49 protein-coding genes and 2 pseudogenes (1 of these 51 running past the window's edge) are annotated in these 57,671 nt (G+C 70.0%); 22 read left to right on the top strand and 29 right to left on the bottom strand.

From position 1 onward, the window contains the following. The 6 genes in view from BHU15_RS05705 to BHU15_RS05680 are tightly spaced (at most 26 nt apart) and all read left to right on the top strand, a layout consistent with a single transcriptional unit that may run on beyond the window. On the top strand, positions 1–69 hold the 3' end of the coding sequence (locus tag BHU15_RS05705; RefSeq protein ID WP_069626160.1) for a DUF1684 domain-containing protein. It extends 702 nt beyond the left edge of the window; 69 of the gene's 771 nt are visible here — the last part of the coding sequence; its start codon lies off the left edge, out of view; it ends in the stop codon at positions 67–69. After that, positions 66–1,586: an ABC transporter substrate-binding protein gene (locus BHU15_RS05700; RefSeq protein WP_107422789.1), complete on the top strand. Its 1,521-nt coding sequence runs from the start codon at positions 66–68 to the stop codon at positions 1,584–1,586. Before BHU15_RS05705 ends, BHU15_RS05700 begins: the two co-directional genes overlap by 4 nt. A gap of 26 nt (positions 1,587–1,612) precedes the next feature. Continuing rightward, the gene (locus tag BHU15_RS05695; protein WP_069626159.1) at positions 1,613–2,578 is read left to right on the top strand and encodes an ABC transporter permease; all 966 of its coding nucleotides are present in this window, start codon (positions 1,613–1,615) and stop codon (positions 2,576–2,578) included. Beyond that, positions 2,575–3,420 (top strand): ABC transporter permease, encoded by an 846-nt coding sequence (locus tag BHU15_RS05690; protein ID WP_069626158.1) that lies wholly within the window; start codon positions 2,575–2,577, stop codon positions 3,418–3,420. The genes BHU15_RS05695 and BHU15_RS05690 overlap by 4 nt, the downstream gene beginning before the upstream one ends. After that, positions 3,417–4,229, top strand: a complete 813-nt coding sequence (locus tag BHU15_RS05685; RefSeq protein WP_069626157.1) for an ATP-binding cassette domain-containing protein — start codon at positions 3,417–3,419, stop codon at positions 4,227–4,229. The genes BHU15_RS05690 and BHU15_RS05685 overlap by 4 nt, the downstream gene beginning before the upstream one ends. Further along, complete coding sequence (locus BHU15_RS05680) at positions 4,226–5,014, top strand: ABC transporter ATP-binding protein (protein ID WP_069626156.1); 789 nt, start codon at positions 4,226–4,228, stop codon at positions 5,012–5,014. Before BHU15_RS05685 ends, BHU15_RS05680 begins: the two co-directional genes overlap by 4 nt. Positions 5,015–5,032: 18 nt before the next feature. On the opposite strand, the gene gap is transcribed toward BHU15_RS05680, so the two are convergent. Both gap and BHU15_RS05670 read right to left on the bottom strand, forming a co-directional pair. Next, positions 5,033–6,031, bottom strand: coding sequence for a type I glyceraldehyde-3-phosphate dehydrogenase (gap, locus tag BHU15_RS05675; protein WP_069626155.1), 999 nt, complete (start codon positions 6,029–6,031; stop codon positions 5,033–5,035). 143 nt (positions 6,032–6,174) lie between these two features. Continuing rightward, complete coding sequence (locus BHU15_RS05670; RefSeq protein ID WP_069626154.1) at positions 6,175–7,131, bottom strand: GlxA family transcriptional regulator; 957 nt, start codon at positions 7,129–7,131, stop codon at positions 6,175–6,177. 33 nt (positions 7,132–7,164) lie between these two features. On the opposite strand from BHU15_RS05670, the gene BHU15_RS05665 reads away from it, so the two are divergent. Next, positions 7,165–7,653: a hypothetical protein gene (locus tag BHU15_RS05665; protein WP_069626153.1), complete on the top strand. Its 489-nt coding sequence runs from the start codon at positions 7,165–7,167 to the stop codon at positions 7,651–7,653. A 22-nt stretch (positions 7,654–7,675) separates the two neighbouring features. Here BHU15_RS05665 and gyrB read toward each other — a convergent pair whose 3' ends face one another. From gyrB to BHU15_RS05560, 21 genes are all read right to left on the bottom strand, one after another. Continuing rightward, positions 7,676–9,709, bottom strand: a complete 2,034-nt coding sequence (gene gyrB, locus BHU15_RS05660; protein ID WP_069626152.1) for a novobiocin-resistant DNA topoisomerase (ATP-hydrolyzing) subunit B — start codon at positions 9,707–9,709, stop codon at positions 7,676–7,678. Between the two features lie 373 nt (positions 9,710–10,082). Next, complete coding sequence (gene novW, locus BHU15_RS05655) at positions 10,083–10,706, bottom strand: dTDP-4-dehydrorhamnose 3-epimerase NovW (protein ID WP_069626151.1); 624 nt, start codon at positions 10,704–10,706, stop codon at positions 10,083–10,085. Next, the gene (gene rfbA / locus BHU15_RS05650; RefSeq protein ID WP_069626150.1) at positions 10,703–11,596 is read right to left on the bottom strand and encodes a glucose-1-phosphate thymidylyltransferase RfbA; all 894 of its coding nucleotides are present in this window, start codon (positions 11,594–11,596) and stop codon (positions 10,703–10,705) included. Before rfbA ends, novW begins: the two co-directional genes overlap by 4 nt. Positions 11,597–11,657: 61 nt before the next feature. Further along, positions 11,658–12,920: a C-methyltransferase NovU gene (gene novU / locus BHU15_RS05645; RefSeq protein ID WP_069626149.1), complete on the bottom strand. Its 1,263-nt coding sequence runs from the start codon at positions 12,918–12,920 to the stop codon at positions 11,658–11,660. Between the two features lie 51 nt (positions 12,921–12,971). After that, the gene (gene novT / locus BHU15_RS05640) at positions 12,972–13,982 is read right to left on the bottom strand and encodes a dTDP-glucose 4,6-dehydratase NovT (RefSeq protein ID WP_069626148.1); all 1,011 of its coding nucleotides are present in this window, start codon (positions 13,980–13,982) and stop codon (positions 12,972–12,974) included. A gap of 33 nt (positions 13,983–14,015) precedes the next feature. Beyond that, complete coding sequence (gene novS / locus BHU15_RS05635; protein ID WP_069626147.1) at positions 14,016–14,882, bottom strand: dTDP-4-keto-6-deoxy-D-glucose reductase NovS; 867 nt, start codon at positions 14,880–14,882, stop codon at positions 14,016–14,018. After that, a complete protein-coding gene (novR, locus tag BHU15_RS05630; protein ID WP_023543301.1) occupies positions 14,879–15,691 on the bottom strand; it encodes a bifunctional oxidative decarboxylase NovR in 813 nt (270 codons plus the stop codon). The genes novS and novR overlap by 4 nt, the downstream gene beginning before the upstream one ends. Beyond that, a complete protein-coding gene (novQ, locus tag BHU15_RS05625) occupies positions 15,688–16,659 on the bottom strand; it encodes a 4-hydroxyphenylpyruvate 3-dimethylallyltransferase NovQ (RefSeq protein WP_079127921.1) in 972 nt (323 codons plus the stop codon). Before novQ ends, novR begins: the two co-directional genes overlap by 4 nt. 29 nt (positions 16,660–16,688) lie before the next feature. After that, complete coding sequence (gene novP, locus BHU15_RS05620; RefSeq protein ID WP_069626145.1) at positions 16,689–17,477, bottom strand: demethyldecarbamoylnovobiocin O-methyltransferase; 789 nt, start codon at positions 17,475–17,477, stop codon at positions 16,689–16,691. Positions 17,478–17,521: 44 nt separating this feature from the next. After that, on the bottom strand, positions 17,522–18,214 hold the full coding sequence (gene novO, locus BHU15_RS05615) for an 8-demethylnovobiocic acid C(8)-methyltransferase (RefSeq protein WP_078494423.1): 693 nt from the start codon (positions 18,212–18,214) through the stop codon (positions 17,522–17,524). 230 nt (positions 18,215–18,444) lie between these two features. Further along, positions 18,445–20,478, bottom strand: coding sequence for a decarbamoylnovobiocin carbamoyltransferase (novN, locus tag BHU15_RS05610; protein WP_069626144.1), 2,034 nt, complete (start codon positions 20,476–20,478; stop codon positions 18,445–18,447). Between the two features lie 28 nt (positions 20,479–20,506). After that, positions 20,507–21,646: an L-demethylnoviosyl transferase gene (gene novM, locus BHU15_RS05605; RefSeq protein WP_079127919.1), complete on the bottom strand. Its 1,140-nt coding sequence runs from the start codon at positions 21,644–21,646 to the stop codon at positions 20,507–20,509. 13 nt (positions 21,647–21,659) lie between these two features. Continuing rightward, positions 21,660–23,243: an 8-demethylnovobiocic acid synthase gene (gene novL, locus BHU15_RS05600; RefSeq protein WP_069626142.1), complete on the bottom strand. Its 1,584-nt coding sequence runs from the start codon at positions 23,241–23,243 to the stop codon at positions 21,660–21,662. Positions 23,244–23,249: 6 nt separating this feature from the next. After that, entirely contained in the window at positions 23,250–23,984 is a 735-nt protein-coding gene (gene novK / locus BHU15_RS05595; protein WP_079127918.1) for a short-chain dehydrogenase/reductase family protein NovK, read from the bottom strand. Next, positions 23,981–24,769: a short-chain reductase NovJ gene (gene novJ, locus BHU15_RS05590; protein WP_069626140.1), complete on the bottom strand. Its 789-nt coding sequence runs from the start codon at positions 24,767–24,769 to the stop codon at positions 23,981–23,983. Before novJ ends, novK begins: the two co-directional genes overlap by 4 nt. A 19-nt stretch (positions 24,770–24,788) precedes the next feature. Next, positions 24,789–26,012 carry a cytochrome P450 NovI gene (gene novI / locus BHU15_RS05585; RefSeq protein ID WP_069626139.1) on the bottom strand — a complete coding sequence of 408 codons (1,224 nt, stop codon included), beginning with the start codon at positions 26,010–26,012 and terminating at the stop codon, positions 24,789–24,791. Between the two features lie 3 nt (positions 26,013–26,015). After that, entirely contained in the window at positions 26,016–27,818 is a 1,803-nt protein-coding gene (gene novH, locus BHU15_RS05580; RefSeq protein ID WP_218028043.1) for a novobiocin biosynthesis protein NovH, read from the bottom strand. A 195-nt stretch (positions 27,819–28,013) separates the two neighbouring features. Then, on the bottom strand, positions 28,014–28,970 hold the full coding sequence (gene novG, locus BHU15_RS39075) for a transcriptional regulator NovG (RefSeq protein WP_069626138.1): 957 nt from the start codon (positions 28,968–28,970) through the stop codon (positions 28,014–28,016). A gap of 105 nt (positions 28,971–29,075) precedes the next feature. After that, entirely contained in the window at positions 29,076–30,164 is a 1,089-nt protein-coding gene (gene novF / locus BHU15_RS05570; protein WP_069626137.1) for a prephenate dehydrogenase NovF, read from the bottom strand. Between the two features lie 75 nt (positions 30,165–30,239). Beyond that, the gene (novE, locus tag BHU15_RS05565; RefSeq protein WP_165821709.1) at positions 30,240–30,893 is read right to left on the bottom strand and encodes a novobiocin biosynthesis transcriptional regulator NovE; all 654 of its coding nucleotides are present in this window, start codon (positions 30,891–30,893) and stop codon (positions 30,240–30,242) included. Between the two features lie 180 nt (positions 30,894–31,073). Further along, positions 31,074–31,496: a YjbQ family protein gene (locus BHU15_RS05560; protein ID WP_069626136.1), complete on the bottom strand. Its 423-nt coding sequence runs from the start codon at positions 31,494–31,496 to the stop codon at positions 31,074–31,076. 116 nt (positions 31,497–31,612) lie between these two features. Between BHU15_RS05560 and BHU15_RS05555 the strand changes: the two genes are divergently transcribed. Further along, on the top strand, positions 31,613–32,671 hold the full coding sequence (locus BHU15_RS05555; protein WP_069626135.1) for an NAD(P)-binding domain-containing protein: 1,059 nt from the start codon (positions 31,613–31,615) through the stop codon (positions 32,669–32,671). Between the two features lie 15 nt (positions 32,672–32,686). Here BHU15_RS05555 and mltG read toward each other — a convergent pair whose 3' ends face one another. Beyond that, positions 32,687–33,541: an endolytic transglycosylase MltG gene (gene mltG, locus BHU15_RS05550; protein WP_069626134.1), complete on the bottom strand. Its 855-nt coding sequence runs from the start codon at positions 33,539–33,541 to the stop codon at positions 32,687–32,689. Positions 33,542–33,655: 114 nt separating this feature from the next. Here mltG and BHU15_RS05545 point away from each other — a divergent pair, with 114 nt between their 5' ends. Next, positions 33,656–33,841, top strand: a complete 186-nt coding sequence (locus tag BHU15_RS05545; protein WP_023543284.1) for a hypothetical protein — start codon at positions 33,656–33,658, stop codon at positions 33,839–33,841. 62 nt (positions 33,842–33,903) lie between these two features. Here the strand turns inward: BHU15_RS05545 and BHU15_RS05540 are convergent, their stop codons facing one another. Continuing rightward, on the bottom strand, positions 33,904–35,751 hold the full coding sequence (locus BHU15_RS05540; RefSeq protein ID WP_069626133.1) for a NovA family novobiocin export ABC transporter: 1,848 nt from the start codon (positions 35,749–35,751) through the stop codon (positions 33,904–33,906). 103 nt (positions 35,752–35,854) lie between these two features. Here BHU15_RS05540 and BHU15_RS05535 point away from each other — a divergent pair, with 103 nt between their 5' ends. The 4 genes from BHU15_RS05535 (at position 35,855) to BHU15_RS05520 (ending at position 43,108) form a co-directional block, all read left to right on the top strand. Next, entirely contained in the window at positions 35,855–36,325 is a 471-nt protein-coding gene (locus BHU15_RS05535; protein WP_023543281.1) for a MarR family winged helix-turn-helix transcriptional regulator, read from the top strand. 154 nt (positions 36,326–36,479) lie between these two features. Then, positions 36,480–37,964, top strand: coding sequence for a Gfo/Idh/MocA family protein (locus BHU15_RS05530; protein WP_069626132.1), 1,485 nt, complete (start codon positions 36,480–36,482; stop codon positions 37,962–37,964). Between the two features lie 207 nt (positions 37,965–38,171). After that, positions 38,172–41,954, top strand: coding sequence for a S8 family peptidase (locus BHU15_RS05525; RefSeq protein ID WP_069626131.1), 3,783 nt, complete (start codon positions 38,172–38,174; stop codon positions 41,952–41,954). Between the two features lie 149 nt (positions 41,955–42,103). After that, a complete protein-coding gene (locus tag BHU15_RS05520; RefSeq protein ID WP_069626130.1) occupies positions 42,104–43,108 on the top strand; it encodes a helix-turn-helix transcriptional regulator in 1,005 nt (334 codons plus the stop codon). 11 nt (positions 43,109–43,119) lie between these two features. Here the strand turns inward: BHU15_RS05520 and BHU15_RS05515 are convergent, their stop codons facing one another. After that, positions 43,120–44,262, bottom strand: coding sequence for an AI-2E family transporter (locus BHU15_RS05515; protein ID WP_069626210.1), 1,143 nt, complete (start codon positions 44,260–44,262; stop codon positions 43,120–43,122). Between the two features lie 236 nt (positions 44,263–44,498). On the opposite strand from BHU15_RS05515, the gene BHU15_RS05510 reads away from it, so the two are divergent. After that, a complete protein-coding gene (locus tag BHU15_RS05510; RefSeq protein WP_069626129.1) occupies positions 44,499–46,364 on the top strand; it encodes an ABC transporter transmembrane domain-containing protein in 1,866 nt (621 codons plus the stop codon). Then, on the top strand, positions 46,361–48,151 hold the full coding sequence (locus BHU15_RS05505) for an ABC transporter ATP-binding protein (RefSeq protein ID WP_069626128.1): 1,791 nt from the start codon (positions 46,361–46,363) through the stop codon (positions 48,149–48,151). The genes BHU15_RS05510 and BHU15_RS05505 overlap by 4 nt, the downstream gene beginning before the upstream one ends. A 120-nt stretch (positions 48,152–48,271) precedes the next feature. On the opposite strand, the gene BHU15_RS05500 is transcribed toward BHU15_RS05505, so the two are convergent. Continuing rightward, positions 48,272–49,063, bottom strand: a complete 792-nt coding sequence (locus BHU15_RS05500) for a metal-dependent hydrolase (protein WP_069626127.1) — start codon at positions 49,061–49,063, stop codon at positions 48,272–48,274. A 160-nt stretch (positions 49,064–49,223) separates the two neighbouring features. Here BHU15_RS05500 and BHU15_RS05495 point away from each other — a divergent pair. The 5 genes and pseudogenes from BHU15_RS05495 to BHU15_RS05480 form a co-directional block, all read left to right on the top strand. Continuing rightward, a pseudogene (locus BHU15_RS05495) lies at positions 49,224–50,892 on the top strand (DEAD/DEAH box helicase); the annotation flags it as partial. A 2-nt stretch (positions 50,893–50,894) separates the two neighbouring features. Beyond that, positions 50,895–51,744: pseudogene (locus BHU15_RS41095) on the top strand (DUF3516 domain-containing protein); the annotation flags it as partial. 37 nt (positions 51,745–51,781) lie between these two features. Beyond that, complete coding sequence (locus tag BHU15_RS05490; protein WP_069626126.1) at positions 51,782–52,654, top strand: acyl-CoA thioesterase; 873 nt, start codon at positions 51,782–51,784, stop codon at positions 52,652–52,654. Positions 52,655–52,707: 53 nt separating this feature from the next. Continuing rightward, on the top strand, positions 52,708–53,196 hold the full coding sequence (locus BHU15_RS05485; protein WP_069626125.1) for a glutathione peroxidase: 489 nt from the start codon (positions 52,708–52,710) through the stop codon (positions 53,194–53,196). A gap of 193 nt (positions 53,197–53,389) precedes the next feature. Beyond that, positions 53,390–53,899 (top strand): excalibur calcium-binding domain-containing protein, encoded by a 510-nt coding sequence (locus BHU15_RS05480; protein WP_079127915.1) that lies wholly within the window; start codon positions 53,390–53,392, stop codon positions 53,897–53,899. 65 nt (positions 53,900–53,964) lie between these two features. On the opposite strand, the gene BHU15_RS05475 is transcribed toward BHU15_RS05480, so the two are convergent. Continuing rightward, positions 53,965–55,194, bottom strand: a complete 1,230-nt coding sequence (locus BHU15_RS05475; protein WP_069626124.1) for an acyl-CoA dehydrogenase family protein — start codon at positions 55,192–55,194, stop codon at positions 53,965–53,967. 153 nt (positions 55,195–55,347) lie between these two features. Here BHU15_RS05475 and BHU15_RS05470 point away from each other — a divergent pair, with 153 nt between their 5' ends. Then, a complete protein-coding gene (locus tag BHU15_RS05470; RefSeq protein WP_069626123.1) occupies positions 55,348–56,007 on the top strand; it encodes a TetR/AcrR family transcriptional regulator in 660 nt (219 codons plus the stop codon). A 7-nt stretch (positions 56,008–56,014) separates the two neighbouring features. Here BHU15_RS05470 and def read toward each other — a convergent pair whose 3' ends face one another. Next, complete coding sequence (def, locus tag BHU15_RS05465) at positions 56,015–56,557, bottom strand: peptide deformylase (RefSeq protein WP_069626122.1); 543 nt, start codon at positions 56,555–56,557, stop codon at positions 56,015–56,017. 655 nt (positions 56,558–57,212) lie between these two features. Here def and BHU15_RS39995 point away from each other — a divergent pair. Beyond that, on the top strand, positions 57,213–57,671 hold a 459-nt coding region (locus BHU15_RS39995; protein WP_438284956.1), incomplete at both ends, for a hypothetical protein.

Below are 57,671 nucleotides of genomic sequence, written 5' to 3'. Positions count from 1 at the left end.
GAGAAGCTGCCCGTCTTCCTCGACGGCCACACGATCGACGGCAGCCACCCCTCAGGAGTATCGAAGTGAACCGAACAGCCACTCCCCTCGCCGGCGCCGCCCTGGTGGTCGCGATCTCCGTCGCCCTCACCGCCTGCGGCGGCGGCACGTCGAACCAGAAGGGCGGGGCCTCCGGCTCCTTCGACAAGGACGCGACGGTCTCCATCGGCTCCCTGTACGAGCCGCAGAACCTGGACAACACGGGCGGCGGCGGCCAGGGCGTCACCGAGGCCCTCAACGGCAACGTGTACGAGGGTCTGTTCAGGCTCACGGACCAGGGCAAGGTCGAGAAGCTGCTCGCCGAGAGCTACACCGTCTCGCCGGACGGCCTCACCTACACGTTCAAGCTCCGCGACGGCGTGAAGTTCCACTCGGGCCGGGCGCTCGACTCCGCCGATGTGAAGTACAGCATCGAGAAGGTGACGGGCGAGTCGTCCCAGTCGGCGCGCAAGAGCAGCCTCGAAGCCGTGAAGTCCATCGCCACCCCGGACCCGCGCACGGTCGAGGTGACGCTGAAGACCAAGTCGATCTCGTTCGTCTACAACCTCAGCTACGTCTGGATCATCGACGCCGAGGCGAAGAACCTGAAGACGTCCGAGGACGGCACCGGACCGTACGAGCTGGACCGCTGGAATCGCGGCTCCGCGCTGAGTCTCGACCGGTACGCCGGGTACTGGGGCAGCCCCGCGCAGAACAAGAAGGTCGTCTTCCACTACTACAAGGACGCGACCGCCCTCAACAACGCGCTGCTCACCAACGCGGTGGACGTGGTCACCAGCGAGCAGAGCCCGGACGCGCTGGACCAGTTCAAGAACAACCCCGCGTACAAGGTCAACAGCGGCGACTCGACCACGAAGCTGCTGCTCGCCTTCAACGACCGGGTCAAGCCGTTCGACGACGTGAAGGTCCGCAAGGCCGTCAGCTCGGCGATCGACAACAAGAAGCTGCTGGAGTCGGTCTGGGGCGGCTACGGCAAGCTCATCGGCTCGATGGTCCCGCCGACCGACCCGTGGTACGAGGACCTGACGGGCGTCAACCCGTACGACCCCGCGCTGGCCAAGAAGCAACTGGCCGAGGCCGGTTACCCCGACGGCTTCGACCTCACCCTCGACACCCCCAACTACGACCCGCACCCGACGGCCGCGACGTTCATCAAGTCGCAGCTCGCGAAGGTCGGGATCAACGTCAAGATCAATGTCATCACGCCGGACGAGTGGTACACGAAGGTCTACCAGAACCACGATTTCAGCGCGACGCTCCAGGAGCACGTGAACGACCGGGACATCGTCTGGTACGGCGACCCGGACTTCTACTGGGGTTACGACAACAAGCAGGTCACGCAGTGGGTCGAAGAGGCCGAGCAGTCGGACACGACCGCTCGGCAGACCGAGCTGCTGAAGAAGGTCAACCAGCGGATCGCGCAGGACGCGGCCAGTGACTGGCTGTACCTGTACCCGCAGATCGTCGTCGCGTCCTCGAAGCTCTCCGGCTATCCGCTCAACGGCCTGAACTCCCAGTTCTACGCCTACGACATCAAGAAGAGCTGACCGGAGCCGACAGGAACCACGCACCCATGACCGTGTACATACTCAGGCGGCTGGCCTTCCTGGCAGCCTCCCTCCTGCTGGCCAGCGTGGTGCTGTTCCTGCTGCTGCGGCTGCTTCCGGGCGACCCCGCCAACGCGCTGGCGTCGGTCGGCGCGAGCCCGGAGCAGCTGGCGGCGGCCCGGCAGGAGATCGGGTCCGACCGCCCGCTGCCCGAACAGTTCGTGACCTGGCTGCACAGCCTGGCCACCTTCGACCTCGGCAACTCCTTCGTCAGCACCCTGCCGGTCGGACCGGAGATCGCCACCCGGATCGAGGTGACGGGCCCGCTCACGCTCCTCGCGTTCGCCCTGGCGCTCCTCATCGCGCTCCCGGTCGGCTTTCTCGCCGCCCACCGGGCGAACACCTGGTACGGGCTGATCCTCAACGGGGTCTCCCAACTCGGCATCGCCGTCCCGGTGTTCTGGGTGGGTATGATCCTGGTCACCGTGTTCGCGCTCCATCTCGGAGTGCTGCCGGCGGGCGGCTTCCCGCAGGACGGCTGGGCCGATCCCGTGGAGGCGCTGCGGTCGCTGGCGCTGCCGGTCGTCACCGTCGCCGTGGTGATGTCGGCGTCCCTCATCCGGTACGTACGGTCCGCGAGCCTGGACGTCCTCGGCAGCGACTACCTCCGTACGGCGCGGGCTCTCGGTTCCTCGTTCGGCGAGGCGGTACGGCGGCACGGGCTGCGCAACGGCGCGGTTCCCGTCGTCGCCGTACTGGGCATCGAGCTGGCCTCCACGCTGCTCGGCGCGGTGGTCGTGGAGACCGTCTTCGCGCTGCCGGGGCTGGGCAGCATGCTGTCCCAGGCCGTGGCGCAGCACGACTACCCCACGATCCAGGGCGTGTTGTTCGTGACCACACTCGCGGTGCTGGTCATCGGGTTCCTGGCCGATCTCGCGCAGCGCCTCATCGATCCGCGGCTGCGCTCCACGCTGAGCGGGGGCAAGCCATGACGGTGAAGCGCACGACCCGCGCCGCCCCCCGCCGTCGCTCCGTCATCCTGATCGCCGGGTGCGTACCGGCCGGACTGATCGTGGCGCTCGCCCTGGTCTCCTTCTTCTGGCTGCCGTATCCCCTGGACGACACGTCCGGGGGCCGGCTGTCCCCGCCCGGCGCGTCGCATCTGCTCGGCACCGACAAGCTGGGCCGGGATCTGCTCTCCCAGGTGATGATCGGCGCGCGGATCGCCCTGGAGTCGGGTGCCGGGGCGGTGGCGATCGGCGGGGTGCTCGGAGTGGCCACGGGGCTGGCTGCCGGATTCGCCAACCGCTGGGTGGACGACACCTTCTCGGCGCTCCTCGATGTGCTGATCGCCTTCCCCACCCTGCTGCTGGCCATGCTGGTGGTGGCCGCCCAGTCGGCGTCGCTGGGTTCGGCGATCGTCGCGATCGGTCTCGCCATGACGGCCGTCGTGGCGCGGCTGACCCGCATTCTGGTCAAACGGGTCCTCGCGCAGGACTACATCACGGCCGCGCGGACGTCCGGTACGTCCTGGCCCCGGGTGATCACCGGCCATGTGCTGCCGAACATCTGGCCCACCCTGGTCGTCAATCTGGCGCTCCAGTTCGGCCTCGCCGTACTCGCGGAGGCGAGTCTGTCGTTCCTCGGGCTGGGGGCCCCGCCGCCGAACGCCTCATGGGGCCGCATGCTCCAGGAGGCGCAGGCGACCGTGTCCACCGCTCCGTACGGGGCCGTCGCGCCCGGCGTTCTGCTGGTCGCCCTCGTCGTCGGGGTCAATCTCATCGCGGACGGACTGCGCGACACGCTGGACCCGACCCGCCGGAGGAGCTCATGAGCCTGCTCGACGTCACCGGCCTCAGCGTCGTCACCGACAGCGGCCGGGCCCTCGTCTCGGACCTCTCGTTCACCGTCGAACAGGGCGGCCGGCTCGGGCTGATCGGCGAGTCGGGCTCCGGGAAGTCGCTGACCGCCCTCGCGGTCATGGGACTGCTGCCGCCGGGTCTGACCGCGTCCGGGAGCGTGGTGCTGGACGCGCCGGGACTGGGCCGGACCGAGATGGTGGGCGCGGCCGAGTCCCGGCTGCGTCCGCTGCGCGGCCGGGGTGCGGGGGTGGTGTTCCAGGAACCGCTCACGGCGCTCGATCCGCTGATGCGTGTCGGACGGCAGATCGCCGAACCGCTGCGCCGCCACCGAGGTCTGCGCGGGGCGGAGCTGCGACGTGCCGTCGCCGCCGCCATCGACCGGGTCCAGCTGCCGGAGCCGGACCGGATCGCCCGCGCTTTCCCGCACGAGATCTCCGGCGGACAGCGCCAGCGGGTGGCCCTCGCCATGGCCCTGGCCGCCGAGCCGGCGCTGCTGATCGCGGACGAGCCGACGACGGCGCTCGATGTGACCGTCCAGGCCGAAGTGCTCGGTCTGCTGGGCGAGTTGATCGCGGAGAAGGACATGGCCCTGCTGTTCGTGAGCCATGACCTGGCCGTCGTCTCCGGGGTCACCGACGAGCTGGTGGTGCTCAAGGACGGCCGGGCGGTGGAGTCGGGGCGCACCGCCGACCTCCTGCACGCGCCCCGGCAGCCGTACACGCGGAGCCTGGTGGAGAGCGCCCGTACCTTCGAGAACGCACTGGAACGGATCACGCGATGAGTTCACCGGTACTCGCCGTACGGGACGCGGGTTTCGCGTACCGGGGCGCCGCCCCTGTCCTGCACGGCGTCAGTCTGGAGATCGCCGCCGGCCGCAGTGTCGCGATCGTGGGCGAGTCCGGGGCGGGCAAGACGACGCTGCTGCGGCTGCTCCTCGGTCTCAACCGGCCCACCGGCGGCGAGGTGCTCTTCGACGGACAGCCGCTCGACCTGCGGAACCGGGCGCGGATGCGGGCCTTCCGGCGCAGTGTGCAGAGCGTCTTCCAGGATCCGTACTCCTCGCTGGATCCCCGGCAGCGGGTGCGCCGGATCGTCTCCGAGCCGCTGCGCTCGCTGGGGCTCGCGGGACCGGACACCGACGGCCGGGTGGCCGCCGCGCTGGCGGGGGTGGGGCTGCCGGCGGACGCCGGGGACCGCTACCCGCACGAGTTCTCCGGCGGTCAGCGGCAGCGGATCGCCCTCGCGCGGGCCACGGTCTGCGACCCGCGCGTGCTGCTGGCGGACGAACCGGTCAGCGCCCTCGACGTCACCACCCGCGTGCGTATCGTCGATCTTCTCGGTGAGCTGAAGGAGTCGAGGGGTCTGACCATCGCCATGGTCTCCCACGACCTGTCGGTGGTGGCGGCGCTGTGTGAGCACACGGCGGTGCTGGAGAGCGGCCGGGTCGTGGAGCAGGGCGACACCCGCGAGGTGCTGGGCGCGCCGTCCCACCCGTACACCGCCCGGCTGATCGCGAGTGTGCCGCGCCTGCTGTCGGCGCTCCGCCTGGAGAAGCACGACGGCTGAGCGGTCACGGCTGAACGGTCAGCGCGCGGCGAGCAGTTCGAGCGTGTCGATCAGCCGGTTCGAGAAGCCCCACTCGTTGTCGTACCAGGCGACGACCTTGATGTGCCGGCCGTCGACCCGGGTGAGGGCCGAGTCGAAGATCGCCGAGTGCGGGTTGCCGGTGATGTCGGACGACACGAGCGCGTCGTCGGAGTACTCGATGATGCCGGCGAGCGGCCCGTCCGCCGCGGCGCGGTAGGCCGCCAGGACGTCGTCGCGCGTCACGTCGCGGGCGACGGTGGTGTTGAGCTCGACGATCGAGCCCACCGGTACCGGTACGCGGATCGAGTCGCCGGACAGTTTGCCGTCGAGGTTCGGCAGGACGAGGCCGATCGCCTTGGCGGCGCCCGTCGTGGTCGGGACGATGTTGACGGCGGCGGCGCGGGCGCGGCGGGCGTCGCGGTGCGGGGCGTCCTGGAGGTTCTGCTCCTGGGTGTAGGCGTGCACCGTCGTCATGAAGCCGTGCTCGATGTCGGCGAGGTCGTCGAGGACCTTGGCCAGCGGTGCGAGGGCGTTGGTCGTGCAGGAGGCGTTCGAGATGATCGTGTGCGTGGCCGGGTCGTACGCCTCGGTGTTGACCCCGAACGCGACGGTGGCGTCCGCGCCGGCCGACGGGGCGCTGACCAGGACCTTCCTGGCGCCTGCCGTGAGATGGGCGCGGGCGGCGTCGGCCGAGGTGAAGCGGCCGGTCGACTCCAGCACGATGTCGACGCCGAGTTCGGCCCACGGCAGCCGCGCCGGCTCGCGCTCGGCGAGCACGGTGACACGCCGGCCGTCGACGACGAGGGTGTCGCCGTCGACGTCGACCGGGCGGCCGAGCCGGCCGGCCGTCGTGTCGAAGGCGAGCAGCCGCGCGAGGGAGGCGGGTTCCGTGAGGTCGTTGACGGCGACGACCTCCAGGTCGCTGTCGCGTTCGAGCAGGACGCGCAGCGCGTTGCGTCCGATGCGGCCGAATCCGTTGATGGCGACACGAGTCATGAGGGGTTGTCCTTTCGCGTTTCGGGTCCTGCCCATGCTCGCAAGCGGCGCCCGCCGGACGACGGCGGCGCGAACGCCATGGTTCGAAAGGATCACGCCAAACGTGGCGGACGCGCGTGCCGCGCCGTGCGGGCCGGGGCGCGCTACTCGCCCTGGGTGAAGGTGCGCCGGTAGGCGCTGGGGGTGGTGCCGAGTGTCGACTGGAAGTGCAGGCGCAGGTTCGTCCCCGTGCCGAGGCCGACATCCGTGGCGATCTGCTCGATGCTCAGCTCCGAACGCTCCAGCAACTCGCGGGCCGCGTCGACGCGGGCGCGCATGACCCACTGCATCGGCGTGTACCCGGTGTCCTCGACGAAGCGCCGCGAGAAGGTGCGGGGCGACACCGCCGCGTGCCGGGCGAGCGCCGTGAGGGTCAGGGGCTCGCCGAGCCGGCGCAGCGCCCATTCGCGGGTGGCGGCGAACCGCTCGCCGAGCGGCTCGGGCACCCGGCGCGGTACGTACTGCGCCTGCCCGCCGCTGCGGTACGGGGCCGCGACCAGCCGTCGGGCGGTGTGGTTCGATGCGGCCACGCCGAGGTCGGCGCGCAGGATGTGCAGGCACAGGTCGATGCCCGAGGCGGCGCCGGCCGACGTCAGCACGCTGCCCTCGTCGACGAACAGCACGTTCTCGTCGACCCGCACGAGCGGATGCTTCGCCGCGAGCGCCCGCGTGTAGTGCCAGTGCGTCGTGGCGCGCCTGCCGTCGAGCAGACCTGTGGCGGCGAGCGCGAAGGCACCCGTCGAGATGGCGGCGAGCCGCGCGCCCCGCTCGTGTGCGGCGATCAGCGCGTCGATGATCTCCTGGCGCGGGTCGTCGCGGTCCGGGAACCGGTAGCCGGGGATGAAGACGAGGTCGGCCCAGACGAGCGCGTCGAGCCCGTGGGCGACGTGGTACGAGAGCCCGTCCCCGCCGGTCACCAGACCGGGTGCCGCACCGCAGACCCGTACCTCGTACGGCATGCTCTCGCGGGTCGTGAACACCTGCGCGGGGATGCCGACGTCGAGCGGTTTCGCGCCCTCCAGCACCAGGACGGCGACGCGCTGCGGGCGGGGGGCTGGCACGGTGCCAGCGTACGCGTGGAAGGGTGTGCGTCCATGACAGCGGTGAGCGCGATGCTCGAAGAACTGACGGGTCTGGTCCCCCTGACCCGCGAGGGAGCGGCGGCGAGGTTCGCGGCCCTGGGGTGGTCGCCCGGGGGCAGGCCCGGCGAGGGTGTGGAGACGTCCTGGGACAAGGACGGCGTCCACGGCTGGACCCAGGTGTTCGGCGACGGGGAGGTCCGGGTCTCGTTCACCGTCTGGATCCGCGATGTCGACGCGTCGGGTTACTTCGACGACCTGGAGGCCGTCTACGACGAGGGCGAGCGGGTGCTGGCCCGGTTCCTCCCCGAGATCGAGGACTCCCCGCTCGCCGGCCACCTCGCGGAGGCCGGGCTGACGGCGGCGGACGAGGAGGAATTCATCGCCGTACGGAAGTGGCTGCAGGACGGGCGGGTGCTGAGCGCCGGTGTGATCCAGCAGGACACCGACCTCCCGGTCATGGTCGTGGCCACGCTGGAGGAACCGGCGCCGGCCACCCGCTGATCCCGCGGAGCGCCGCCCGGGGTCAGATGTCGAGGAAGCGGACGTCCTTGGCGTTGCGCTGGATGAAGTGGCGGCGGGCTTCCACGTCCTCACCCATCAGAACCGAGAAGAGGTCGTCGGCGACGGCCGCGTCGTCGAGGGCGACCCGCCCCAGCACCCGGTGGTCGGGGTCCATGGTGGTGACGCGCAGTTCCTCGGCGTTCATCTCGCCGAGGCCCTTGAAGCGCTGGATGGAGTCGTCCCTGACCCTGCGGCCGTCCCGACGGCCCAGTTCCAGCAGCGTGTCGCGTTCGCGGTCGGAGTAGGCGTACTCGACGTGGTCCCGGCTCCACTTGATCTTGTAGAGCGGCGGGCGCGAGAGGTAGACGTGCCCCTCCTCGATCAGTGGCCGCATGAAGCGGAACAGGACGGTCAGCAGCAGGGTGTTGATGTGCTGGCCGTCGACGTCGGCGTCCGCCATCAAGATGACCTTGTGGTAGCGGAGCTTGGCGATGTCGAAGTCCTCGTGCATACCCGTGCCGAACGCGGAGATGAGCGCCTGGATCTCCTGGTTCTGCAAAATCCTGTCGATCCGCGCCTTCTCGACATTGAGGATCTTCCCCCGGATCGGGAGGATCGCCTGGTACTGCGGATTGCGGCCGGATTTGGCCGAGCCGCCGGCGGAGTCTCCCTCGACGATGAAGATCTCCGACATCGCCGGGTCGTTCGACTGACAGTCCGACAGCTTGCCCGGCAGCGACGCCGTCTCCAGCAGGCCCTTACGGCGGGTCAGATCCCGCGCCTTACGGGCCGCGACCCGGGCCGTGGCGGCCTGAACGGCCTTGCGCACGATGTCCGCGGCCTCGTTCGGGTTGCGGTCGAACCAGTCGGTCAGATGCTCGTGGACGACCTTCTGGACGAAGGTGCGCACCTCCGTGTTGCCGAGTTTGGTCTTGGTCTGGCCCTCGAACTGCGGTTCTCTGAGCTTGACCGAGATGATCGCGGTCAGCCCCTCACGGATGTCCTCGCCGGCGAGGTTCGCGTCCTTCTCCCGCAGCAGCTTCTTGTCCCGCGCGTAGCGGTTGACCACGGTGGTCAGGGCCGTACGGAAGCCCTCCTCGTGGGTGCCGCCCTCGTGGGTGTGGATCGCGTTGGCGTACGAGTACACGCTGTCGGTGTACTGGCCGTTCCACTGGAGCGCGATCTCGGCCGACAGCAGCCGCTCCGTGTCGTCGGCGGCGATGGTGACGACCGAGGGATGGACCGGTTCGCCCTTGCGGGAGTTGAGATACGCGACGAAGTCGGTGATGCCGCCGTCGTAGCGGTAGGAGACCGTCTTCGCCGCCGGGTCCGGGTGGACCTCGTCGGTCGCGGCCGTGGCGCGCGCGGAGGCCCGTTCGTCGGTGAGGGTCAGCGTGAGCCCACGGTTGAGGAAGGCCATCTCCTGGAAACGCCTGGCCAGCGTCTCGAAGGAGTAGTCGGTGGTCTCGAAGATGGAGCCGTCCGCCCAGAAGGTCAGTGAGGTGCCCGTGCGGGAGGTGGCCTCCCGGCGGACCAGTGGGGCGGTGGGAGCGCCGTCCCGGTAGTCCTGCGTCCAGCGGTGGCCGTCCGTCCAGATCTCCGCCGACAGCCTGGCCGACAGGGCGTTGACCACCGACAGACCCACGCCGTGCAGTCCGCCGGAGACCGTGTACCCGCCGCCCCCGAACTTCCCGCCCGCGTGCAGCACGGTCAGTACGACCTCGACGGCCGGCCGCTTCTCCACCGGGTGCATCCCCACCGGGATGCCGCGGCCGTTGTCGACCACCCGCACCCCGCCGTCGGCCAGGACCGTCACGTCGATCCGGTCGGCCACCCCCGCGAGTGCCTCGTCCACCGAGTTGTCCACGAGTTCCTGCACCAGGTGATGGAGCCCCCGCTCCCCCGTGGAGCCGATGTACATCCCGGGCCGCTTGCGTACGGCGTCCAGGCCGTCCAGCACGGTGATCGCGTCGGCGTCGTACGACGCCGTCCCCACCTGGCCGGGCAGTTGGGGTCCGGGGGTGTCGGTGGCGGTGCGGGTGTCGTAAGAAGTCACGGAAACTCTCTTTCGGGCATGGCAGACCCGGCTCCCGCACCACGTGCGGGAAGCAGCCGGAGAACTGGGGGGGAGAGGCGCGGCACGGCAGCCCGACCTGGGCCCCGGGGCTCGCGAAACCCTCGGGACGCCGGCCGCCGCCGACCATCGGGACGCTGAAGACAATACCGACGCCACCCCTTGCCGCCGGAACGAGAGCACCTCTGCGCGCCGCCGTGCGGCTCCCGCACCACATAAGTCGATCCCCCCTGCCTTCCCCTGTCGAAAAGACGGGAGAGGGCCGCCTGAAGGGTTCCCTGACGCCTTGCCGGACAGCGTCCCGGACACTATTTCCGACATGACCCTCCGCAGTCGCCAGTCGCGCTGCGTCAGATCACGGGCCCGGGTCTCCGACCGAACCCGGCGCCGGTGAAGGCACCGTGACGGCCTGACAGGTCGCGTAGGTCGGCAACAGGCCGGCGTCCCGGGCTTCGGCGAGCAGGAGCGCGTCCTGGTCGCGGGGGGACAGCAGCGGCGTCCCGGTGGGCCAGTCGATGGCCAGTTCGGGATCGAGCGGGTGCACACCGTGCTCGGTCGCCGGGTCGTAGGTCCCCGAAGACAGATAGCACAGCGTGGCCTCGTCCGAGATCGCGCAGAAGCCGTGCCCGATGCCCTCCGAGAGGTAGACGGCACGACGGCTGACATCGTCGAGCCGGGTGCCTTCCCAGCACCCGTACGTCGGCGAGCCGACGCGCAGGTCCACCACCACGTCGAACACCGCGCCGCGCACACACGTCACGTACTTGGCCTGCCCCGGCGGCACATCGACGAAGTGGATGCCGCGCACCACCCCGCGGACGGACACCGACAGATTGGCCTGGGCCAGCCGCAGGGGGCGGCCGATCGCCTCGGCGAACCGGTCGACGTGATACCAGTCCAGGAAGACCCCCCGCGGATCGGCGCGCTGCTCGGGGGTGATCTCCCAGACACCCTCGATACCGAGCGGGCGAAGTCTCACGACGGCTTCACCTCCTTCAACTCCTCGTGATCGGCGAGCAGATCGAGGAGGTACCGGCCGTAGCCGCTCTTGAGCAGCGGGCGGCTGAGATCCCGCAACTGGTCGTTCCCGATGAAGCCGCAGCGCCAGGCGACCTCCTCCACGCAGCCGATCTTGAGGCCCTGCCGTTCCTCCACGACTCGTACGTACTCCGATGCCTGGACCAAGGAGGCGAACGTTCCCGTGTCCAGCCAGGCGGTGCCCCGGTCGAGCGTGGTGACCCGCAACTGGCCCCACTTCAGATACGTTTCGTTGACGGCGGTGATCTCCAGTTCGCCGCGCCGGCTCGGCACCAGGCCGTGGACGACATCCAGCACCCGGTTGTCGTAGAAGTACAACCCCGGTACGGCGTACCGCGACTTGGGACGCGCCGGCTTCTCCTCTATGGAGACGGCCCTTCCGGCCTCGTCGAACTCCACCACCCCGTACGCCTTGGGGTCGGCCACGACGTAGGCGAAGATCCGGGCCCCGGCGGGGTCGTTGTACTGCCGCAGCCGGGTTCCCAGGCCCGCGCCGTGGAAGATGTTGTCCCCGAGGACCAGGGCCACCGACTGGTCGCCGATGAACTCGGCGCCCAGGACGAACGCCTGCGCGATGCCCTCGGGCCGCTCCTGGACGGCGTACTCGAGGCGCAGGCCCAGTTGCGAGCCGTCGCCGAGGAGATGACGGAACTGGCGCTGGTCGTCGGGGCGCGTGATCACGAGTATCTCGCGTACGCCGGCCATCATCAGCGTGGTCAGCGGGTAGTAGATCATCGGCTTGTCGAAGACCGGTATCAGCTGCTTGGAGATGGCGCGGGTGACCGGCCACAGCCTGGAGCCGGTACCGCCCGCGAGCAGGATTCCCCTCAACCAGCGACCCCCTCGGCGATCCGGCACCATCTGAACCTCGCCGTCGGCGCGGCCTTCGATGTCACAGCGTCGACTCCGCCGATATCACCCGCGGTTCGGGTATGGGAACGATGAATCGGCCGCCGTTCTCCAGGAATTCCTTCTCGTTGTCGATGATCTCCGGTGCGTAGTTCCAGGCCAACAGCAGGTAGTAGTCCGGTACATGGCCGGCCGCCTGTTCCGGTGACCAGATCGGAATTCTGGACCCCGGAAGTATTTTCCCCTGCTTGAGAACGGTTGTGTCGCTGCAGAACCGGATCTCCTGATGTCCGAGCCCGCAGGCGGCCAGCAGTGCGCTGCCCTTGGTCGGTGCGCCGTATCCCGCCACGGTCTTGCCGTCCGCCACCACGCCGCGTACCAGTTCCCGGATCTGTGCGCGCACCCGTTCCGTACGATCGGCGAACTCCCGGTAGGTCCGCTCCTCCGCGATGCCCTGGCTCCGCTCTTCCGCGAGCATCTCGGCGACGGCCGGCCGCACCTCGTGGTCGGCGGCGGCCGGGGCGGCGAAGACCACGATCGAGCCGCCGTGCACATCGGCCGTATGGACGTCCACGACGCGCAGGCCGTGCGACTCGAACAGCGTGCACAGGGAGCCGAGCGAAAAGTAGGAGAAGTGTTCGTGGAAGATGGTGTCGAACTGATTGTTCTTGAGCAGTTCCACCAGATAGGGAACTTCCACGAAGAACAGACCGTCTGGAGCCAGCAGGGCCGATACCCCGTTGAGGACTTCGTGGATGTCCGGGATATGGGCGAAGCACTGGCGCCCGTACACCAGTCGTGCCAGGCCGTGCCTGGTCGCGATCTCCTCACCGACTTCGGCGGTGAAACCGGCGGGGATCGTTTCCACGCCGCGGTCGTTGGCGACACCCGCGAGATTGCGCGCGGGATCGACGCCGACCACCCGGGGGCCGGCCTGCCGGAACAGCTCCAGATGCGCGCCGGTGTTGCTGCCGAACTCCACGACGAGGTCTCCGTCGGTCAGTCCGATCCGCTCGACACACAGGTCGACGAGCTTCCGCATGTGCTGGATGATCGAGCCCGCGTCCGAGGCGACGTAACGGTAGTGACCGAAGAGGACGTCCGGTTCGATGACATGGCGCAGCGTCATCAGCCAGCATCGCCGGCACACCACGACGTCCAGCGGGAACAGGGTCTCGCCCCCCGCGTCGTCTTCGTCGCCGAGCAGGTTTCCGGCCAGTGGCGTCGACCCGAACGAGACGACATCGAGCCAATCGTCGTGTCCGCACACCCGGCACTCGTCGATGGGCCGCACTATGTCCTGCATTTCTTCCTTCCCCTCATGGACGAAACCCGCCGGCCTTTCCCGGTCACGCCGTCATCTGCCGGCGTCGCCGGGTGAACCCGTGGCTTCGTCGGGACTCTTGAGCGGTTCCCACCAGGCCCGGTTGTCGCGATACCACTCCACGGTCTCCACCAGCCCGTCCGCGAACGCGACCCGGGGCGAGAAACCGAGTTCTGTACGGATCTTGGTGGTGTCCAGGGAGTAGCGGAAATCGTGCCCCGGCCTGTCCGGCACGTGCCGGACCATGTCCCAGCCGGCACCGCAGGACTTCAGGATCTGTTCGGCCAGTTCGAGATTGGTCAACTCGGTGCCACCGCCGATGTGGTAGACCTCCCCGGCCCGGCCACCGAGGAGCACCAGCTGGATGGCGCGGCAGTGGTCCGAGACGTGCAGCCACTGCCGGCGGTTGTGGCCCTCGCCGTACACCGGGACCTGCTGACCGTCCATCACGTTGGTCGTGAACAGCGGGATCAGCTTCTCCGGATACTGGTACGGCCCGTAGTTGTTGGTGCACCTGGTGACCACGACGTCGAGCCCGTGGGTCCGGTGCCAGGCCAGCGCCAGCAGGTCTCCCGCCGCCTTGGCCGCCGCGTACGGGGCGTTCGGGGCCACCGGGGACTCCTCGTCCCAGGCGCCCTCGGGGATCGATCCGTACACCTCGTCGGTCGAGATGTGAACGAACCGTCCCAGCCGGTGGCGGGAGGCCGCTTCGAGCAGTACCTGGGTGCCCATCGCGTTCGTGCGGACGAACGAGGCGGCGCTGCCGATCGAGCGGTCCACATGTGTCTCGGCGGCGAAGTGCACGATCGCGTCGTGACCGGCGACCACGTCGTCCACCAGGTCCTGATCACAGATGTCGCCCCGCACGAAACGGTAGTTGCGCAGGTCCGCGATCGGCGCGAGGTTCAGCACGTTGCCGGAGTACGTCAACTTGTCCAGAACGGTGACCTGAGTTCCCGATGAGCCCGGCAGAGTTCCGCGCAAGGTGGCCCGGACGAATTCCGAGCCGATGAAGCCGGCGCCGCCCGTCACCAGAATTCGCATCTGCGGCCCCTCCTTTCTCTCGGTCGAGGACTACTACGATTCATCGGCGTTCAGCAGGGGGAACGCCTGCGTCAGAGCGGTGGTCCAGTGCCGGATCGGTGTCAGCCCGGCCTCCCGCCAGGCGTCATGCCCCAACACCGTGTACCGGGGCCGCAGTTCACCGCCGGCGATCCGGTCGCTGGGCACCGGGCGCACTCGTCCGGGGTCCGCGCCGAGCAGCCGGAAGGTCATGCGGGCGAGGTCGTACCAGGTGGCCTCGCCCGCGCTCGTTCCGTGGAACACGCCGGACGCACCGTGCCGGACGAGTGCCACGATCTGCTGTGCCAGATCCACGGTCCAGGTCGGCTGGCCCCACTGGTCGTCCACCACGTCCACGGTCTCGCGCAGCTGCTCCAGCCGGACCATCTTGCGGATGAAGTTCATGCCGTGCCGCCCGTACAGCCAGGCGGTTCGTACGATCGTGCCGTCGTCCGGCAGCAGGTCGAGCACCGCCTGTTCGCCGGCCTGCTTCGTCCGGCCGTACGCGTTGATCGGGCTCGTGACCGCGCTTTCGGCGTAGGGGCGGCGGCTCGTGCCGTCGAAGACGTAATCGGTGGAGAGGTGGACCAGCCGTATCGATCGATCACGGCATACCGCGGCCAGCTCCCGGGCCCCTCCTCCGTTGACGAGAAGGGCCGCCGATTCGCCGGCCTCCGCCTCGCCGAATCGTGTCCAGGCGGCGCAGTTGACGATGGTCGTCGGCCGGTGCCTGTCGACAACGGCCCGGACCGAGAGGCGGTCGGTGATGTCGAGATCGTGCCGGGTGATGGCGACCACCGGTTCGTTCAGCCCTCGCAGGAGCGCCACCAGATCTCGCCCGAGCATTCCCGCCGCACCGGTGACCAGCCAGCGATCCGTCATGACGGGAGCGCGGGCTCCATGGTCGCCAGGTCGGGGTCACGGGCCAGGGCTGCCTCGTGCAGGGGCTGGTAGCTGTTCCAGCCCAGCAGGTGCGAGCCGAGCTGCCGGCCCGTCAGGCGTGCGACCTCCGCGGGGATCTCCTCCGGCTTCCCGGCCGCGTCCGCCAGCAGCTGGACATGGCAGCAGGTGTCCAGGAGCGTGAACCACCAGGCGGCCGCGTCGAGTGTCTCCCCGACGGTGACCAGACCGTGGTTCTTCAGCAGGATCGCCTTGTGCCCGCGCAGCTGTTTCGCGATCCTGCGCCCGTCGTCCTTGGCGAGCACCAGACCCGTGAAGTCGTCGAACACCTCGTGGTCCTCGAAGAACGGGCACGCGTCCTGGGTCAGCGGAGGGAGCTTGCGGGCGAAGGCGGAGAAGGCTCGGCCGTAGACGGTGTGCAGGTGGATGACGGCCTGGACGTCGGGGCGTGCGCGGTGGATCTCGGCGTGGATGTTGAACGCGGCGATGTTGACCCGGCGTTGGCCTTCGACGGTCTCGGCGCTGTCGCCGTCGACGCGGATCAGGTCCGCCGGTGTGATGGTGGAGAAGGGGTGGGCCAGCGGATTGGCCCAGTAGGTGTCGGCGTGTTCCGGGTCGGCGACGGTGATCAGTCCGGCGAGGCCGTCCTGGTCGAAGCCGAGGCGGGCGAAGTGCCGCAGCGCGACGGCGTGCCGGAACTTGAGATAGGCGCGGTGCTCGGCGTAGGTGTCGAACACCGGCGGCTGACGGAAGTAGTCGTCTCCGGGCATGTTCGCCAGAGCCTCGCTCATCGGGCACCTCCGGTGATCGATCCGGTGTCTTGAAGCGCGCGCAGGTCGTGGTCGCGGCCTTCCTCGCCGTGGAAGAAGCAGTTCCAGCCGGACAGGATCTCCGTCATGTTCCCGGTGTAGCTGCGTTCGGCCTTGACGTAGTCGCCGCTGCGGCCGAACGACCAGCCGATGACGTTGCACTCCTCCGGGTCGTGGCTGGGCGCGACCTCGAGGAACGTGGCGATGCGGGCGGGGACGCGTGGCCGCGCGTCCTTGGGGACCTTCAGGGCGTAGAAGCACACCCGGTCGATGGCGCCGGTGTGCAGGTCGAGGGTGATGGCGACGCAGTAGTCCTCGGGCACGTACGCGAGGACCTCCGCCACGACATCCGCGGCGGGTGGTGTGCCGCCGGACAGGGCGTGGACGCGGGCGAACTGAGCGGTGTCCAGGGGGCCTTGACCGCGGAAGTAGACGTTCGCACTCCGGTGGCGCCAGTCCACCGCCGCGAACCGGACATGTGCCAGGCCCAGTCCGAGGAAGTCCTTCAGCCGGGCCTGTACCGGCGCCGGCAGTGCGGGGACGGAGAGGATGTCCTCGGCCGGCCGCAGGCCGCCGAAGTACAGCCAGGTCTTGGCCATTCCCCGCCCGGCGTCGAAGTCGGCCGACTGCACGGGCGTGCCGCCGTAGAGGTCGCTCCAGTCCTCGACGATGGGCACGGTCGGATGTGTGCCGTCGAGCAGCCCGGCGTCGACGGCCCGGCCGACGGTGTCCATCTTGAGACGGGAGAAGAACCGGTACGACAGCTGGTCCCCGGGCTGGCTGGTGGTCTTCCACAGGGTGGCGCCCTGGGCGAAGTTGTCACGGAAGGTCTCGAGGACCGTGTCGGTGACACGGGGGGTGACGGGCGCGCCGATCGCGGCGGCGGTGGCGCGTAAATCGACGCGAAAGCGTTCGCGGTCGAATTCTTGATTCATCGGGAGTGCGGGCATGAATTCCTCCGTGATCAACTCACAGTGAATTACCGGGTGCGTTGCCAGTAGACACCGTCGCGGTCGATCGTGATCAGTTCGTCGGCGATGTCGAACTTCGCGCGGTATTCGTCGACCGCGTCCTTGCACGGCGGGCACATCATGTAGTCGTCGACGATGACATAGCCACCGACGGACACCTTCGGGTAGAGATTGGTCAGGGTGTCCCAGGTGGATTCGTACAGGTCCCCGTCCATCCGCAGCACGGCGAGCGTGTCGATCGGCGCGGTGGGCAGCGTGTCCTTGAACCAGCCGGGAAGGAACCGGACCTGTTCGTCCAGCAGGTCGTAGTTGCGGAAGTTGCGCCGGACCTCTTCCTCGGAGACCGCGAGCACCGAGTTTCGCCGGTGCAGCGCCATCTTCCGGTCGCCGGCGTAGCCGTCCTCACCGACGTCGGGAATGCCCTGGAAGGAGTCGGCGACCCAGACTGTGCGGTCCCGCACGTCATGGGCGCGCAGAATTCCCCGCATGAGGATGCAGGCTCCCCCACGCCATACGCCGGTTTCCACGAGGTCGCCGGGTACGTTGTTGCCGATGACGTCCTCGACACATTGCCGGATGTTCTCGAGGCGTTTGATTCCGATCATCGTGTGTGCGTTCGCGGGCCAGTCGCGTCCCTCGTTGCGGACTTCTTCCCGGTACGTCGAATCGCGGTGCGAGAAGTTCTCCCGGTGCGCGGGATCCTCGTACACCGTCCCGGCCAGCACTTTGATCATGAGGTCCAGATACAGCGATGAGTCGCTGTTCGTTTCCTTCGCGGTTTCCACGATAGGTGCCACCCCTCACTCGGGTCCAGGCGCTCTGTTCGGGACAATTCCGCCGCTCAGGCGGCGGCCCGGCGGGCGAAGCATTTGACCGTGGGAACGCCGTATCCCTGGTCGTCGATCCAGACGCGCTGCTCGGACACCGGCGTCTCACGGGCCGCCTGGGCCAGGGCCTCGCGGTAGTCGTCGAGCCGGGGCGCGTAATGGTGAGCCAGCGCCCAGACGATCTGCATCTCCGAGTCCCAGGGCCGCTGGTTGAGGAACGTGACCCACGCCCGGAACCCGGACTCGTCGAAGTCGCTCGGGTGTATGAAGGAGCAGTTGAGGACGGCCCCTCCCGGCTTGGCCAGGCGCAGCATGGTGTCGAACGCCGCCGGCAGCCGGGTGAGCCGGTGGAACGCGTTCCGCGAGACCACCAGGTCCGCTTTCCCGGCCAGATCCTCCATACCGGCCAGGAGTTGCGCGTCGCCGTGCCGGAATTCGAGCGCCTTGCCCTGCTCGGCCGCGTACTCCCGGGCGATACGGACCATGTCCTCCGAGAGGTCGACACCGACCAGATTCAGCGAGGGGAACCGGGAGCTGAGGATGACTTCCAGCTCGCCCGAGCCACAGCACAGGTCGACCACGGTCTGGCCGTCGGCGATGCCGGCCCCGACAAGCAGATCCACGAATTCGTCGTACCTGTGGGACGCCTGGGACCCCATCCGGTGAAATGCTTCGGCCTCGGATCCCGTAATCGCTTCAATCTTCATCTCGATGCCCCTCGTGTTGGGTCAGTGAGCTGATCTGAACATGATTGGCGTAGATCACGGTGGGGGAAATTGAGGTCGGCGGTGGCTGACATTCCACACTCGCCGACTTCCTCCGACCGCCGCCGATAAATCCTGAATTGAGCCTACACGGACACAGGGCCGGTGTATTCCGAAATGAAAGGGCAGTTGTACGGCCGCGACGGCCCATTCCCGGCCCGGATCCGCACCATTCACGGTGCGGATCCGGCACCGTCCCCCACGGGGGCGACGGTGACGAAGCGCCCCTGCCACAGGTCGTACAGCTCTGTCAGGAGCTCTCCGGTCAGCTCGATGCCGAGGCTGCCCAGCGGGGTGACACCGTCGGCGTGGGTGAGCAGCTCGTACATGGCGGCCGAGATCGTCGCACGCGGTCCGGAGGTGTGGTCGAGGTAGATCTCGTGCGAGACCTCGGGAGCGCCCGGCCTGCCCGCCGACACGTCGGCGAGCCGGCGGACGAGCCTGGTCACCGGGCGAAAGCCGATGGTGAAGTCCTCCAGCGCCAGCGGCAGTTCGGTCCGCCTGCGAACCACGAAGTCCTCGATCACGAGCACGTCGAGGCTCGTCGTGAGATAGCTCGTGAGGACGTCATCGACGGACTGCACGATCGGCTCGGCGTGGTTGTTGAACGAGGTGTTGAGCAGCACGGGGGTGCCGGTCAACTCACCGAAGCGCGTGACGAGCCGGTGGAATCGCGGGTTCGTCTCCTCGGTGACGACCTGGACGCGCGCGCTGCCGTCGACATGGGTCACCGCGCCGAGCAACTCCCGGCGGTCCGCCCGCACCTGCACGACGAACGACATGAAGTCGTGGTGTCCCACGGTCTCCGGCAGATCGAAGTAGTCACCGGCCGCCTCCGCGGTCACGACCGGGGCGAACGGGCGGAAGCTCTCGCGCTTCTTCACCATGGCGTTGATGCGCGTCTGGTTCTCCTTGGGGCGCGCGTCGGCGAGGATGCTGCGGTTGCCCAGCGCGCGCGGCCCGAACTCCGAGCGGCCGTGCGCCCAGCCGATCGCCTCGCCGGCAGCGAGCAGGTGCGCGGTGGCCTCGACGATGTCGTCGGGACGCTCGACGTCGACGAGCGGGCTCCACGACTTGAGCGTCCGCTCCAGCGAGTCGACGTCGCCCAGATCCGGGCCGAGGCTCGCGTTCGTCAACCGGGGCAGCGGCCATACGCGTTCGCCGCGTTCCCGCGCGACCACGAGTGCGGCGCCCTCGCTGGATCCGGCGTCGTGCGACGCCGGATGGACGAACACCTCGTCGAACAGGCCGGAGGTGAGGATGCGGCCGTTGAGCGTCGAGTTGTGGGCGACGCCGCCACCGAAGGCCAGGTTCCGCAGGCCCGTGGAGCGTGCCCAGTAGCCGATCACGTGCATCGCGATCTGCTCGGTGGTCTCCTGCACACTCGCCGCGAAGTCCATGTGCGCCTGGGTGAACGGCTCACCGCGACGGCGGGGTTGGAGACCGTGCTCCCGCAGGATCGTGGTCATCCTGAAGACCACTCCCCCGCGCGGGATCAACTCGTAGGTGCCGTTCGGACCGAGCGAGTACAGGGTCGAGAAGACGTCGCGGTAGGTGGACGGGTCGCCGTACGGGGCGAGGCCCATCACCTTGTACTCGTCGCCGAAGCCGTAGCCGAGGTGTCTGGTCCCGTACAGGTAGAACATGCCGAGCGACTTCGGCACCGGGTACGACGCGATCTCGAACAGCTCGGCCCCGTCCGACCGGTAGATCGTGGTGCAGTTGCGCTCACCCGCCCCGTCCATGACGACGACCAGTGCCTCGCGCATGCCCGACCGGTAGTACGTCGACATCGCGTGGGCCAGGTGGTGCGGCACGTAGTGGAGGATGTCCGGCGGAGCCGCCCAGCCGAGGTCGACGCGAAGACGCTCCAGGATCATCTCGCGCGAGTACCGCGTCGGCACGCTCGGATGCTCGGTGTAGAGCTGCTGGAATATGTCGTCGAAGAAGTCTTCGGGGAAGTAGTAGGCGATCGCGTCGACGTCCGCCGGTTTCGCACCCGCGGCGGCGAGGCATTCCCGGATCGCGTTGCTGGGGAATTTCGTCGTCTTCTTGATCCGGTTGAGCCGCTCCTCCTCCACCGCCGCCACGAGAACTCCGTCGCGGACCAGTGTGGCGGCGGCGTCGTGCATGTAGAGCTCGTTGAGGTTCGGCACCACATCGGCGCCCGCTGCGGACACATTCCCGTTCAGGCCAAGAATGAGCATGTCGTTCCAATCTGCGAGCACGGCGCTTTCACGCGGGAGTCATTGACCGTTGTTCGGCCGCCAGGCCCTCGGCCACCACGGCCGGGGTCGGTCGGCGGGCGTTCTCGTCGGCGAGACGGCGTGAGATCGCGCGGTGCGGGCCGTCTCCGGTGATCAGCTCGCAGGCCGCGCTGATCCGTGCCAGGTCGTCGGTGTCGTGCGGCAGGCTCAGACCCGCGCCGACGGCGGTGAGTCGCTCCGCGTTGGTGAAGTGGTCCGCGAAGTGCGGAACCACCAGCTGCGGCACACCGAAGGAGGCCGCCGCCATGGTGCTCCCCGAGCCACCGTGGTGCACGATCGCGGTGCACGTCGGCAGCAGGTCGCAGAGCGGGATCCGGGCGGCGCGCACGCCGTCGGGCAGGTGGCCCAGCAGGGGCCGGTGGCTCTCGTCGATGGCGATGACCACCTCTTGGCCCAGGGCCACCAGTTCATCCAGCAGCAGCCGCCACAGCGGTGCCACGTGCGGATCACGCCGGGGCAGGGACGTGCCCAGCGTCAGGCAGACCCGGGGCCGGGCAGGGGGCCCGGCCAACAGCCAGTCGGGTACGCCGGCCGGGCCGTTGTAGGGCACGTACCGCATGGGCACGGTCGCCACTCCGTCCGAAGGCCGGAGGCTGTCGGGGCACACGTCGATCGTCCTCGCCGGTTTCGCCAGCGCGGAGAGCCCCAGTACCGCCAGTTCGGCGTCCAGAACCTCGGCCGCGACGCTCAGCAGCGGCCCCGGCGGGATCAGCCCGTAGGAGTGCCGTACCCAGGGCACCCCGGCATTCGTCGCCGCGGCGGGCCCGGCCAGCTCCATGGGCTCGGCGATCACCAGGTCCGGGTGCCACACGTCCACGAGTGCGCGCATGGCGGGCAGCGCCCGGACACCGGCCTCGGCGCACCGGTGCCCGGTCCGCTCGGCCGGGCTCAGCGGATCGCCGAACGGTTCGACCGGTTTGAACAGCTCGACCGGGTCGACCGGGTCCAGTACGGCCGTGGCGGACAGTCCCGCCCCGGTCACCACCGGGAGGAACTCCCGGTCCGTGGCGACCAGGACGGTGTGCCCGGCCGCCTGGAGCGCCCAGCCCAGCGGCACCATGGGAAACAGGTGGCCGATGCCGGGCAGACTCGTCAACAGCACTCTCATCGAATGACCCACCTCACCTGTCCACCAGGACGTCCGGGCTGTCACCGCGGGCCTCGGCGCTGACCTCTCGGACCCGCAGCCGATTCACCTTGCCGGTGTTGTTGATCGGGAACCGCCGCCACCGTACGAACCGGATCGGGGCGTGTGTCGGGGTCATGGCCCGGGCGACGTGGTCGCGCAGAGTGTCAAAGCTCGGAGCGCCCTCGGTGCCCAGTACGACGGCGGCGTGCAGTTCCTCGATGAGGTCCGGCCCGCGGTGGCCGTACACGCACGCGTCGACCACACCGGGACAGCCGACGAGCACCTTCTCCACCTCGGTCGGACTGACCCGCGTGTCCTGCACCTTGACCACCTCGCGCATCCGGCCGAACAGCCGCACGTACCCGCGTTCGTCGACGGAACCGAAGTCGCCGGTGTGCACCCAGCCGTCCCGGATCACCCGCGCGGTGTGCTCGGGATCGGCGACATAGCCGGCCATGACCTCCGGGCCGTGCACCACGACCTCGCCGATCTCGCCGACCGGCAGGTCGTGTCCTGTTTCCGGGTCGCGGATGGCGATGGTGACCCCCGGCACCGCCCGGCCCACGGTGGCCAGCAGTTCCGGACGTTCGTGGTCGGCCGCGCGGAGCACCGTGATCCGGCCGGCCTCGGTGGAGCCGTACGACTGGGCCAGTACGCCGGGCAGCAGTGCGGCCGCCTCCCGCAGGCGTTCCGGTGACGCGGGGCAGCCGAGATACAACACGTGGCGCAACGAGGACAGGTCCGCGGTACGAGCGTCCGGGTGCCCGAGGATCGCGTAGAGCTGCGCCACGCCCATGAACGTCTCGGTGACGCGGTGCTCTCCGACATCCCGCAGGAAGTCGGCGGGATCGAACCTCTCGCGCAGCAGCACGCTCCCGCCGGCGGCCAGCACCGTGTCGACGATCATCGCGACTGTCTGGCTCACCGCGGTCATTGTCAGGAAGACCGGCCGGGGATACGCCGCCCCGCGGAGCGCCGCCGCGTTCCACGACCCGAACGACCGGCACACGCCCTTGGGTTGACCGGTGGTGCCGCTGGTGTAGAGCACCATGGCCAGCTCGGGCGCCTCGGGCGTGAAGTCCACCGAGACGTCATCGACAGGCCGGCCGTCGACGCTCACCGTGCCGGACGCCGGATGACCGAGGCCGCACAGCACCAGCTTGTCCCGCACCGTCTCGTCGACGGTCTCGGCGAGTTGGGCGTTGCTCTCGTCGAACACCAGCACCGACGCGCCCGCTTCACGCAGCATCCGGACCCGGGTGGCCACCGGCAGTTCGTGCGTCACGATGCCGTGGTTGGCGCCGGTGATGTACACGACCGACGCGCCCACCAGGTGCGCGGCGTAGCGGACGATCAGCATCCATGGACTGTTGACCTGGGTCAGGACGGCCACCGCGTGATCGCGTGCCACACCTGCCTCGCGCAGTGCCGTCACGACGCGCCGTACCGATCGGTCGAGTTGGGTGCCGGTGATGACCGTGTCCCGCCACCGGACGACCGGTCGCGCGCCGTCAAGGGTCGCCTCGGCGAGGATGCGGGTGACGTAGTGCTCCGGTGCGTGATCCTTGTTCGCCACCAGTGGCTACCTTTCGCGAAGTAGAGGTACGTCCGCCCGGGCGGCGACACGGATCGCCTGCCCGGTGATTCCGACGGCTCGCTCGTCGACCAGGAACTCCGTCACGTGCGCGACCCCGTCCGCGTAGGAGCCCGCGCTGTCGTCGCCCGCCGCCCGGTGGGCCGGGGCCCGGCTGTCGGCGGCGCGGTCGGCCGGAGCGACGAGGTTCACGGTGGTCCCGGACCTCGCCAGCTCCAGCGCCGCGGACCGGGTGAAACCGATCAGCCCGTCGAGCACCGGCCGGCTGGTGCGCCAGGTGTTCCCGTCGGCGTCGGCCGGCTCGGTGACGATGATGATCCGTCCCCACCGGTGGCGCAGCAGCTGGCCGGCCCCGGCCTGGCAGCACACGAACACCGGGCGCAGCGCCCGCCGTACCGCCGTGTAGCGCTGTTCGTCCGCGCTCTCGTCCTCGGGCAACCCGTCCGGCAGCGGCTGCGGTCCGACGCAGGTGACCAGTACGGCCGGGCCGCTCAACGCCGTACGTACCCGGCCGAAGGCGACCGCGACGGATCTGGCGTCGCTCAACTCGGCCCGCACGGTGACGCATTGCCTGCCGTACTCCTCGACGCGCCTGACCGTCTTGTCGGCCGACGTGAACTCGGAGCCCAGCAGGGCGACGTCGAAGCCCCCCGCCGCCAGCCTGAGCGCGACCGCGGGCCCCGTGTGCTCGCCGCCGCCGGCCACGACCGCCACTCGTGTCATGGCCGACCGCCGTCGACGTGAACGGTCTCGCCGGTGAGGTAGCCCGATTCCGGCCGGGCGACGAAGACCACGGTCGCGGCGATTTCCTCGGGCGTCCCGATCCGGCCCACTGCCGAGGACTTCGCCGCCTCCGACATGACCGAGTCCCGGTCCCCGCCGAGCCGTTCGGCCAGCTCGTCCACCATCGGCGTGGCCACGAAGCCCGGTGCGATGGCGTTGACCGTCACGCCGTGCGGGCCCAGTTCGGCCGCGAGCGTACGGGTGAACCCGGCGATCGCGCCTTTGGCGGTCGCGTAGTTGGTCTGGCCGGCATTGCCGCGCGCGGCCACGGAGCTGAAGTTGATGATCCGGCCGTGCCCCTGCCGGCGCATGTGCCGGCCGACGGCGAACGAACATCGCATGGTGCCGCCGAGGTTGACGTCCAGGACCGTGTCCCACTCCTGATCGCCCATGGTGAGCAGCAGCCGGTCCCGGTTGATCCCGGCGCAGTTCACCAGTACGTCGATGCGGCCGAACTCCTCGACGGCCGTGGCGACCGCGGCCGTCACGGCCTGGGCCACGGCGACGTCACAGCCGATCCCGCGGGCCCGTCCGCCGGCCGTGCGAATGGCCGCGACCGTGGCCCGGGTGTCCTGTTCGGTGCGGTCCACGACGATCACCGCCATGCCCTCGGCGGCGAGGCGCTCGGCCGTGGCCGCGCCGATGCCCCGGCCGGCTCCGGTGACCATGGCGACCGACTCCTGAGACACAGCGACTTCGGTGGTCGCATCGGCCGGGCTCGTCATCCGCACGCCTCCCCGCCCCTCAGCCCGTGATCCTGATCGGCAGTGAGCTCATCCCGTGCAGGATGCTGGAGTAGATCCATCGCTCCTCGCCGATCTGCTCCAGGTCGCCCACCAGCCGGCGCAGCCCGTCGAGCACGGCGTAGACCTCCATCCGGCCGAGGTAGTGGCCGAGGCAGTAGTGCGAGCCGTACGCGAAGGTGAAGTGCTTGTTCGGGGTGCGGGCGAGGTTGAACTCGTCCGGCGCGTCGAAGACGGTCTCGTCACGGTTGGCCGAGGAGATCCACACACTGACCACATCGCCGGCGTTGATCCGCCGGCCGTTGATCACGACGTCTCCGGTCGCCTTCCGGCCTCCGTGCAGCGACGGCACGGTCCAGCGCAGGGCCTCCTCGGTCGCCGTGTTCAGATCGACGTCGCCGTTCTTCAGCGCACGCCACTGGTCGGGGTTCTGGATCAACGCGAGGATCGTGCCGGTGATGGCGTGCCTGCCGGTCTCGTCGCCGCCGATCATCAGCCCGTAGCAGTTGGCCATCTGCTCGGCCGCCTTGAGCGGATCGCCGTCGATCCGGCAGTTCGCCAGCAGGCTGACCATGTCCTCCCGGACTCCACCGCGACGCTCCTTGAGCAGCTTGCTGAAGTACAGCAGGATCTCGTTCTTGGCGACCCAGCTCTCCTCGGGAGGCTCGTCCGCGTAGTCCGTGCTCCACGCGTGCGAGGTCAGACCGAGCAGGTACTTCCGGTCCGCGTGGGGAATCTCCAGCAGGTCGCAGATCGCCCCGAGTGGCACGTCCGCCGCGATGTCCTGCGCGGCGTCGCATTCGCCTCGCTCCAGTGCCGCCAGCAGCAGACCGTCCACGGTTTCCTGCAGCGTGTGGGCGATGAGGTCGAGCATCCGCGCCGAGAAGCCCCTGGACAACACGTTGCGCACCTGATGGTGGCGCACTCCGTCGGTGACGGCGAGCATGGCGCCCGAGGCAGAGTCACCGCCGGTCAGCAAAGTGGCCAGCGCGTTGCCGTGCTCCGTCGTGAAGTGCTCCTTGTCCTTGTACACCTCGTTCACGTCGGCGTGGCGACTGATCACCCAGAAGCCGGGCTGCTCGTTCCGTGGCTGCTGCCAGTACACCGGCTCATCGGCGCGCAGGTGGCGGAAGATCTCGTCCAGTTCGTACTCGGCGTGCAGGACCGGTGATGCCAGGTCGATCTGTTCGAGTTCGCTGGGGGACACCGTGGGACGGGTGCTCATCTCTCACTCCTCGAGGGTCGCTATCGCGGCCAGTTGCTCGATGGTGGGGTGGTCGATCACGGTCCTCGGCATGAGCGTCAAGCCGGCTTCTTGCGCTCGCTGAATGAGGTCGACAGCCAGAATGCTGTTCCCGCCCATTTCGAAGAAATTACTGCGCACGTCGATCTCAACAAGGTCGAACAGGTCCCGGAATATGTCACAGAGGACCTTCTCGGCAGGAGTACGCGGGCCAAGTCCGGCAGGCTGGGTGGCTTTCACCGGATCCGGCAGCCCGGCCCGGTCCGTCTTTCCGCCGGGAGTCAGGGGAACGGCGTCGATGGTCGTGAATGCCGACGGCACCATGAAGTCGGGCAGGAAGCGGCCGGCGTGCTCACGCAGTTCGCCCGCCGACGGCGTGGTGCCGGGTGCCGGGACGACGTACGTCACCAACTGCGGCCCCTCGGCCGGATCGGTCCACAGCGCGGCCACCGCCTGTGCCACGTCCGGATGTTGGCTGAGTACGGACTCCACCTCTCCCAACTCGACGCGGAATCCGCGCAGTTCGACCTGATCATCGATCCGGCCGTGGAAGAGGATGTCGCCGTCGGCCCGCCTGGAGGCCAGATCGCCCGTGCGGTACATCCGTTCGCCGTCGGCGGCGAACGGGTTGGGTACGAACATCTGGGCCGTCAGGTCGGGGCTGTTGAGGTAGCCCTGGGCCAGCCCGGCACCGCTGAGGTACAACTCGCCGATCTCTCCGGGCGCGGCCGGGCGTCGTTCGGCGTCGAGGATGTACACGGACACGCCGGGAATCGGCCGGCCGATGGTGACCTCGTCCGTCGGGGTGAGCGGGCCGGTCATGGTCGCGCACACCGTGCACTCGGTCGGACCGTAGGCGTTGATCAGAAGGCGGCCGGGCGCCCACCGTTCGACCAGGCCGGCCGGGCACGCCTCGCCCGCCACCACCAGCACGCGCAGGTCGGGCACCGCGTCCGGGGACATGGTCGCGACCGCCGCGGGCGGCAGCACAGCGTGGCTCACCCGGCCGTCCCGCAAGGCCCTTCGCAGCGGGTCACCGGCGAGCGTGTCCGTTCCCGGCACCACGAGAGTGGCACCGGCGGTGAACGCGGCCAGCAGTTCGGTCAGGTAGGCGTCGAAGCCCGGCGACGCGAACTGGAGCACCCGGCTGTCCCCGGTGACCCGCATCGCGGCGACCTTGGCCGCTGCCAGGGCCGGCAACCCGGCGCCGGTCAGCGCGACGCCTTTCGGCCGGCCTGTCGAGCCGGAGGTGTAGATCACGTAGGCCAGGTCCGTCGCGGCGAGCGGTCCGCCGCGTTCGTCGTCGGTCAGGTCGGTGTCGGGCAGTGCGTCGAGTACGGCGGTGCGCTCGGGCGAGTCCAGCAGCACCCGCGGCATCTCGATGCCGTCCGGCAGTCTCGCGGCGGCGCTTCGGACGGTGCACAGCAACGCGGGCCGGGCATCGGCGAGTTGGTACGAGAGCCGCTCCCGCGGGTGGTTGACGTCCAGCGGCAGGAACACCGCGCCGGCCTTGGCCACGGCAAGCACGCTGATCACCAGATGACTGGAGCGGGGCAGCGCCAGTGCCACCAGACGGCCCGGGCCCGCCCCCTCGTCGAGCAGCAGTCGTGCCAGCCGGTTCGCCCTGGCGTTGACCTCGTCGTAGGACAGGGTCTCGCCGTTGGTGACAATTGCCGGGCTGCTCGGCCGACTTCGTACCGTCCGCTCCCAGAGTTCGGCCAGGGTGGCCGATTCCGTCGGTATTGTCGGCGACTGATCAGAAGCTTTGTTCGCACGTGTGTTGAACAAACTTCCCCCTTAAGTCTCCATGACATTGGAACGTACTCCCCGGATGACCGAAGGGGAATTCTGCGCGAAAAGGCGACTCCCGGGACAGCTCGCACCGACAACCGCCCCGGAAACATCCTCCGCATCGCACCGGGACGGTTCAAGAGGCAAATGCCATGCGGTGGTGTTCAACCGAATGATTCGAGCAGTTGAACGTCAGGCGGTGTCCCGGTCGGCGAGCTGGTCGGCGAGATGCTGCCAGGCGGCGGCGCACTCGCGGGCCATGTCGACCACCACGGTCCGGCAGTGTTCCGGCACGCCGTCCGCGATCTGGGCGATCTGCTCGACACTGCCGGGGACGGAGCCGTCGAGCAGGCGGAGCAGGCGCCGGCCGAGGTCGGTGAAGCGCAGCGACGGGTCCTTGCGCAGGTTTTCCAGTACGCGGCCGTAGTCCGGGCCGCTCCGCTGAGCCGCGGCGGGGCGCAGTTTCATCACGGCCTGCTGCCGGGCGGTGAGCGCCGGCTCCCCCCGCCGCAGTCTGGCGCGCACATCGCTGGCGGTGCCGACCGAGATCCCCGCGGCTCTGGTCACCTCGCGAAGCGACGCGTTCGGATTCCGGGCCAGCAGGGCGGCGGCGCGCTGCCGTCCGTCCGTACCGTCGTTGGGCCGGCTCCGGCCGTCCTGGCCGGTCCTGCGCCCGACCGTGCCGGCGGTGGACGACGACCTCAGCGACGCGACGGTGCTGGCCGCCAGTCCGGTGGTCCGTGCGATCTTGCGGTCGGACCAGTGCGGGTGTGAATCCATGATCTGGGCGGCGGCGGATTTGCGCTCGTCCAGCGTGAGCGGCAGGCCGTGCGCACGGTTCAACTCGACCGCGAGAACGAACACATCGGCCGGGGAGCCGTCGACGAATACGACCTCGATCGATTCGTCGCCTCGGAAACGAGCCGCCCACAGCCGGTGCATTCCGTCGACGACCCGCCGGGTCCCACGGTGCACGACAATGGGTGGCAGATCCTCGTCCGTTTCGGCGAGCACTCGAATGTGTTCGGTGCTTTCGCCGGACCGTACCAGTTCGGACGGCGGTAATAGTGAACCGATCGAGACCCGTTCCCCCTTTCTGGTTGCCTTGAGCGAAGCCGGCGTTATCTCCTCATCGCCGCTGTTGGTCATGTAACCCCCATAGGACTTAATGGTCTGGTCCGGATCGGCACGCTCATCAGCATCAAAGCACGTTCATCGCCCATCCACCGCCGGGCGGCAACGCCCTTCCCGACGTCAGGAGTTCGCCGGCCACTTCCTGCGGCGCAGTTCGTGCAGGAGGTTCTCGGCGTCGCGCGGGGTGACCGAAATGGTGACCGTACGGTCGGGGCTGTCGGGCCGCTGCGAGATGTCGATGCCGCGCATCACCACCCCGGCGCCGGCCACGTCGTCGAAGAGGCGGGCCAGCTCGGCCGGCCGGTCGTCCACGGACACGTCGACGTCCGCGAGCGCGGTCTCCGTGGGGATCCCGTACCTTCCGGGAACGCGGTTGGAGCCGTCGATGCCACGCTGGATGAACTCCAGCAGTCGCCCGTCGGGCTCCGCGAGCGAGCCGTCCCCGTCGGCGACACCTCTGAGCGTCTCCAACAGGCTCGCCAAGTCCCGGCTCAGCTTCTCCAGTTCACCCACGACCGGAGCCGCGTTCGCGGCGAGGACCTGTGTCCACGAGGTGGCGGAGTCGACCCCGACGAGCTGAGGTATCTCCGACCACACGCTGCCCAGCAACCGTAACGCGCCACTGTCCGCCTCCGTGAGGCGAGCGGCGACGAGAGTGAGGGCGATCTGGGGGACGAGTGTGCCGAGAGCGATCGCCCTGTCGTGCGCCTCGGCGTCCAGGACGACCGGTATCGCGCCGCAGGCGGCGACCAGTTCGAGAGCGCGGTTCAGTGCGGCGGCGTCTGTTCCCACCGCGGGGACGAGCGCCCACGGCCGTCCGTCGAACAGGTCGCCCCGCGCCGCCAGGGGGCCCGACCCCGGCCGTCCCACCAGCGGATGACCGCCCACCACCGTGGCAAGGTCACAGCCCAGTGCGTCCAGTTCACGCCGGGTGGAGACCTTCACACCGGCCACGTCGACGTAGAAGCGGGCGGTTCCCCTCGACTGGTGGGAGGCGATCACCGGTGCCACGTGGACCGGTGGTACGGCGACCACCGCCAGGTCCACCGTTTCCGGCGGTTCCTCGGCCGTCCCGGCGCCGACTGCTTCGGCGATGCGCAGTGCGACGGGACTGGTGTCCATGAGGTAGGAGTCGACGCCTTGCTTCCGCAGCGCCAGACCGATGGATGTGCCGATCATTCCGGTCCCGATTATCACGGCCGTGCGCATTGATCTCCCGCAATCCCTTCGAGACCGTCACGCGGCGAAGCCGTGAGGCCGCGAAATGGATCGGAGTGCGTCCGGTCAAACGGCCCCGTCCACGACGGACAGGATCCAGTCCGTCAGAGTCAGATTGCTCCCCCGCGCCGCCTCCCTCCACCGTTCGAGACGTAACTCGTCCAACTGGAGGTTGAGTTGGACCTCGCACCGGAGGTCGTCTTCTTCGCCCGACAAGCTGGCCCGGATCTGTTTGCGCAGCTCGTTCCTCGACCAATTCAGTCGGACCGCGAAATCGAGCCAGTGGTCCTGTTCGGCTTCCGAGAGAGCCGCCACTTCCATGTGATGTTGGAACGTGAGGCTGTCTCGCCGGCGAGACGGCTCGAATTTTCTCGCCACCCAGGCGTAATTGCGCAGTGTCTGGTAGTCGAGCTTGGTCTCTTTCATCGCCCGGCGGTATCGGTCACCGTATTGGTTCTGTCCGAACACCAGCCAGTCGCCGATCCACCACACCGATGAATCGCACACCGCGAGGATCCTTCCGCCGAGACGGCACCAGGCCTCCAAGGAGAGGTCCCGCGGGATCCGAAGTCTGGTCCTCTCGGCCGAGACTTCCAGGCCGCCATACGTGGTGTCGCTCGGTTGTCCGCTGTCAACGGGGGTCGCGTCCCCTGCCGTCGGCCTCACCGGAGTGGCGCCGTTTCCCCGCCCTTTCGAAGCTGTCCGACCAGACGCGACCACGATGCCTCTCTTCCCCTCGGGACAAGCGGACCGGCGTGCCCTCGGTCCATCGCAGACACGCCGCTTCGATCAACCGATCATCAGATTACTCGCGATTCGAAACGCTTTGGGTTCACTTGTTGACGGTGTGTGAGCGATCTGGCTGGAATGCGCGGCTGCCGTCGCCGGGACGGTCCCGGCTCAGCCGAGGAAGCTCAGCCGTACGTACCGGTCCGGGTTGTCGGTGTTGGTGTCGACCAGGCAGACCGACTGCCAGGTGCCCAGTTCCAGTCGGCCGGCGATCACCGGGAGGGTCGCGTGGGGCGGGACCAGGGCCGGCAGGACATGGTCGCGGCCGTGGCCCGGGGAGCCGTGGCGGTGTCGCCAGCGGTTGTCCGCCGGGAGCAGGGTGCGCAGCGCGGCGAGCAGGTCGTCGTCGCTGCCCGCGCCCGTCTCGATGACCGCGACGCCGGCTGTCGCGTGCGGGACGAAGATGTTGAGGAGGCCGTCCCGGCCGGCAGCGCTCTCGTGGAGGAACTGTTCGCACACGCGAGTCAGATCGGTGACGGTCTCGTCGGTGCCGGTGGTGAGGCTCACGATCGTGGTGGTGAAGGCGTCGGACATGAGGTCCATCCTGCCGTCCCGGCGGCGGGTTCGCGTCCGGGATGATCCGCGCCCCCTCCGCTGTTAGTAGAAAGGTGAACGACTTCGGGGCGGCAGCGGCGCGGGGAATACAGGACATGGACGTCGTGGTCATCGGCGCGGGGCAGGCCGGTCTGTCGAGCGCCTACCATCTGCGGCGCTCCGGGCTCGTGCCCGACCGGGACTTCGTCACCCTCGACCACTCCCCGCGGCCGGGCGGCGCCTGGCAGTTCCGGTGGGACTCACTCACGTACGAGAAGATCCACGGCATGCACGCGCTGCCCGGCATGGAGCTGACCGGCGCCGATGGGTCCCGGCCTTCGTCCGAGGTGATCGGGGGGTACTTCACCGCGTACGAGAAGCGGTTCGACCTGCGCGTACACCGGCCCGTGGACGTGACGGCCGTACGGGAGGGCGACGGTGGGCGGCTGCGCGTCGAGACGTCGGACGGCGTCTGGTCGGCGCGGGCGCTGATCAATGCCACCGGCACCTGGGACCGGCCGTTCTGGCCGCGCTATCCGGGCCAGGAGACCTTCCGGGGCCGCCAACTGCACACAGCGGACTACCCGGGGCCCGGCGAGTTCGCCGGGCTCCGGGTGGTCGTCGTCGGCGGCGGGGCCTCCGGGACCCAGCATCTGATGGAGATCGCGGACGTGGCCGCCGCGACGACGTGGGTCACGCGCCGGCCGCCGGTCTTCCGGGAAGGGCCGTTCGGCGAGGAGGAGGGGCGGGCCGCGGTGGCGCTGGTGGACGAGCGGGTACGCGCCGGGCTGCCGCCCCGCAGCGTGGTGTCGGTGACCGGACTGCCGGTGAACGAGGCGATCACCCGGGCGCGGGAGCGGGGGGTGCTCGACCGGCTGCCGATGTTCGACCGGATCACCCCGTCGGGTGTGGTCTGGGACGACGGGCGGCACGTCGACGCCGATGTGATCCTCTGGGCCACCGGCTTCCGCCCGGCGATCGACCATCTGGCGCCGCTCCGGCTGCGCGAGCCCGGCGGCGGGATCCGGGTGGCGGACACGCGTGCCGTACGCGACGAGCGCGTCCATCTGGTCGGGTACGGGCCTTCGGCCTCCACGATCGGCGCCAACCGGGCGGGGCGCGCCGCCGTACGGGAGATCCGGGCGCTGCTGGAGCGGGATCCGGTCCTCGTCTGAGGGCGCGTACACGGCTCAGTCGGTCGGGGTACTCCGGTTGGCGTTGAACTCCTCGACGTTGCTTCGGTGTTCGGCGTAGTCGGCGGTGAAGCGGGTGTCCCCAGGCGCCACCGTGACGAAGTACAGCCAGTCGCCGCGCGTGGGGTTGATCGCCGCGTTCATCGCCTCCTCCCCCGGATTGCCGATCGGTGTGGGCGGCAGACCCTTGGACTCGTAGGTGTTGTAGGGACTGGCCGTCTTCGTGTCGGAGTGCGTGGTGTCCAGTGTGCTGCGGTTCAGGGCGTAGTTGAGGGTCGAGTCCATCTGAAGCGCCATGTCCCTGGCCAGTCGGTTGTGCACGACGCGCGCCACCCGGCCCATGTCGGCGGGTGTGTCGGCCTCGGCCTGCACGATGCTGGCGATCGTCACGGTCTGATAGACGCTCACCCCGTTGCGCCGCGCGCCTTCGGTGATGCGCTCGGAGCCGAAGCGCTGGCGGGCCGTGTCGACCATGTAGCCGAGCAGACCGGCCGGGGTCGCGCCCTCGTCGACCGGATAGGTGGCCGGGAAGAGATATCCCTCGGGGTTGTGCCGGGCGGCGCCGGGGAGTTCGAGCCGGGCTCCGGTCGCCGTCTTCGCGGTGGTGCCGGGCGGCACGCCGAGGACCTTGTCGACGGAGGCGTACACCTGGGTCGCCCGCCGCCCCTCGGGGACGAGCAGCGACACGGTCTTCTTCGGCTCGCCCTCGGGTGTTCCCCCGGTGCGCAGCAACGGGACGAGTACGGCCACGGCGGCGGCGACGGCCACCGCCGCCACGATCAGGACCACTCTGCCACGGCGGGTCAGTCGGGGCCCGCGCCCGGATGCCGCTCGTCGGGGCTCGTTCATCATGCGGGCACGCTAACCCGGACAAAGGGCAGATTCCGGCAGCCCGCACAGGGCGACGCCAAGCGTTCACCGACGACACGAACACACGAACGTGGGAGCGGGTGTTCGCTGGAACGTGTGATCGCAACGGGATTCCTGGCACAACTCCCCTGCGACAACAGATGCTTACGGTGCGCAAGCGACGGGCTGCAGACCGCGACCGCGCTGTCCCAGCTGTACATCTTCACAAGGAGAACGCCCCACATGAACGTCATCACGAACCTGCTCGCCGGTCTCGTCCACTTCGTCGGCTGGCTCGTCTGACACACCCGCACCACCGGCGCCGTCGCTTCCCGTCCCAGGGAGCGGCGGCGCTGCCGTGCGTGTCAGGCGGCGCCCACGCGCTCGTCCCGGGCGGGCACGGGCGCGGGCGCCGGCGCGCCGTCCCGGCGGACGAGCGCCGCGTACCTGCCGTCCCGGTCGATCAGCTCCTCGTGCGTGCCGCGCTCGGCTATGCGACCGGCGTCGAGGACGACGATCTGGTCGGCGTCGCGCACCGTGGAGAGCCGGTGGGCGATGGTGATGGTCGTACGGCCCTCGGAGAGGGAGTCGATGGCCTGCTGGACCGCGTGTTCGGTACGGGTGTCGAGCGCGCTCGTCGCCTCGTCCAGCACGAGGACGGGCGGGTCGCGCAGGATGGTGCGGGCGATCGCGAGGCGCTGTTTCTCGCCGCCGGAGAACCGGTATCCGCGCTCGCCGACCAGTGTGTCGTACCCGTCGGGCAGGGTGACGATGTGCTCGTGGATCTGGGCGGCCCTGGCCGCCTTCTCGATCTCCTCGTCCGTCGCGTCCGGTTTGGCGAAGCGGAGGTTGTCGGCGACGGAGGCGTGGAAGAGATACGTCTCCTGCGACACGACGCCCACCGCGCGGGCGAGGGTGTCGAAGGCCAGGTCGCGTACGTCGACGCCGTCGAGCAGGACCCGGCCGCCCGTCACGTCGTACAGACGCGGCACGAGATAGCTCAGGGTCGACTTGCCCGATCCGGTGGGACCGACGACGGCGAGGCTGCCGCCGGCCGGGACGGTCAGATCCAGGCCGTGGAGGGTGTTGCCGTCCTTCTCCTCGTAACTGAAGTCGACGCCGTCGAAGCGCACTTCGCCCCGGACCTTGTCGAGGGCCACCGGACGCTCGGGTTCGGTGATGTCGACGGGCAGGTCGAGATATTCGAAGATGCGCTGGAAGAGCGCGAGGGACGTCTGCATCTGCACGCCGGTGGCGAGCAGGCTCACGGCCGGGCGGAAGAGGCCCTGCTGGAGGGAGACGAAGGCGACGAGTGTGCCGATGGAGACGACCGTGCCGCCGGACTGGAGGACGAAGCCGGCCGCCCAGTAGATGACGGCGGGCATGGCGGCCATGACGATGCCGATGACGGACATCCGCCACCGCCCGGCCATGTTGGAGCGGACCTCCAGGTCGACGAGTCGCTCGGACTCCTCGGCGAAGGATCTGGTGAGCGAGTCGGCGCGCCCCATCGTGCGGCCGAGGAGGATGCCGCTGACCGACAGCGACTCCGTGACCGTGGCGGCCATCGTGGCCATCTGCTTCTGCCGTTGCAGGGTGATCCGTTTGCGCTCACGGCCGACGCGGCGGCTGATCCAGACGAACACCGGCAGCAGGAGCAGCGAGACGACGGTCAGCCGCCAGTCCAGCGCGAGCATCGCGACGACGGTGGCGATGACGGCGGTGAGGTTGGAGACCAGCGACGTGGCGGTTGAGGTGACGGTCGCCTGCATGCCGCCGATGTCGTTGGCTATCCGGGACTGGACCTCACCGGTGCGGGTGCGGGTGAAGAACGCGAGGGGCATGCGCTGGAGCTGCGCGTAGACGGCGGTGCGCAGGTCGTGCATGACGCGCTGGCCGACCGTCGTGGAGATGAGGGTCTGGACGACGCCGAAGACGCTGCTGAGGACGGCGGTCAGGATCATGCCGAGGGCGAGCAGGCTGAGCAGCCCGGTGCGGCCCTGCGGGATCGCGGTGTCGAGGATCTCGCGCAGCATGAACGGCGAGGCGACGGCCACCAGCGACGAGGCGCCGACGAGCAGGCCGACGACGGCGAGCCTGCCGCGGTACGGGCGGAAGAGCCGGAAGATGCGGCGCAGCTGGGCCGGCGGCTCGGGCAGTGTCGGATCCGGCGGCCGGTCCGAGGGCTTCCAGGTCGAGAGTGCGGACTTCATGGGCTCCTTCGAGAGGGCTTCAGGGGGTGAGGAAAACACGTGGAGGAGCATAGCTCACTGTTACCTATCCTCACAATGTACGTAGTCCTGTTATTATTCCGCCATGACCACCCCCGACGCCGGCACGCCCGATGCCGACGGCCTGCTGGCCGAACAGCTCCTGAGGCTGACCCGCCGACTCCACCGCGTCCAGAAGCGCTATCTGGAGCCGATCGGGATCACCCCCGCGCAGTCGCGACTGCTGCGCACGGTCGCCTTCTACGACAGTCCGCCGCGGATGGCGGATCTCGCGGAGCGCCTCGAAGTGGTCCCCCGCGCGGTGACGAGCCTGGTCGACGGCCTGGAGTCGAGCGGCTGCGTCCGCCGCGCCCCCGACCCGACCAACCGGCGGGTGATCCGGATCGAGCTGACCGAGACGGGGCGGGGCGTGCTGCGGGCGCTGCGCGACGCGCGCAGGTCGGCCGCCGAGGACATCCTGGCCCCGCTGACGGCGGACCAGCGCGACGTGCTCGGCGGGCTGCTGTCGGCGCTCGTGGGCGGGCCGGTCGACGGCGTGCCCGACCGGCGCTGCTGAGCGGGTTCCGGCCACCGCGCCGACCTGCGCGGCGAAGAGTCCAAGGGCCCGATCGAAGAGTCCAAACGGGCCCCTTGCGCATCACCGGTCCCAACTACCAAGGTCCTTCCCGAGGTTCAATTCCGCCGCGCACGTCAGCTCCTCTGGAGGCTTCATGAACGACGCAGCACCGCAGAACCCCGGCCAGGACGAGGCGAAGGGCACCGGGGAGAAGGACAACGGCGGCTCGATGAGCCGCCGTTCCGCTCTCCGTACGACGGCGGGAGTCGCCGGCGCCGGGCTCGGACTCTCCGCCCTCGGGACCGGCACCGCCTCCGCCTCCGTCCCGGAGGCCGCGCAGACCGCCGTCCCCGCCGCCGAGTCCGACGAGTCCGCCGCACCGAAGCGCCAGGGCCGCACGATGGCCGGCGTGCCCTTCGAAAGACGCTCCACGGTCCGCGTCGGCATCATCGGCCTCGGCAACCGCGGCGGCAGCATGATCGACCTGTTCCTCGCGGTGCCCGGCGTCCGGGTCGTCGCCCTGTGCGACACGGTGCGGGACAAGGCCGCGAGCGCCGCCGCCAAGGTCGTCAAGGCCGGGCAGCCCGCGCCCGCCGTCTACACGAAGGACGAGCACGACTACGAACAGCTCTGCGCGCGCGGCGACGTCGACTTCGTGTATGTGGCCACTCCGTGGGACTTCCACTTCGAGATGGCCAAGACGGCGATGCTGAACGGCAAACACGTCGGCGTGGAGTGTCCGGTCGCGATGCGGCTCGACGAGCTGTGGAAGCTGGTCGACCTCTCCGAGCGCACCCGGCGTCACTGCATGCAACTGGAGAACTGCGCGTACGGCAAGAACGAGATGCGCGTCCTGCGGATGGCGCACGCGGGCCTGTTCGGCGATCTGCTGCACGGCGCCGGCGCGTACAACCACGACCTGCGCGGCCTGATGTTCGACCCGGACTACTACGAAGGCCCCTGGCGCCGGCTGTGGCACACCCGGCTGCGCGGCGACCTCTACCCGAACCACGGCTTCGGCCCCGTCGCCAACTACCTGGACATCAACCGCGGTGACCGCGCCGTCAGCATCACCAGCATGGGCACGCCCGCGCTCGGCCTCGCCCAGTACCGCGAGGAGAACATGCCGCCGGGCGACGCCAGTTGGAAGGAGACGTACGTCAGCAGCGACCGGACGATCAGTCTGGTCCAGACGGCCAAGGGCCGGGTCGTCCGCCTGGAGCACGACGTCTCGACGCCGCACCCGTACAGCCGTATCAACAGTCTCGGCGGTACCAGGGGCGTCTTCGAGGACTATCCGGAGCGCATCTACATCGAGCCGGACCACGCGAACGACGAGTGGGGCGACTTCGCCGCGTACGCCGACTGGGACCACTGGCTGTGGAAGGAGCACGCGAACCCGCCGGGCGGGCACGGCGGGATGGACTACATCATGGTCTTCCGCCTGATGCAATGCGTCCGCCTCGGCCTCGTGCCGGACTTCGACGTGTACGACGCGGCGACCTGGACCGCCCCCGTACCGCTGAGCCACGCGTCCATCAAGGCGAACGGCAAGCCGCAGCAGATCCCGGACTTCACCCGTGGCGAGTGGAAGAAGTCCCGGCCCGGTACGGACTCGGAGAAGCCGTCCGAACCGTAGGCCGTGTCTTCGGAGTTCCCCCGAGCCCGGTGCGTCCCTGACGCGCCGGGCTCGGTCGCGATCCGGCACATTCCCTGGTCCCGCGCCTGTCGTCGTTGGGACATGTCCCACCTGTGCCACCGGAATTCAGTGACACCCGTCCGCCGCCAACGGATTCTGTGCAGCACGTGAATTTCTCGCTTCGCACAACGGAAGGCATGGGACCAGATGAGACGGATCCCCCTCGTGGCGGCGGTATCGGTGGGACTGACCCTGGCCGCCGGCGCCGTGGCGCCCGTGTCGGCCTCCTCCCCCGGCGGCGCACAGGACAGGCCATCGGCAAGCGGCTCGGCCGCCCCGGAAAGCGCCGCCTCTGTACGCCTGATCACCGGTGACCGGGTCACTCTCGGCAAGGACGACGCCGGTGGCCCGATCGTCTCGGTCGAGCCGGGCCCGGGCCGCGGCGGCATCATCTTCCAGACTCTCGAACAGGACGGCCGGCTCACCGTTCTGCCCTCGGACGCCGGGGATTTGGTCTCCGCCGGCCGGCTGGACCGCAAGCTGTTCGACGTGACCTCGCTCGTCGCCCAGCGGTACGACGAGGCGCACACCTCCGCGCTCCCGCTGATCGTGAGCGAGTCCGGCAAGAAGGCCGAAGCCACGGTGCGACGCCTCACGGCCCTGGCCGACGACGGTTCGGCCGTCCGGCGCCTGGAGAGCATCGACGCACGGGCGGTACGGGTCTCCCCCGCCGACCTCGGCGCGTTCTGGAAACAGTTGGCGCCCGCCGGGCCGTCCATCAACAGCGCCGCCCTCGACGCCGTCCCCAAGGTGTGGCTCGACGGGCGGGTCAGCGCGTCGCTGGACCGCAGCACCGCCCAGATCGGCGCGCCCGACGTATGGAAGTCCGGTCTGCGCGGTGAGCGCGTCAAGGTCGCCGTTCTCGACACCGGCGCCGACCAGACCCACCCCGACCTCGCGGGCCGCATCGCCGCCGCCGAGGACTTCTCCGGCAGCTCCGGAACGGCGGACGGCTTCGGCCACGGTACGCATGTGGCCTCCATCGTCGGCGGCAGCGGGAAGGCGTCGGGCGGCACCCGTCAAGGAGTCGCGCCCGCGGCCGAGTTGATGATCGGCAAGGTCCTCGGCGACGACGGCTTCGGCTCCGAGTCGCAGGTGATCGCCGGGATGGAGTGGGCCGCGGCGAAGGGAGCCGAGGTCGTCAACATGAGCCTGGGCTCGGACGCCCCGAGCGACGGCACCGACCCCATGAGCCTCGCGGTGAACGAGCTGAGCGAGAGCAGCGGCGCGCTCTTCGTCGTGGCGGCGGGCAACAGCGGCCCCGGGAGCGGGACCATCGGCTCCCCCGGCGCCGCGGATGCCGCGCTGACGGTCGGAGCGGTGGACCGGGACGACTCGCTGGCCGAGTTCTCCAGCCGTGGCCCCCGGTCCGGCGACGAGGCAGTCAAGCCCGACGTGACGGCTCCGGGAGTCGGGATCGTCGCGGCCCGCGCGACGGGCACCGGCATGGGTGACCCGGTGGACGACGGCTACACGGCCGCGTCGGGCACGTCGATGGCCACTCCCCATGTCGCGGGAGCGGCGGCGCTGCTCGCCCAGCGGCATCCCGACTGGTCGGCGGCGCAGCTCAAGGACGCGCTGGTCAGCACCGCCCGTACGATCGCCGGCCAGCAGGTCACCGAACAGGGCGGCGGGCGTATCGACCTGGCCGCGGCCGCGCTCGGCGCGGTGACCGCCACCGGCACCGTCGCCCTCGGCCCCTTCGAGGCGGGGGACGGTCAGACGCGCACCGCGACGCTGCGCTACACCAATACCTCGGACAAGGAGGTCACGCTGGCACTCGCCGTGAAGCTGGCCACCGGCGGCGGCCGTGAACCGGCCGACGGCGCGGTGCGGCCGGGCTCGGACTCCGTACGCGTCCCGGCGGGCTCGACGGCGCAGGTGCCCCTCGCCGTGGAGCCCGCGCGTGCGGCGCAGGGTGACTACTACGGTTACGTGACCGCGACCCCGTCGGACGGTTCGGCCCCCGTGCACACCACGCTGAGCCTGATCGTCCAGGGCCCCACCCACAAGCTGACCGTCAACACCGTCGACCACAAGGGCAACCGGGTCCAGGCGCTGCCGACGATCTGGGGCGCCAAGGGATTCGTCGGGTACACGGGCACGGACCCGGCCGTCGCCGAGGTCGAGGAGGGCACGTACCAGGTCAACACCTCCTCCCTGGACATGGCGTCGGACGGCGAGGAACTGCGCCATGTCGTCCTGCCCGAGGTGAAGGTCACCAAGGACATGACCGTCACGCTCGACGCACGCCGCACCACCCTGGTCGACATCCGCACGCCCCGGCCCGCCGAGCAGCGCGGGATCCTCAGCTACCAGACGTACCGGAAGATCGACGGAAAGGGCCTGATCCAGGGCACGATGTACTTCGACGTCGCCAAGCGCCTGTATGTCAGCCCCACTTCGACCGTCACGGAGGGCACGTTCGAGTTCGCCTCCCGCTGGCAGCTCACCGCGCCTCTCCTCGAAACGGCCGTGCCCGGCACGGATATCGACCTCGGCGCCTACTACATGCCGTCCTCGGCCCTCTTCGACGAGCGGGGCGAGCGCCTGACCGCGGTCGACGCGGGCGACGCGAAGGCCCCGAAGTTCGGGAAGGTACGCGGGAAGCTCGCCGTCGTGACCAACAAGGAAGGCGAGAGCGAACGGGACCTCGTCGCGAAGGCGGCAGCCGCCGGCGCCCGTGGCGTGATGCTCGTCCACGACTCCGACATCGCCTGGACCCGCTGGCGGCCCGACGGCGAACGGCTGGCGCTGCCCACCGTGCGGATCGGCGCGAGCGCGGGCGCGGAGCTGCTGAAGCGGATCGACAGGCGCGCCACCACGGTGCGGTTCGGCGGCACCGCGCGCAGCCCGTACCTCTACGACGTCATGCAGGTCTCCTCGCAGGGGATTCCGCGGCGGGTGGTGCACACGGTGTCGGAGCGCAACAGCGCGATCGTACGGAGCACTTACGCGGACAACGGCGGCTCGCCGTGGGCATCGGAGCAGCGCTTCGCCCGGCGCCCGTACCAGGACGCCTCGTGGAACCAGTACACCCGCCATGTGGCGACCGGCATCGAACGCACCGAGTACGTCAGCGCCGGGGACACCGACTGGCGGCACATGGTGCACCACGAGACCACCTTCGACATGGACATGCCGCTGATCGTGGGCATGGGCGACACGGCCCGGACCTACCGGCCGGGCGAGCGCGTGGCCGAGACCTGGCAGGGTGCCGTGGTCCGGCCGTCCATTCCCCGTGGCACGCGGACGCCGTCGGTCCGGGAGGGGAACGTACTGTCGCTGCGGATACCGGAGTTCACCGACTCGACTGCCGGGCACCGGTCGCGGCTGGTGGTGGGTGACGGGATCGGCGTGTCGGGTACGGCCGACGACGGCGAGAAGGGTGACACGGCGGCGGCCGTGCTCTACCGCGACGGGAAGAAGGCCGCCGAGGCGGACAGCGCCTGGACCGACTTCCCGGTGCCGTCCGGCGCGGCCGACTACCGGCTGGACCTGACGACGTCGCGGAAGTCGCCCGAGTGGGCGTACGCGACCGCCACCGACACGTCGTGGTCGTTCCGCTCCGGCGCGGCCGGCGGGGCGACGACCCTGCCGCTGCTCCAACTCGACTACGACGTACCGGTGGACGCGCACAACGCGGTCGGCCGTGGCCGCTCGCACACGGTCGGGCTCACCGTCCGCGCCCAGGACGGGCTGCCGAGGCCGCGCGGAGTCACCGTCAAGGTCGAGGCCAGCTACAACGACGGGAGGAGCTGGGAGCGGGCGACGGTCAAGTCCCGTGGTTCCGACGGCTTCTCGGCGCGGATCGACCGGCCGGACCGGCAGCGGGGCGACGCGTACGTGACGCTGCGCGTCACGGCCGAGGACTCCTCGGGCAACCGTGTCCGGCAGACGGTCGAACGCGCCTACCTGCACCGCGGATAGCGGGAGAGGGGTTCTGTTTCCGAGCACCGGTGGGCGGGTTGCGGCGAGCACCCGCCCACCGGTGTGCTCTACACCGATGCAGTACGGTATGAATCATTAGAAGGTGCGTGAATGTGAGCGCATGGGGGCCAAGGTCTCAGGAGGGCGCCGTGGCGCTGGAGGCCGCCGGGGTAACCGCAGTCGAGGAAGCCGTGTACCGGCTGCTGATAACGACGGGCCCGCTCACCGCCGTTGAGGTCGCCGACCGGCTCGGGGCGGACGTCGCGGAGGCCCGTGACGTGCTGACCGGTCTCACCGCCAAGGGCATGGCCAGCCACACCGACGGTCTGCCGCGCCGGTACCGGCCGACTCCCCCGGACGTGGCGCTCACTCCCCATCTGAAGCGCAACGCCGACGCGTTGGACCTCGCCCGTATCGAGGTCACCAGTCTTCTGGAGACGTACCGGGACGCCGCGCGCCGGCATGACCCGGGCGGGCTGATCGAGGTCATCACCGGCGGCGAGGCGCTGCGCCAGCATCTGCGGCAGATCCAGGCGAGCGCGCGCGACGAGATGCTCTGGTTCTGCAAGGCGCAGTACGTGGCGATGCCCTCGGGCAGCAACAACGCGGAGTTCGAAGCGCTGGGCCGTGGGGTGACCTACCGGGTGCTCTACGAGAAGGCGTTCTTCGACGACGAGGGCGCGGTGGACAACGTCGTGGAGGGCGTACGCGCCGGGGAGCTGGCCCGGTCGGTGCCGCATCTGCCGTTGCGCCTGGCCGTTGCCGACCGCGCGATCGCCATCTGCCCGCTGGTTCCCGGCGGGCCGCACGGCAGCCCGGACGAACCGACCACGGCGCTGGTGCGGGACAGCAGTCTGCTGGCCGCGCTCATCGCCCTGTTCGAACGGTACTGGGAGGACGCCGTCCCGCTGGAGGTCGACGGCTCGGGCGCGGTCGTCGGAACCGACGGGGCCGGGGCGCCCGAGCCGCTGTCGTCCATCGACAGAAGGCTCCTGTCACTGCTCGTCGCGGGGGTCGCCGACAAGGCGATCGCCACCCAGGTGGGACTGAGCCGGCGCACCGTGCAGCGCCACATCCAGCACATGATGGATCTCGCCGGAGCGACCACCCGGATGCAGCTCGCCTGGCAGGCGGCCCGGCGCGGCTGGCTGTGACCGGGGGCGTTCTACGAGGCCGGGGCGGTGGCGGGTGCCGGGTCCGGCGCGGGGTCCTCGTCCGGCGCAGGGTCTGGCTCCGGTTCCGGCTCCGGGTCGGTGAGCTGTTCGCGTACGTAGTTCCAGACCACCGCGATCAGCGCGGCGATCGGTACGGCGAGCAGGCTGCCCACGATGCCCGCCAGGCTCGCCCCGAGCGTCACCGCCAGCAGGACCACCGCCGCGTGCAGACCCAGCCCCCGGCTCTGGATCATGGGCTGGAACACATTGCCCTCCAGCTGCTGCACGACGATGATGACCGCCAGCACGATCAGCGCGTCCGTCGGGCCGTTCGAGACCAGCGCGATGAGCACCGCGACCAGACCGGCGAACAGGGCACCGACGACGGGCACGAACGCGGAGACGAACGTCAGCACCGCCAGCGGGAGTACGAGCGGTACGTCCACGATCCACAGGCCGAGCCCGATGAACACCGCGTCGAGCAGACCGACGAACGCCTGGGACCGTACGAACGCGCCGAGCGTGTCCCAGCTGCGGGCGGCCACCACCGGGATGTCGGTGGCGAGTCGGCCGGGCAGCTGACGGGCCAGCCACGGCAGGAACTTCGGCCCGTCCTTGAGGAAGAAGAACATCAGGAAGAGCGCGAGGACAGCGGTCACGACTCCGTTGACCACGGTGCTGACGCCCGTGACGACGGTGGTGACCATGCTGCCGACACTGTCCTGAAGACGCGCCATCCCGGAGTCCAGCGCGCCGGTGATCTCGTCGTCGTCGATGTTCAGCGGCGGCCCGGCCGCCCACTCCCGCACCTTGTCGATGCCGTCGGCGACCCCCGTCGCCAGCTCACCCGACTGTGACGCCACCGGCACCGCGATCAGCGCCGCGACGCCCACAGCGGCCGCCAGGAACAGCACCATCACCACGGAGGCGGCCAGGGCCGGCGGCCACCCGTGCCGACGCAGGAACCGGGCCAGCGGCCAGGTCAGCGTGGTCAGGAGCAGGCCGACTATCAGCGGCCACACGACGGACCACATCCGCCCCAGAAGCCACAGAGTCACCCCCGCCATGACGAGGATGACCAGCATTTCGACGGAAGCTCGGGCCGAGGTACGCAGCGCGGCGCGAGTCTTTGTTGAACTCAACGTGACAGACACGGACGTCACCCTACGGGTACCGCGACACGCCGCTGTCCGCATGCAGGGGACGGCCGGTGCCCACCGAGGCTACGCACGCCGCGCGAGCAACTCCGCGAGACGGTCGGCGAATTGGGTGATCACGTCGAGCCCGGGCCGTTCGCCGTGTGGCCGAGAAGCGAATAATCGATTGCCCCCGGCCGTTCCCGAAGGACAACCTTGCACGGTTTGGGCCATCCACGACTCACTGGGACGTCATGCAGATTCGCGATCTTCCGTATCCCGATCCCGGGACACCCGATGCCCGGTCAGGACCGCGTTTCCTGTACTGGCTCGGCCGCAATCAGCTGCGTGGCCAGCTCAAATCGCTCTCCTGGGGGCTGCTGCACCAACTGGGCGTCGCCGGTCTGCCGCTGGGCGCCGGGCTCGCCGTGCAGGCCGTCGTGGACCGTTCGGGCGGGCGGCTGGCGCTGGCCGGTGTCGTCATCGCCCTCTTCGGCGCCGCGATCACCGTCGGCGACACGATGCTGCACCGCGCGGCGGTCACCAACTGGATCACCGCCGCCTCCCGCATCCAGCAGCTGCTCTCCCGCAAGACCGCCGAGCTGGGCTCGGCGCTGACCCGCCGGGTCGCCGCCGGTGAGGTGGTCGCCGTGTCGACGGGCGACGTCGAGAAGATCGGCTGGTTCGTCGAGGCGCTGTCGCGCTTCCTGGCCGCCGCCATCGCCGTCGTCGTGGTCTGCGTCGGCCTCGTGCTGTATCTGCCGTCGATCGGCGCGGTCGTGGCCATCGGCGTGCCGGTACTCGCCCTGGCCGTGCTGCCGCTGCTCCCCCGCGCCACCCAGCGCGCCGACATCCAGCGCGACAAGGCGGGCCGGGCCACCGAGCTGGCCGCCGACACGGTGGCCGGACTGCGGGTGCTGCGCGGTATCGGCGGCGAGGAGCTCTTCCTCACGCGGTACCGGGCGGCGTCGCAGGAGGTCCGCGAGGCGGCCGTCCGAAGCGCCCGTATGTGGGCGCTGATCTCGGCCATTCAGGTGTTCCTGCCGGGCGTTCTGCTGATCACGGTGGTCTGGTACGGCGCGCTCCTCGCGGGCGACGGCCGGATCTCGGTCGGCGAACTGGTCACGGTGTACAGCGCGGTCACCCTGCTGCTCTTCCCTCTCCGTCACTTCGAGGAGATCGCCATGGCCTACTCCTTCTCGCGTCCCTCGGCGACGCGCGCGGCCCGTGTGCTGCGGCTGGAGCGGACCTCGTACGAGGACGAGCGCGGCGGACTCGACGACACCCGGCCCACCGGTGACCTCTACGACCCGGCGACCGGCATGCTCGCCCCCGCCGGGCAGCTCACCGCCGTCGTGTGCGGCGACCCCGACGCGGCCGGACGGCTGGCCGAGCGGCTGGGCGGACACGCGGCCGACGAGGAGAAGCTCCCGTCCGTACTGCTGGGTCCGGTGGCGCTCGACGACCTTCCGCTGGACGCGGCGCGCGCCTCCGTCCTCGTACAGGACAAGGATCCGGTGCTGCTGTCCGGCACCCTCACCGAGCTGCTGGACGTGCCCGCGTCCGGCGCCGTGCAGCCGAAGGCCGCGCTGGACGCCGCGCAGTGCGACGACGTGCTCGCCGCGCTCGTCCAGGCGTCGGTGGACGGCAGCGGCGACCCGCTGCGCTCGCGCATCACCGAGCGCGGCCGGTCGCTCTCCGGCGGGCAGCGCCAGCGGCTCGCGCTGGCCCGCTCGCTGGTCGCCGACCCTGAGGTACTGGTCCTCGACGAGCCCACGTCCGCCGTGGACTCACACACCGAGGCGCGGATCGCGGAAGGCGTACGGCGACTGCGCGGCGGCCGTACGACGGTCGTGTTCGCGTCGTCGCCCCTGCTGCTCGACCAGGCGGACACCGTGGTGTTCGTCCACGAGGGGAAGGTCGCGGCCACCGGGTCGCACCGGGAGCTGCTGCGGGAGGACTCGCGCTATCAGGACGTCGTCACGCGCCGGACGGACGCCGAGGCCGGGACAGGGACAGGTACGGGGACAGAGATCGAGATCACGAGCGACGGCGGCACGCTGAAGCCGACCCCTCTCGCCGCACGGGAACAGCTGGAAGAGATCGAGGAATCCGCATGATCGGCGTGGCACCACCGGAGTACGACCCGGCGGCACCGGAGTCGGCCACGACCCTGCCCGTCGCCCGCCCGGCGACCGTACGGGCCTATGTCGTGGAGCTGTTGCGACGGCACCGTACGGCGTTCGCCCTGCTCATCGCGGTGAACGCGGTCGCGGTGATCGCCTCCATGGCGGGGCCGTACCTGCTCGGCGGCGTCGTCGAGGACCTGTCCGACGGCGCGAAGGGGGTGAAGGAGCTCCATCTGGAGCGCACCGCCGTCGTCTTCGCGGGCGCGCTGGTCATCCAGACCGTCTTCACCCGGATGATGCGGCTGCGCGCCGCGATGCTCGGCGAGGAGATGCTGGCCGACCTGCGGGAGGACTTCCTCGTACGGTCGGTACGGCTGCCGCCCGGTGTCCTGGAGCGCGCCGGTACCGGCGATCTGCTGTCCCGGATCACCACCGACATCGACCGCCTGGCCAACGCGATGCGGGAGGCAGTGCCGCAGCTGGCGATCGGCGTCGTGTGGGCGGGGCTGCTGATCGGCGCGCTGGCGGTGACCGCGCCGCCGCTGGCACTCGCGGTGGTGGTGGCACTGCCGCTGCTGATCGTGGGCTGCCGCTGGTACTTCCGGCGGGCGCCGGCCGCGTACCGCTCGGAGGCCGCCGGGTACGCGGCGGTCGCCGCCGTACTCGCGGAGACGATCGACGCGGGCCGGACGGTCGAGGCGCACCGCCTCGGCCGCCGCCGGGTGGCGCTGTCCGACCGGCGCATCAAGGAGTGGACGGCGTGGGAGCGGTACAACCTCTGGCTGCGGTCGGTGCTCTTCCCGGTCATCAACCTCACCCACGTCACGATCTTCCTGGCGACGCTGGTGGGCGGCGGTGTCTTCGTCCTCCAGGGCTGGATCACCGTCGGGCAGCTGACGACCGGCGCGCTGTTCGCGCAGATGCTGGTCGATCCGGTGGGTCTCATCCTGCGCTGGTACGACGAGTTGCAGGTGGCACAGGTGTCCCTCGCCCGGCTGGTCGGCGTACGCGAGATCGAGCCGGACGACGGTGACGAGAAGGTCGTGCCGGACGGCCGGGACGTCCATGCCGACCGGGTCAACTTCGGTTACCGCGAGGGCATCGACGTCCTCCACGAGGTGACGCTGGAGGTCGCTCCCGGCACCCGCGTCGCGCTGGTCGGACCGTCCGGCGCGGGCAAGTCCACTCTGGGGCGGCTGCTCGCCGGGATCTACGCCCCGCGCACCGGCCGGATCACGCTCGGCGAGGCCGAGCTGTCGCGGATGCCCGCCGAGCGGGTGCGCGGCCATGTCGCACTGGTCAACCAGGAGCACCACGTCTTCGTGGGGTCGATGCGCGACAATCTGCGGCTCGCCCGCGCGGACGCGGTGGACGCCGAGCTGTGGGCGGCGCTCGGCGCGGTCGACGCGGACGGCTGGGCCCGCGCGCTGGACGACGGGCTCGACACGGAGGTCGGCTCCGGCGGTACGGCGCTCACGCCCGCGCAGGCGCAGCAGATCGCGCTGGCGCGGCTGGTCCTGGCCGACCCGCACACGCTGGTCCTGGACGAGGCGACGTCGCTGCTCGACCCGCGTGCCGCCCGGCATCTGGAGCGGTCGCTGGCGAAGGTGCTGGACGGCCGTACGGTCGTGGCCATCGCGCACCGGCTGCACACGGCGCACGACGCGGATGTGATCGCCGTGGTGGAGGAGGGCCGGATCAGCGAGCTGGGCAGTCATGACGAGCTGGTGGCTGCGGACGGCGCGTACGCGGCGCTGTGGCGGTCCTGGCACGGCTGAGGAGCGGTCGGGGCCGTGCTGTGAGCGGCGTCCGGGCGGGCGCGGGGGGCTCGCCCGGACGCGTCATGGGTGGTGGGCGCGTACGACGACACGTACGTCGCCGACGCCGCCCCCACCCGGTCAGATCACGTTCAGCGCCGCCGCGCCGCCCACCCCGCCGAGCAACATGAACACCGGCATCAGCACCTTCAGCTCCACCCAGCTCCCGGCCCTGAACCGGATCGCCTTCGGCGGCCCGATCGGGTACCAGCGCTTGCGCCCCACCGGGATGGGCCACAGGATCGGGCACCCCGACACAGTGAGCGCGTCGCCGATGTCGTGCACCAGCGCGCCCAGGAGGATCGGGAGTCCCAGCCACAGGTACTCCTGGCCGGGCGCCGAGAAGAGCCAGTCCGAGCCGTTGCCCGGCTTGTCCAGCACACCCGCCAGGATCCACGCGCTCGTCGCGCCGAGCAGCCAGACGAGGATGTCGCTCGACATCCGGGCCGCCCGCCAGAGCAGCCCCTCGACGGCGAGCACCATATGGATGAAGAGCAGCGCGAGCACCGCCCACCGGCCGCCGAGTATCGCGAGCGCCGAGGCGCCGCCGCCGATCATGACGGCCCAGAGCCAGGTGTGGGTGAGGGTGCGGTGGCCGCCGGTCCTGCGCGGGTCACCGGGTTTCTTCGTCGCCTTGTAGACGGCGTACGACAGCTTGTCGACGATCTCGCACAGCGCCTTGGACACCGGCCCGAACGCCCGCGAGATCGTCGCCGACTTGTGGTCCAGGTCGGGCGCGAGCGCCGCCCCCGCGCAGATCAGCGCGCCGACGACCAGCACCGGCCAGGGCATGGCGCGATCGGCCGCCGCCGCCGCTGCTCCGACCCCCAGCCAGGCCGCCGCGCCCGACAGGGAGTGCGCCGGTCCCATCATCGTCGTCCCCGCATGATCGTTCCCCGCCCCGTCGTCGCCGTGGTGACACGTACCGAAGGGCTCACCGCCGTTGTGGCGGGGCCCAGTTGACGGATCAGCGTATCGTCAGTGATCTTCGGCCGGTCGTCCGGTTCCCTCATCGGGGCCGAAGGCAGGCAAGATGGGGGGCGTGACCCTTATTGATCAGCTGCCGCCGGAAGCCGACCCCGATGCCCTCTTCGAGGCCTTCTCGTCATGGGCCGAGGGCGAGGGCATCACGCTCTATCCGGCTCAGGAGGAGGCGCTGATCGAGGTGGTCTCCGGGGCCAACGTGATCGTCTCGACCCCGACCGGCTCCGGGAAGAGCCTGATCGCGGCGGGTGCGCACTTCACGGCGCTGGCCCAGGACAAGGTCACCTTCTACACCGCCCCGATCAAGGCGCTGGTGTCGGAGAAGTTCTTCGACCTGTGCAAGCTCTTCGGTACGGAGAACGTCGGCATGCTGACCGGCGACGCGTCCGTGAACGCCGACGCGCCGGTCATCTGCTGCACGGCGGAGGTGCTGGCGTCCATCGCGCTGCGCGACGGCAAGCACGCCGACATCGGCCAGGTCGTGATGGACGAGTTCCACTTCTACGCGGAGCCGGACCGCGGCTGGGCCTGGCAGATCCCCCTGCTGGAGCTGCCGCAGGCGCAGTTCGTCCTGATGTCGGCGACGCTCGGTGACATGTCGCGGTTCGAGGAGGATCTGACCCGGCGTACGGGCCGGCCGACCTCCGTCGTACGGTCGGCGACCCGCCCGGTGCCGCTGAGTTACGAGTACCGCCTCACGCCGATCACCGAGACGCTGACGGAACTGCTGGAGACCCGTCAGGCGCCGGTCTACATCGTGCACTTCACCCAGGCGGCGGCCGTCGAGCGCGCGCAGTCGCTGATGAGCATCAACATGTGCACGCGCGAGGAGAAGGACCGGATCGCCGATCTGATCGGCAACTTCCGCTTCACCACCAAGTTCGGCCGCAATCTCTCCCGTTACGTACGCCACGGCATCGGGGTGCACCACGCGGGAATGCTGCCGAAGTACCGCCGCCTGGTCGAAAAGCTGGCGCAGGCAGGTCTGTTGAAGGTGATCTGCGGTACGGACACCCTCGGCGTCGGCGTCAACGTCCCCATCCGTACGGTGCTGTTCACGGCTCTCACCAAGTACGACGGGACGCGTGTGCGCACGCTGCGCGCCCGTGAGTTCCACCAGATCGCGGGCCGGGCCGGGCGGGCCGGTTTCGACACGGCGGGCTTCGTCGTCGCGCAGGCGCCGGAGCATGTCGTGGAGAACGAGAAGGCGCTCGCCAAGGCGGGCGACGACCCGAAGAAGCGCCGCAAGGTGGTCCGCAAGAAGGCGCCCGAGGGCTTCGTGGCCTGGTCGGAGACGACGTTCGACAAGCTGATCGGCTCCGATCTCGAGCCGTTGACCTCCCGCTTCCGGGTCACCCACACCATGCTGCTGTCTGTCATCGCGCGGCCGGGCAACGCCTTCGACGCGATGCGCCATCTCCTGGAGGACAACCACGAGCCGCGCAAGCAGCAGTTGCGGCACATCAGGCGCGCGATCGCCATCTACCGGTCGCTGCTGGACGGCGGGGTGGTGGAGCGCCTTGAGACGCCGGACGAGGAGGGCCGGATCATCCGGCTCACCGTCGACCTCCAGCAGAACTTCGCGCTCAACCAGCCGCTGTCGACGTTCGCGCTGGCCGCGTTCGAACTGCTGGAGCCGGGCTCGCCCTCGTACGCGCTGGACATGGTCTCCGTCGTGGAGTCGACACTCGACGATCCCCGGCAGATCCTCGCCGCGCNNGCGCGGCGAGGCGATCGGTCAGATGAAGGCCGACGGTGTCGAGTACGAGGAACGGATGGAGCGGCTCCAGGAGTTCACGTACCCGAAGCCGCTGGAGGAGCTGCTGTGGCACGCGTACGAGGTGTACCGCACCAGCCATCCGTGGGTCGGCGACCATCCGGTGTCGCCGAAGTCCGTCATCCGTGACATGTTCGAACGGGCCATGACCTTCACGGAGTTCACCTCGCACTACGAGCTGGCGCGCACCGAGGGCATCGTGCTGCGGTATCTCGCGAGCGCCTACAAGGCGTTCGAGCACACCATCCCCGACGATCTGAAGTCGGAGGATCTGGAGGATCTGATCGCCTGGCTCGGCGAGATGGTGCGGCAGGTCGACTCCAGCCTGCTGGACGAGTGGGAGCAGCTGGCCAACCCGGAGATCGAGACCGCCGAGCAGGCCCAGGAGAAGGCCGACCAGGTCAAGCCGGTCACCGCGAACGGGCGTGCCTTCCGGGTGCTGGTGCGCAACGCGATGTTCCGCAGGGTGGAGCTTGCGGCGCTGGACAAGACGTACGAACTGGGCGAGCTGGACGCCGAGTCGGGCTGGGACGCGGACGCCTGGGGCGAGGCGATGGACGGGTACTGGGACGAGTACGAGGAGCTGGGCACCGGTCCCGACGCGCGCGGCCCGAAGTTGCTCGGTATCGAGGAGGATCCGGAGCACGGTCTGTGGCGGGTCCGGCAGTCGTTCGCCGATCCGAACGGCGACCATGACTGGGGCATCAGCGCGGAGGTCGATCTCGCCGCGTCGGACGAGGAGGGCCGGGCCGTGGTCCGGGTGACCTCCGTGGGCGCGCTGTCCGCGCGCTGAGCCCCCCGGCATCTCACGACTCTGGAGAACGGACACGATGACGAACCCCGCCGAGCGGCTGGTCGATCTGCTCGATCTGGAGCGGATCGAGGTCAACATCTTCCGCGGGCGCAGCCCCGACGAATCGCTGCAACGGGTCTTCGGCGGCCAGGTCGCCGGCCAGGCCCTGGTGGCGGCGGGGCGGACCACGGAGGGCGACCGCCCGGTCAACTCGCTGCACGCCTACTTCCTGCGGCCGGGGCGGCCCGGTGTGCCGATCGTGTACCAGGTCGAACGGGTGCGGGACGGCCGGTCGTTCACGACACGCCGGGTCACGGCGGTGCAGGAGGGCCGGACGATCTTCAATCTGACGGCGTCCTTCCACCACGCGGAGGAGGGCGGCTTCGAGCACCAGCTGCCGCCGCGCCTCGACTTCCCGGACCCGGAGTCGCTGCCGACGGTGGCGGACGAGGTGCGTGAGCATCTGGGCGGGCTGCCGGAGGCGTATCAGCGGATGGCGCGGCGTCAGCCGTTCGACATCCGCTACGCGGAGCGGCTGCGGTGGACGCCGGACGAGGTCAGGGACGCGGATCCGCGCAGCGCGGTGTGGATGCGCGCGGTGGGTCCGCTGGGCGACGACCCGCTGGTGCACACGTGCGCCCTGACGTACGCGAGCGACATGACCCTGCTGGACGCGGTCCGTATCCCGGTCGAGCCGCTGTGGGGGCCCCGCGGGTACGACATGGCGTCGCTGGACCACGCGATGTGGTTCCACCGGCCGTTCCGCGCGGACGAGTGGTTCCTGTACGACCAGGAGTCACCGATCGCGACGGGCGGGCGCGGGCTGGCCCGGGGCCGTATCTACGACCGCTCGGGCCGGCTGCTGGTCTCGGTCGTCCAGGAGGGGCTGTTCCGCAAGCTCGGCGGCTGAGGCGCGACAATGGACGGACAGGGGGAGACCCGACTTGCTCCGAGGAGACCTTGATGACTCTGTACGACATCCCGCTGCGCACCCTGACCGGTGAGCCCACGTCCCTGGCCGCGTACAAGGGCCGGGCGGTGCTGGTGGTGAACGTCGCGTCGAAGTGCGGCCTCACTCCGCAGTACGAGGGCCTGGAGCGGCTCCAGCAGACGTACGCCGACCGCGGCCTGACCGTCCTCGGCGTGCCCTGCAACCAGTTCGGGGGCCAGGAGCCGGGCAGCGCCGAGGACATCGAGACGTTCTGCTCGACGACGTACGGCGTGAGCTTCCCGCTGCTGGAGAAGTCCGAGGTCAACGGCGATAACCGGCACCCGCTGTACCGCGCGCTGACCGAGCGGGCGGACGCGTCGGGCGAGGCGGGCGACGTGCAGTGGAACTTCGAGAAGTTCCTGATCTCCCCCGACGGCGAGGTCGCGGCCCGCATCCGCCCCCGCACGGAGCCGGAGTCCCCGGAGGTCATCACGGCGATCGAGGCCCAACTCCCGGCGTAGCGCCCGCTCTTCACCATCATGCCCGGCCCGTGCCAGTGGGGCCGGGCATCGGTGTGTCCGGACCTCGCACGCCTGCATCCACCATGCGCCCACGCCTTCATCACGGTTTCGACACAACCGGAGCGACGTGCGTACAACGGGGCAAGTCGCGCGGCTACGGTCATGCCCCGACGAAGCGGTCCTTGGGGGACACATGAGCTTTTCACCACCTGGCGCGCCCGGTCCGAACCCGTACGTCGGGCCTCCGACGCCGCCGCCGGGCCGGCCGAAGTGGACACGGAAGCGGGTGCTGCTGCCGCTGCTGGCGGTGCTGTTCCTCCTGGGCGTCGGGATCGGCGCGGCGGACGACACGGCGGGGACGAAGAACGCGGCCGACGCGAAGCCCGCTCCGGCCGCGACGGTGACCACCACGGCGACGGCCACACCCGAGCCGGCGGTGACCGAGACGGTGACGGCCACGCCCGAGCCCGCGCCGACCGTCACCAAGACGAAGACCGTGCGCGTCACGGTCGCGCCCGCCGCCGACGACAACGGCGACAGCGGCGGGTCGGGCGGGTCGGACACCGGGGGCTCGGGAGGCGGCTCGACGTACTACGCCAACTGCACGGCCGTCCGCGCGGCGGGCGCGGACCCGATCCGCTCGGGCGACCCGGGCTACGGCTCGCACCTGGACCGCGACGGGGACGGTGTGGGCTGCGAGTGACACGCATGCCCTCGGCCGCCGGACGGCCCGCGCTCGCGGCCTGCCCGGCGGCCGGCGCGGGGGCCCTACCTGATCGGCATCCCCGACAGCGTCCGCGCGATCACCAGGCGCTGGATCTCGCTCGTGCCCTCGAAGATCGTGTAGATCGCGCTGTCGCGGTGCATCCGCTCCACCGGGTATTCGCGGGTGAAGCCGTTGCCGCCGAGGAGTTGGAGGGCCTGGGCCGTGACCTGTTTGGCCGTCTCGCTCGCGTACAGCTTCGACATCGAGCCCTCCGCCGCCGTGAAGGGCTTGCCCGTGGCCGCCATCCAGGACGCGCGCCAGACCAGCAGCCGGGCCGCGTCGATGCGGGTGCGCATGTCGGCGAGGGGGAAGGCGACCCCCTGGTTGTCGATGATGGGGCGGCCGAACTGGGTGCGGGTCTTGGCGTAGTCCAGTGCCACCTCGTACGCGGCGCGGGCCGTGCCCACCGCCATGGCGCCGACGGCGGGGCGTGACGCCTCGAAGGTCGCCATGGCCGCGTTCTTCACGCGCTCACCACTGCCGCCCTTGCGGGCCTCGCGGGCGCGCGCGAGGCGTTCGTCCAGCTTCTCCTTGCCGCCGAGCAGGCAGTGTCCGGGGACGCGTACGTCCTCCAGGACCACCTCGGCCGTGTGCGACGCGCGGATGCCGTGCTTCTTGAACTTCTGGCCCTGGGAGAGTCCGGGCGTGCCCGGCGGGACGATGAAGGAGGCGTGGCCCTTGGAGCCGGCCTCGGGGTCCACGACGGCGACGACGACGTGCACGTTCGCGATGCCGCCGTTGGTGGCCCAGGTCTTGGTGCCGTTCAGCACCCACTCGTCCTTCGCCCCGTCGTAGACCGCGCGGGTGCGCATCGCCGCGACGTCCGATCCGGCGTCGGGCTCGGAGGAGCAGAACGCGGCGACCTTCACGTCGTCCACGTCGCCGTACATCTGGGGTATCCAGGTGCCGATCTGTTCGTCGGTGCCGTTGGCGAGGACGCCGACTGCGGCGAGTCCGGTGCCGACGATGGACAGGCCGATGCCCGCGTCGCCCCAGAACAGTTCCTCCATGACCATGGGGATGGACAGGCCCGTGGGGTCGAAGTACTGCTGCGCGTAGAAGTCGAGTGAGTAGACACCGACCTTGGCGGCTTCCTGGATCACCGGCCAGGGAGTCTCCTCCCGTTCGTCCCACTCGGCCGCCGCCGGGCGGATGACGTCGGCGGCGAAACCGTGCAGCCAGTCGCGTACCTGCTTCTGGTCGTCGTTGAGTTCGAAGCTGAACTCGGCCATCGTCTTCCTCCAGCACTGCTGTTACTTACGGTAACAACAGTCTGTTACCGGCAAGTAGAGGATGTCAACCTGCGGCGGGCTGATCTGCGAGGACGCCGGGCTTGGTGTTACGTTGCCGGGGCGTCACGGAATCGCTCGGGCGGGGAGACACCCATGGGGACCACACAGCAGACCGACCAGCACCGCTCGGCCCATCAGCGGCGCCGTCAACTCCTGGAGGCCGCCGACCGGGTCGTGCTGCGTGACGGGCCGAAAGCCTCCATGAACGCCATCGCGGCCGAGGCCGGTATCACCAAGCCGATTCTCTACCGCCACTTCGGCGACAAGGGCGGGCTCTACCGCGCCCTGGCGAAGCGTCATACGGACGCGCTGCTCAGCGCGTTGAAGGCGGCGCTCGACGCGCCCGCCGACCGCCGCGCGCGGGTGGAGGCCACGCTCGACACCTACCTCGCGGCGATCGAGGCGCGCCCCCAGGTGTACCGGTTCCTGATGCACCCGGCCGACAACACCGCCACTGCCGACGCCCAACTCCCCGAGCAGGGCTTCGACGTGGGCCGCCACTCGGCCCCGCTGCTGCGCCGGCTCGGCGAGGAGCTGGCCGTCGTCATCGAGGAGCGGGTCGATCTCGGGCCGGACAGCGCGCAGTTGGCGCGCGTCTGGGGCCACGGGATCGTCGGCATGATGCACGCGGCCGGCGACTGGTGGCTCGGCGAACGCCCCTGCTCACGCGCGCAGTTGGTGAGCAGTCTGGCCGATCTGCTGTGGGGCAGGCTGGCGCTGGTGGACGACCGCGCGGGCAGCCCGGGGCTCTGAGCCCTCCCTAACTCCGGCTCCAGGACGCGCGCCGCGCGGCCCGCAGGACCCTGGCCCGGCGCAGGCCCGTCAGCCGGTCCGGGTACACCATGCCCTGGAGATGGTCGCACTCGTGCTGGAGGCAGCGGCCGAAGAATCCGGCGCCTTCGATCCGTACGGGCGCGCCGTCCGCCGTCACACCCTCCACCACCGCGACGTCCGCACGCTCCGTGCCCGCTTCGAGGCCGGGCAGCGAGAGGCAGCCCTCGGCGCCCCGTACGGTGACGCCGTCCGTCGCGACGAGCCGCGGGTTGACGACGTGCCCGAGGTGACGGACGTCCTCGTCGTCGGGGCAGTCGTACACGAACACCTGTAGCGGCACGCCGATCTGGTTCGCCGCGAGACCCACGCCGTTCGCGCGGTACATCGTCGCGAACAGGTCCTCCACCAGCCGGGCGAGTCCGGGCCCGAAGTCGGTGACGGGGTCGCAGGGGCTGTGCAGGGTGGGGTCGCCGAGCAGCCGCAGGGGACGGACCCGTCCGGTGCTGCCGGGGATCAGCCGGTTTCGCACGGGTCCGCCGTGAAGTCCGCGGCGCGGTCCGCCGTGAAGTCCGCCGCGCCGTCCGCGCGTTCGATCGTCGCCATCGCGCCAGCGTACGTCGGACCTGGGGCCCCGTTGCCGTACGGGCACCGCACGGGGGGCGTTTACCGGAACGTGATGCGCCGCATGTCTGGTTTTCATCGGTCACCTGTGCTTAAAGTTGCGCCACCGAATTAATCTCAGAGTGAGAGGAATTGTGGCAACTACCTCGCTCCCCCGCACCTCCAACCGCAGCGCCGTGATCGCGGCCCTGCTCTCCGGCGCGGACATGGACCGTCAGCGGCTCATCGCGGAGACCGGCCTGAGCCGGGCCACGGTGTTTCGCATCGTGGACGACCTGATGGCCGAGTCCCTCGCGCTGGAGGGTGTCCGGGTGCTCCGGGAAGGCCCCGGCAGACAGTCGACGTCCGTGAGTTTCAACCACCGTTCCGCTCTGGTCTGCGGAGTCGACCTCGGCGGCACCAACTGCCGGATCGTGGTGGCGGACGCGCTCGGCCGGGCCCTCATCCGAAGCCGGGACACCACACCGCGCGACGCGACGGCTGACGGACTCGCCGCCTGGGTGGCCGGCCGGATCACCGATCTGGTCACCCGGCACGGCGACGGCGTCCCCCTGCACACCGNNGCCTGCGCGATCTGCTGTCCGGGGCCGACCTGGTGGCGTACGCACGCGGCAGAGGGGTCGATGTGCCCACCGCGCGCGCCCTGTTCGCGGACCCGGAGACGTACGCACCGCTGCTGGCGGAGGTGCACGGCGCGCTGGCCCATCTGGTCACCGTCGTCGCGCTCGCGTACGAGCCCGCCACCGTGGTCCTGACCGGCGGCTTCTCGGAGTCGTTCGACACCGCGCGGCTGACCGCGATCAGCGACCAGGTCGCCGGCACGGTCGGGGTCCGCAGCGTCGTACGGCGCTCCGACCTCGGGGACTCGGCGGGCCTGCTCGGCTCGATGGCGTCCTCGCTCGGCCGACTCTACGACTCGCTGGGCGTGAGCGCGGACGACGCGGCCTCCGTGGCCGTCGACCGCGATCTGGTGATCCGCCGCCTCGCGGACTGCCCCACCGCCCCCACCACCACCCCTACGG

The sequence above is a fragment of the Streptomyces niveus genome (assembly GCF_001723055.1).
GTDB classification, from domain to species: Bacteria; Actinomycetota; Actinomycetes; order Streptomycetales; family Streptomycetaceae; genus Streptomyces; species Streptomyces niveus.
Note: the sequence above shows the minus strand (reverse complement) of the source record. Positions and strands in the feature narration are given on the sequence as shown.

Excerpts from the sequence above, each read along its gene's own strand:
- BHU15_RS05695 (WP_069626159.1), top strand. The coding sequence starts at position 1,613 with ATGACCGTGTACATACTCAGGCGGCTGGCCTTCCTGGCAGCCTCCCTC.
- BHU15_RS05690 (WP_069626158.1), top strand. The coding sequence starts at position 2,575 with ATGACGGTGAAGCGCACGACCCGCGCCGCCCCCCGCCGTCGCTCCGTC.
- BHU15_RS05685 (WP_069626157.1), top strand. The coding sequence starts at position 3,417 with ATGAGCCTGCTCGACGTCACCGGCCTCAGCGTCGTCACCGACAGCGGC.
- BHU15_RS05680 (WP_069626156.1), top strand. The coding sequence starts at position 4,226 with ATGAGTTCACCGGTACTCGCCGTACGGGACGCGGGTTTCGCGTACCGG.
- gap (WP_069626155.1), bottom strand. The coding sequence starts at position 6,031 with ATGACTCGTGTCGCCATCAACGGATTCGGCCGCATCGGACGCAACGCG.
- BHU15_RS05665 (WP_069626153.1), top strand. The coding sequence starts at position 7,165 with ATGACAGCGGTGAGCGCGATGCTCGAAGAACTGACGGGTCTGGTCCCC.
- novU (WP_069626149.1), bottom strand. The coding sequence starts at position 12,920 with ATGCAGGACATAGTGCGGCCCATCGACGAGTGCCGGGTGTGCGGACAC.
- novT (WP_069626148.1), bottom strand. The coding sequence starts at position 13,982 with ATGCGAATTCTGGTGACGGGCGGCGCCGGCTTCATCGGCTCGGAATTC.
- novS (WP_069626147.1), bottom strand. The coding sequence starts at position 14,882 with ATGACGGATCGCTGGCTGGTCACCGGTGCGGCGGGAATGCTCGGGCGA.
- novR (WP_023543301.1), bottom strand. The coding sequence starts at position 15,691 with ATGAGCGAGGCTCTGGCGAACATGCCCGGAGACGACTACTTCCGTCAG.
- novQ (WP_079127921.1), bottom strand. The coding sequence starts at position 16,659 with ATGCCCGCACTCCCGATGAATCAAGAATTCGACCGCGAACGCTTTCGC.
- novO (WP_078494423.1), bottom strand. The coding sequence starts at position 18,214 with ATGAAGATTGAAGCGATTACGGGATCCGAGGCCGAAGCATTTCACCGG.
- novN (WP_069626144.1), bottom strand. The coding sequence starts at position 20,478 with ATGCTCATTCTTGGCCTGAACGGGAATGTGTCCGCAGCGGGCGCCGAT.
- novM (WP_079127919.1), bottom strand. The coding sequence starts at position 21,646 with ATGAGAGTGCTGTTGACGAGTCTGCCCGGCATCGGCCACCTGTTTCCC.
- novK (WP_079127918.1), bottom strand. The coding sequence starts at position 23,984 with ATGACACGAGTGGCGGTCGTGGCCGGCGGCGGCGAGCACACGGGGCCC.
- novJ (WP_069626140.1), bottom strand. The coding sequence starts at position 24,769 with ATGACGAGCCCGGCCGATGCGACCACCGAAGTCGCTGTGTCTCAGGAG.
- novI (WP_069626139.1), bottom strand. The coding sequence starts at position 26,012 with ATGAGCACCCGTCCCACGGTGTCCCCCAGCGAACTCGAACAGATCGAC.
- novG (WP_069626138.1), bottom strand. The coding sequence starts at position 28,970 with ATGACCAACAGCGGCGATGAGGAGATAACGCCGGCTTCGCTCAAGGCA.
- novF (WP_069626137.1), bottom strand. The coding sequence starts at position 30,164 with ATGCGCACGGCCGTGATAATCGGGACCGGAATGATCGGCACATCCATC.
- BHU15_RS05560 (WP_069626136.1), bottom strand. The coding sequence starts at position 31,496 with ATGTCCGACGCCTTCACCACCACGATCGTGAGCCTCACCACCGGCACC.
- BHU15_RS05555 (WP_069626135.1), top strand. The coding sequence starts at position 31,613 with ATGGACGTCGTGGTCATCGGCGCGGGGCAGGCCGGTCTGTCGAGCGCC.
- mltG (WP_069626134.1), bottom strand. The coding sequence starts at position 33,541 with ATGATGAACGAGCCCCGACGAGCGGCATCCGGGCGCGGGCCCCGACTG.
- BHU15_RS05540 (WP_069626133.1), bottom strand. The coding sequence starts at position 35,751 with ATGAAGTCCGCACTCTCGACCTGGAAGCCCTCGGACCGGCCGCCGGAT.
- BHU15_RS05535 (WP_023543281.1), top strand. The coding sequence starts at position 35,855 with ATGACCACCCCCGACGCCGGCACGCCCGATGCCGACGGCCTGCTGGCC.
- BHU15_RS05530 (WP_069626132.1), top strand. The coding sequence starts at position 36,480 with ATGAACGACGCAGCACCGCAGAACCCCGGCCAGGACGAGGCGAAGGGC.
- BHU15_RS05525 (WP_069626131.1), top strand. The coding sequence starts at position 38,172 with ATGAGACGGATCCCCCTCGTGGCGGCGGTATCGGTGGGACTGACCCTG.
- BHU15_RS05510 (WP_069626129.1), top strand. The coding sequence starts at position 44,499 with ATGCAGATTCGCGATCTTCCGTATCCCGATCCCGGGACACCCGATGCC.
- BHU15_RS05505 (WP_069626128.1), top strand. The coding sequence starts at position 46,361 with ATGATCGGCGTGGCACCACCGGAGTACGACCCGGCGGCACCGGAGTCG.
- BHU15_RS05500 (WP_069626127.1), bottom strand. The coding sequence starts at position 49,063 with ATGATGGGACCGGCGCACTCCCTGTCGGGCGCGGCGGCCTGGCTGGGG.
- BHU15_RS05490 (WP_069626126.1), top strand. The coding sequence starts at position 51,782 with ATGACGAACCCCGCCGAGCGGCTGGTCGATCTGCTCGATCTGGAGCGG.
- BHU15_RS05485 (WP_069626125.1), top strand. The coding sequence starts at position 52,708 with ATGACTCTGTACGACATCCCGCTGCGCACCCTGACCGGTGAGCCCACG.
- BHU15_RS05480 (WP_079127915.1), top strand. The coding sequence starts at position 53,390 with ATGAGCTTTTCACCACCTGGCGCGCCCGGTCCGAACCCGTACGTCGGG.
- BHU15_RS05475 (WP_069626124.1), bottom strand. The coding sequence starts at position 55,194 with ATGGCCGAGTTCAGCTTCGAACTCAACGACGACCAGAAGCAGGTACGC.
- BHU15_RS05470 (WP_069626123.1), top strand. The coding sequence starts at position 55,348 with ATGGGGACCACACAGCAGACCGACCAGCACCGCTCGGCCCATCAGCGG.